This window comes from Microbacterium kunmingense, from assembly GCF_023155745.1.
GTDB lineage: Bacteria > Actinomycetota > Actinomycetes > Actinomycetales > Microbacteriaceae > Microbacterium > Microbacterium kunmingense.
Map to the genome: position 1 here is coordinate 114,960 of NZ_JAKNUS010000005.1, position 57,671 is coordinate 172,630.

A 57,671-nucleotide genomic window follows, 5' to 3' on the forward strand; every position below is an offset into this window, starting at 1 on the left:
CGGCATCACGTTCCTCGTCGACGTGATGACCGGCATCCCCTCGATCGTCGCGGGCCTGTTCGCCTACGCGCTCTTCGCGATCTTCTTCGGACAGGGCGTCCGGCTCGGCATCATGGGCGCCATCGCCCTGTCGGTGCTCATGATCCCCGTGGTCGTCCGCTCCTGCGAGGAGATGCTGCGGCTCGTTCCGAACGAGCTGCGCGAGGCGTCGCTCGCCCTCGGCGTGCCGAAGTGGCTGACCATCCTGAAGGTGGTGCTCCCCACCGCCATCGGCGGCATCGTCACCGGCGTCATGCTCTCCATCGCCCGCGTCATCGGCGAGACCGCGCCCCTCCTCATCACCGCCGGCTTCACCACGAGCATGAACTACAACCTGTTCGAGGGCCGGATGATGACCCTGCCGGTGTTCACGTACACGCAGTTCATGAACCAGGGGATCCCCGCCGAGGCGTACATCAACCGCGCCTGGGCCGCCGCGCTGGTGCTCATCCTGATCGTGATGGCGCTGAACATCATCGCGCGCGTCATCGCCAACTTCTACGCGCCCTCCAAGGGCCGCTGACCCTTCTCCACCCGAATCAGAGGAATCGTGTCCAAGAGCATCGAAGTCAACGACCTGAACGTCTACTACGGCGACTTCCTCGCCGTCGAAGGCGTCTCCCTCAACATCGAGCCGCGCAGCGTCACCGCATTCATCGGTCCGTCCGGCTGCGGCAAGTCGACGTTCCTGCGGACGCTCAACCGCATGCACGAGGTCATCCCCGGCGCCCGGGTCGAGGGCGATGTGCTGCTGGACGGCGACAACCTGTACGGCTCCAACGTCGACCCGGTGCTGGTGCGCCGTCAGATCGGCATGGTCTTCCAGCGCCCGAACCCCTTCCCGACCATGTCGATCCGCGACAACGTCCTCGCCGGGGTGAAGCTGAACAACAAGCGCCTGTCGAAGTCGGACGCCGACGGCCTCGTGGAGAAGTCGCTGAAGGGCGCGAACCTGTGGAACGAGGTCAAGGATCGCCTCGACCGTCCCGGCTCGAGCCTCTCCGGCGGCCAGCAGCAGCGCCTGTGCATCGCCCGCGCCATCGCCGTGTCGCCCCAGGTGCTCCTGATGGACGAGCCCTGCTCCGCGCTCGACCCGATCTCGACCTACGCGATCGAAGAGCTCATCGCCGAGCTGAAGAACGAGTACACCGTCGTCATCGTCACCCACAACATGCAGCAGGCCTCGCGGGTGTCCGACAAGACGGCGTTCTTCAACATCGCCGGCACGGGCAAGCCGGGCAAGCTCATCGAGTACGACGACACCACGACCATCTTCACGACGCCCTCGGTGCAGGCCACCGAGGACTACGTCTCGGGCCGCTTCGGGTAAGCACCCCGCACACCTCCGCCGCGCGGCCGGCCCTGCTGGGGGGCTGGGCCGCCGCGCGGCGGGAGATCGCACGGGCGGGAGCCCGCAGACTCACTCGCGCGGCGAGAGCAGGTAGTCCGTGAGGGATGCCGTCAGAGCCGCGTCGAGGGCGATCCCGTGTCCGTCGACGGCCACAATCGGCGCCGCGAGCCGCACGCTGGACACCAGCCACCCACCGTCGGCTCGGCGGAGCCGATCGACCGGGATGCGCTCGTAGCCCACCTCGAAACCGCGCGAGGCCAGGTGGGCGAAGAGGCTCATCTGCGTCGTTCCGTGGAGGATCCCCGCCGCCGGCTCGGGTGTGACGAACCGATCGCCGAATCGGAGGATCACCGACGCGGTGGGCGCCTCGAGGACGAATCCGTCGGAGGAGACGAAGACGGCGTCATCCGCTCCCCTTCGGCCGGCCTCCCGGATCGCGGCCATGTTCACCGCGTACGACAGGGTCTTCGCCCCGAGGAGCAGCCACGGTGCGCGGGCGGAGGCGCCGCTGTCGACACCGCGGTCGAGGGTCACCACCCGCACTCCGTCTCGGCGCACACGCGAGAAGTCCGGCGCGGGTGTCGCCGTGACCCAGGCGGTCGGACCGGCGCCGTGGTCGATGCCCCGGCTCAGGATGAGCTTGATGACGTACTCCCCCGCCGGGCACCGCGAGGCGATCTCGGCCACCGCCGCCCGCCACTGACCGAGGTGGGGCGCCGGGAGGTCGCACAGGCGCGCCGACTGCTCCAGTCGCTCCAGGTGTGCGGTGACCTCCTGCGGGTGGCCGTCGACGACGCCGATGGATTCGAAGACACCGTCGCCGCGCTGGGCGCTCAGCTCGCCGAGGCTCAGGACCGGTCCGGCCGGATCGACGGCCGAGAGGGTGTCGGTGAAGTCGCTCCGGTCGTCATCGGATGCGACGGGGTCGATCAGCAGGGCGTGGCGCCGGGTCATCACTCGAGCCTAGGTCAGGCGGCGGTGGCGGCGGGAATACCCCCCGCGCGAGGTCGGTTAGACTCTTCTAGCCGGGCCGCAGTAACCCCGGGCTCCATCTTCTGCCGCTGCGAGCGGCCATGCGCCGAGAGGCGTTCTGCGGCCCGGCACCATCGTCTTCAGGTGAGCGCGTCGCGGCGCCACAGGCCCGCGCAGGCGGACAGATCGGCTGCGTAATCGGTGAGGCGCAGGGCCCTGGTCGTCAGGGCGGCCGTGCGCTCGGGTTCGGTCGTCTCGTAGTCATCGGCAAGATGCGTCGCACCCGACGCCTGCACCCGGCAGAAGGCCGCCGCGCGTTCCAGTGCGACGGCGAAGTCCCCCTGGAAGAGGCCGCGCAGCAGCGTGTCGACGAGCGCGACGAGCTCGTCGGGGCCGGCAGGCGTCGGCGCGCCGGCGATGACCTCGTCGGCAGAGGCGAGCTCCACCCGCCCCCGCTCGTACAGCAGAGCGGCGGTGCGCGGGTCGTCGTGGATCATGAGCTGCAGCAGGTACAGGCGCCAGAGGGCCCCCGGCAGGCTCTTCGCCGGCGCGTGCGACCACAGCTCGGCGATGTCATCGATCCCGTGGTGATCGGTGAACGCCACCAGGCGGTCGACGATCTCGGCGGTGGGTTCGGAACGGACCCGGGTCAGCAATGCCTGGGCGGTGGAGTGCGCCACCCGGGAGACCTCCGCGGGGTCGCGCGAGGCGAACACCCGGTCGAACAACTCCGCAGGGCGGCGTACCGGCTTGTGGAATTCCCTGGATCCGTCGCTCACCCGCACCAGGCTACCCCCGTCTCTTCGGCGGGCGGCCGTCTCAGGCGTCGGTCGTGATCGCGACCAGCGGATCGGATGTCGGCAGCCCGGTGGGTGACCCACCCGCCGGTTCGACGGACATCGCGATGGTGTCGCCCTGTTCGAAGCTCCCCTCCAGCAGCGCCACCGTCTCTCCCCCGGGGGCCGGCTCGAACGTGCCCGCGGAGGTCACGTCCTCGCCGCGCAGCACCCACAGCTCGAAGACCTGGTCATCGGTGAGTTCAGGCAGCCCGTCGGTGACGACGACAGCCTGCCCGAGGGAGGGCGACCAGCGCGCTGTCACGACACCGCCGTCGGTGGCCTCGGCGGTCACCGACGCCGCGTCGGGCGCCGCCTCGATCGCCGCGAGCGCCACCTGCGCCGGCGTGCGGTTGAGGTACTCGTTCACCGATGCGACGCCGAACCCGAGCGCGACGAGGAGCACGAAGCTCGCCGCGAGGGCCAGAAGCCCCCGCGTCCACCGGCGCCGCACCACGGCGATCGCACCGGTCGTGGCCGGAAGCGCCGTCGGCGAGGCGTCGTCGTAGTCCCCAGCACGCTCTGCGGCGGGGTCCGTGGCATCCTGCACGGACGAATCGGCCGTGCCCTGCACAGCCGCCAGCAGGCCCGTGGCCGAGGAGATCTCGATATCGCTCCTCACATCATCCGAGGCCTGTGCGTCCCCCGAGATCTGCGCCAGGAGCGCGGCGCGCACCGACGGCGGTGGGGGGACGGCGGGGGCCATGTCGGCCAGGAGGGCGGCGGTCTCGGCGGCGTCCTCGACGTGGTGGGCCCACTCGGGGTGCGCCTGACGCGCGCGCTCGAACGCCTGGGCGTCATCGGGCGACAGCGCGTCGAGCGCGAAGCCGGCTGCGAGCTCGGCGAATTCCTGTTCGTTCACGTTGTCACCCCCATCTCCATGCGCAGGCGCGAGAGACCATCTCGCATCCTGGTCTTGATCGTTCCGAGCGGCGCACCCACGAGCGCCGCGATTTCGCTCTGACTGTAACCACCGAAGTAGGCGAGGGTCAGTGCCTCTCGCTGCGCATCCGGCAGGGTCTCGAGCGCTCGATTGACTTTTTCTGCTTCCAGGCGCAACTCCACGTGCTCGGCGACCGTGTCGTGAGCGACCCCGAGGTCGCGATAGCCCACCCGGATGTCGCGATCGGAACTCGACTGCGACGACCTGACCCGGTCGACCGCGCGGCGATGTGCGATCGTGAGCACCCACGTTCTGCCCTGCCCCTTGTTCGGGGCGAAGCGGGAAGCGGATTGCCAGACTTCGAGGAAGACTTCCTGGAGCACTTCTTCACTCTGGGAGCGGTCGACCAGCACCCGGAGGATCAGCCCGAACACCCGCGGCGACAGCATGTCGTACAGCTGGGTGAAGGCGTCGCGGTCGCCCTGGGCGACCCGCTGGAGGAGATCTCCGACGTGGTCGGCGTGCGGTTCGTCCTCGCGCACGTCGGCTCCGTCGATCACCACATCCAACAGCATGCCGTACTCCCCTCGGAATCCCGATTCCGGCGCTCGGTCAACACCTGTTCGTTGTACGGCGCTCTGCGGTTTGCCGATCCGGATATCGCGGCGGGTCCCATCCGATCCGGGAGGGGTTCCGAACGACCCGTTGTACCCGCTGAACCCGGCGGGGTCCCTGCACCGGGGACGCGGCCGTTGCCGCTTCGACTATCAGGAGGAACGCAATGTCACGCAAGACTCGTCTCACCGCCGGTCTTTCCCTCGCCTTCGCTGCGACGCTCGCACTGAGCGCCTGTTCGTCCGGCGCCGGCACCGCGGAAGACACCATGGAGCCCTCGATGGAGCCGTCGACCGAAGCCTCGTCGCCGGCGATGGAAGAGGACATGGCCATGGACCCGGCCGCCAACCTCGTCGGCCCCGGCTGCGAGGCCTACGCCGAGCAGGTGCCCGACGGCGCCGGTTCGATCGAGGGCATGTCGACCGAGCCCGTCGCCGTCGCCGCATCGAACAACCCGCTGCTGAGCACCCTCGTCCAGGCCGTCAGCGGCCAGCTCAACCCCGAGGTCGACCTCGTCGACACGCTCAACGGCGACGAGTTCACCGTGTTCGCCCCGGTCAACGACGCCTTCGCGGCGCTCGACCCGGCGACTCTCGAGTCGCTGAAGACCGACACCGCGGGTCTGACCTCGATCCTCACCTACCACGTGGTTCCCGGGCAGCTCAGCCCCGACGAGGTCGTCGGCACGCAGACCACCGTGCAGGGTGCGGACCTGGAGGTGACCGGATCGGGCGACGAGCTCATGGTGAACCAGGCGAGCGTCATCTGCGGTGGCGTGGTCACCGCGAACGCCACGGTCTACCTCATCGACTCGGTCCTGACGCCGCCGGCTCAGTGACCTGATACTCCCGGCCGTATCTGGGGTACGGCCGGGTGAATGGGGCGGCGTGACCGCCGGTGCCTGGCGAGGTTGGCACCGGCGGTCGCGTCGTTATGCGGTGCCGACCTCGTGGTCGGACACCGTTAGGCTGGAAACGCGGGCCTCTAGCTCAGTCGGTAGAGCATCGGACTTTTAATCCGCGGGTCGTGGGTTCGAGCCCCACGGGGCCCACCGCCTCCCCCCTGCACGGTCGGGCCGATCCGTCAAGGGCCCCGGCCGGGTCGTTTCCCCCGCGTACCGTTTCGGGTATGTCGTCGGCCGAACCCCCCTTGCTCGCGGGGCGCTATCGCGTCGGCGACTGCATCGGCGAAGGCGGGATGGCGCGGGTCTACCGGGCGGAGGACACCGCCCTCGGCAGGACGGTCGCCCTCAAGCGCATGCGAGGGTCGCTCGACGACGATCAGCCGCGTGTCCGGTCGGAGATGCGTGTTCTGGCTGGTCTCAGCCATCCCTCGCTCGTGACTCTCCTGGACGCCCACCTCGGTGACGAGACACCGGGCGGCGACGGCGACTTCCTCGTCATGGAGTACGTCGAAGGACCCACCCTGGCGCAGTGCCTGAGCGGTGGCCCACTCCCGGCCGCGACGGCGGCGGCGCTGACGATGGATCTCGCCGACGCACTTCACACGGTGCACGCCGCGGGGATCGTCCACCGCGACATCAAGCCGTCCAACATCCTCCTCTCCCCGTCGCCGCTTCCCATGCGGCAGTTCCGTGCGAAGCTGGCCGATTTCGGCATCGCCTACCTCCATGACAGCGCCCGGATCACCTCCCCCGGCCTCGTCCTGGGAACGGCCGCCTACCTCGCCCCGGAACAGGTGCGGGGAGATGCCCCCACCCCCGCGGTCGACGTGTTCTCGCTGGGCCTCGTCACCATCGAGGCGCTCACGGGCCTTCGCGCCTATCGTCGCGGGACGGGCGCCGAGGCTCTCGTGGCGCGCCTGGCCGCAGCTCCGGACATCCCGCCGGACCTCGACGACGGATGGCGCGAGCTCCTGGTCGCGATGACCGCGCTCGACCCCCAGGATCGTCCCACCGCGCTGGAGGTCGCCGTCGCGGCATCCGCCCTCACCTCGACCGGGGTGATGATCGCCATGCCGCCTGCTGCGGCCGCGCCGATACCGGCCCCCTCCGGCGACGTCGCGCGGGAGCAGCGGGCACGGGTGCAGGACCTGGACACCTCCGAACTCCCCGTGACGATGCCGACCGTGCTGCCGGTCCCGTCGACATCAGCCGACCCGCTGCCCGTGGCCGTCCACCCGGGTTCGAGCCGCCGCGCCGCTCGTACCGATCGCACGCGACGATCGCGCCGCGCGACCGCCCTGTGGGGAGCCGCCGCGGTCGCGACGCTCCTCGTCGCCGGTGTCGTGAGCGCCCTGTCCGGCGCTTTCGGAACAGCCGGATCGGTGGCCCCTGTGGTGTCCGAACCCACACCCGCCCGGATTCTGCCCGCCCCCGATCCGACCGAGGAGAGCGCGGAGGAGAACGTCACCTCTCCCGCCACCGTCCTGGACTCGGTGCCGGCCTCCGACACCGACGTGCGGACGGATGACGCGCAGCCCACCGATCCTCAGCCGCAGCCCGCTCCCACCGCGAGCGCTCGGCCCGCGGAGACCGCCCCCACGCCACGACCGAGCGTCAGTCCGGTGACGCCCGGGGGCGGCGGCGGCGGCAGCGGCGCGGGAAGCCCGTCGCCGACGCCCTCCGCACCCAGTCCGACGCCGACCGAGACCCCGCCGGACGACGGCGATGCGCCCGGTGCGGGGAGCGGGAACGGACCCGGAAGCGGCATCCCCGAGTGGCTGACGCCCCCGCCGTTCGATCGCGAATCCGCGACGCGCAGCTGACTCACGCCCGCGGCGGCACCAGCTCCGCTCCCGCGCGCTGGATCTCCCTGAGGGCCTTCGCGCTCGATTCGGGGTGCACGCCCGCGATGAGGTCCGTCAGCACGCGCACATGTCGACCGGCGGCCAGCGCATCCAGGGCGGAGGCGCGCACGCAGTAGTCGGTCGCGATCCCCGCGACATCGATGTCGACGATGCCGTGCCGATCCAGCAGTTCGGCCGCGGTGGTCCCGTCCTCCGCGTGCCCCTCGAAGAGCGAGTAGGCCGGCCGCCCCTGACCCTTCTTCAGGTGATGGGACACCGCCGACGCGTCGAACAGGTCGTCGTACTCCGCCCCGTACGAGCCGGCGACGCAGTGCGGCGGCCAGGTGTCGATGAAGTCGGGGGTGTCGGAGAAGTGTCCGCCGTTGTCGTTGTCGGGGTCGTGCCAGTCGCGCGACGCGACGATGAGCGCATAGTCACGGGCGTGGTCGGCGAGGAAGGCGGTCACCCGCGCCGCGACCTCGTCTCCCCCGGTCACCCCCAGCGCGCCGCGCTCGGTGAAGTCGTTCTGGAGGTCGACGATGAAGAGCGCCCGCGTCATGGTTCGAGCCTACGACGGCCGATCGCCCGATGGACGTCAGGATCTACCGGGCGGGTGCCCCTCACCCGGCGGCGAACAGGAGGACCCAGGAGATCACGAGGCTGGTCAGCCCGAGACCGACCAGCCCGACCCCGAACCAGGCGACGAAGCGCACGACGGGCGAGCCCTTCGTCAATCGCATCCTGCGCGGGTCGTCCCGCCGGGCGAAGACGTCTGCGGAATCGCGTCCCTCGAGCGCGTGAAGCTGTTCCGGCGTGAGGCGCGCTTCACCGACCTCGCCACCCGAGCCGAACCACCGGGCGACCCGCCCGCCGTGCTCGTCGTCGTCGATCATCGCGGTGACCGGTTCCCAGGTGCCGTCCGCGAGGGCCAGGATGACACCGACGAGCAGGACGAGTCCGCCGACACCGAGACCCACCCAGCTGAAGATCTCCAGCACCGCGTTCACCGCGGTGTCGGCAGAGGTGGTCACCCCGCGATTTTACGGGTGCAGCCGGCGTCGAGGACGCAGGCGGTCGGGGGGACACGGAAGTGGAGCCACCTAAGGGAATCGAACCCTTGACCTATTCATTACGAGTGAATCGCTCTGCCGACTGAGCTAAGGTGGCGCGCGTCGCTCGCGCGATGCACGATCACCGATCTTACAGCCTCGCCCGGCCTCGGGCGAACCGCGCCACCGCGGGTCGACGGGCTACTCGCAGCGCAGTCCGTCCTCGGGGACGACACCGTCGACGAGATACGCCTCCACGGCGGCATCCACGCACGCGTTCCCCTTGTTGTATCCCGTATGGCCCTCACCCACCCGGGTCACGAGAACGCCGGATGACAGCTGATCGGCAAGCGAGACCGACCATTCGTACGGTGTCGCCGGGTCGTTCGTCGTGCCCACGACGACGATGGGCGCGGCACCCTCCGCGGTGATCGCCTCACGCACGCCGGTGGGCGGATAGGGCCACACCGCACAGGGGTCGGGCCCGGCCCAGTAGGGAGCGATCGTGGGGGCTTCGACCTCGAGCTGCGCCTGCGCGGCCTCCTCGTCGGCGTCGAAGGCCTCGTCGTCGGGATAGTCCATGCAGTTGTAGGCACGGAACGCCTCGGTGGAGTTGTCGGTGTACTGACCGTCCTGGCGGCCGTAGTAGAAGTCGGCCAGGAGGAAGGCGAACTCGGGATCACCCTGGAGCACGTCGGTCAGGGCGTTGGTGAGGAAGGACCAGTTGTCGCGGGAGTACAGCGCCGCCACGATGGCCGTGGTCAGGGCGTCGGCATTGAGTTCGCGCCCGTCGGAGGCGATGAGGGGTGCCGCGTCGGCGCTGGCCAGGAGCGCCCCGAGGTCTGCCATCGCCTCGTCGACCGATCCCCGGAACGGGCAGTCGTCGCCAGCCAGGCAGTCGGTCATGTAGGCGCGCAGCGCCGACTCGAAACCGATGGCCTGGGTGGTGCTGACGTCGAAGCCCGACGCGGAGGGGTCGATCGCCCCGTCGAGGACGAGGCGCCCGACCCGGTCGGGGTAGAGCTTGGCGTACGTCGCGCCCAGGAAGGTGCCGTAGGAGTAACCGAGGTAGTTCAGCTGCTCATCGCCGAGCACGGCCCGGAGCAGGTCCATGTCGCGGGCGGCGTTCTCGGTGGTGATGAAGGGGAGGATGCCGCCGCTGTTCGCCTCGCACGCCTCAGCGAAGCCCTCATGCCGGTCGAGCCACTCCTGGGTCCAGGCCTCGCTGCCGCGCGGCGCCGAGATCTCGGGGAAGAGGTACGCGTCCATCTCGGCGGCGTCGTAGCATCGGACGGCGGTGGACGCGCCGACGCCGCGGGGATCGAACCCGATCACGTCGAACCGCTGCTGCAGCTGCTGGCCCACCGCAAATCCGAGGGAGTCTCTGATCAGGGCGACGCCGCTGGCTCCCGGTCCGCCTGGGTTGGTCAGGAGCGAACCGATCGCCTCGCCTCCAGTCGCCCGGTGGCGGATGACCGAGAGCTGGATCTCGCCCGCGGAGGGGTCGGACCAGTCCAGCGGAGCGCGGACGGTGGTGCAGTCGAACCCGTCGCCGCAGTCGGCCCACGTGAGGGTCTGATCGTAGAAGGGAAGCAGCTCCTGCTCCACCCCGTCGGTGTCGGGCGTCGGGCTCGCCGTCGACGCGGGCCTGGTCTCGGGGATGAGCGAATACACGCATCCCGAGAGCACCAGCGTCATCGCGGCGACGGTGGCGAGCGCCGCCGCGAGGCGGCGACGGAGGCGCGGAGGTGCGGAGGTCACGGGGTCCTTCCGGTGGCGACGGTGATCAGCATGCTCTCGATCGCGAGCGTGGGGGCGACGTTCTGCTCGAGGTTCCGCCGGGTCTCGGAGATCTGATCGAGGACCACGAGGGTGCGCGAGGGCTGCCACTGATCAGCGAGCGCGCGGATGTCGTCGGCGAACTCGCGGTTGATCATGTCGTCCTCGCGGCCGAACTGGCGCATGAGCACGTCGCGGAACAGCGACTGCAGATCGGTGAGCACCCGATCGATGCCGTCCCGCAGGCTCCGGGTCGCCCTCCGCTTCTGGTCGTCCTCCAGGGCCGAGAGCTGCCCGCGGACCGCGGGCGGCACGGGTGCGCCCTCCGCGATCCCGAGGGTGCGGCGAAGCTGCGCGCGCTCATGGTCGTCGCGCTCGGCGCTGAGCGCCTTGGCGTCATCGGTGGCGGCGGCGACGATGCGCGCGGCCACCTCGACTGCTCCCCCGACGCCCCGAACCGAGAGCACGGCGGCGAGGGTCTCTGCCCGGCGACGACGGGCCCCCTCGTCGCTTGCGAGGCGCTGCGCCATGCCGATGTGCCGCTGCGCATGCCGAGCCGATTGCTCGGCGATCTCGGGTGGCGCTCCCGTGCGCGACGCGATCAGGGCGGCGACGTCGGCGACGTCGGGCTCGCGCAGCCGCACGGTGCGCACGCGCGAGCGGATCGTCGGCAGCAGGTCGGCGTCGCTCGGCGCGCACAGCACCCACACCGTACGCTCGGGCGGCTCCTCGAGCGCTTTCAGCAGCACGTTCGAGGTGCGTTCGGCCATGCGGTCGGCGTCCTCGACGACGATCACCCGGTGGCGGCCGATGGAGGGCGCGAAGTAGGCCCGCTCGACCAGGCGCCGCGCCTCGTCGATGCGGATGATGACCTGCTCGGTGCGCAGCGCCGTCAGGTCGGGATGCGTGCCGGCGAGGACCTGGGCGACGGCGGCGTCGTCGCCGGGCTCGGCGATGAGGGCCGCGGCGAACGCGTACGCGAGGGTCGATCGGCCCGATCCGGGCGGCCCGACGAGCAGCCACGCGTGCGTCATCGCACCGGGGTCGGCGGCGGCGGCCTGAAGGGCGGCCACGGCGTCGGGCTGCCCCCACACGCCGCGCCACGGATCGGTCGCCGTGCCGATCGTGGTCGCGGTGGCCTCCATGGGCTTCAGCCTAATCTTCCCGTCCGACACCCCGGCTGGGGGGTTGCTCACGATGTGCCGGCATCCAGCAGCGCCGACACCCGCGTCCGCACGGCAGCCGCGATGTCGTCGGCCGGTGCGGTGGCGTCGAGCACGAGGAAGCGTTCGGGCTCCGCCGCGGCGAGGCGGAGGAACTCGGCGCGCACCCGCGCATGGAAGTCGTCCCGCTCGGCTTCGAGCCGGTCGAACGGCTTGTCGTCGGCGTCCCGCCGAGCGCGCGCGGCCGCCGGATCGAGATCGAGCAGCACGGTGAGATCGGGAAGGAGGCCCTGTGTGGCCCAGAGGGAGAGGTCGCGCACCTCGTCGGCGCCGAGGACACGGCCGGCCCCCTGATACGCGACCGAGGAATCGAGGTACCGATCCTGGACGACGACGTCGCCGCGATCCAGGGCGGGGCGCACCACCGTGGCGACATGGTGGGCACGGTCGGCGGCGTAGAGCAGGGCCTCGGCGCGCGGCGAGACGTCACCGCGGTGGTGGAGCACGATGTCGCGGATGATCGCCCCGACCTCCGTGCCGCCGGGTTCGCGCGTGCGGACCACGCGACGGCCCCGCGCCACGAGCCAGTCCTCGAGGAGCGCCGCCTGGGTGGTCTTTCCCGCACCGTCGCCGCCTTCGAGGGTGAGGAAGAGACCGGCTGCCGCGGGGGTCGCCTCCGACGCCGCCGCCGCGGCGGTCACTTCTTCTTCGCCGCGGGCTTGCGGGTGGTCGTCGTCCGGCGCGTGGTGCGCTTGGGAGCCGGACCCTTCGCCCGCTTGTCGGCGATCAGCTGCACGGCGCGCTCGTAGGTGACATCCATCGCGTTCTCGCCCCGCGGGATCGTCGCGTTGGTCTCACCGTCGGTGACGTAGGGCCCGAAGCGGCCGTCACGGAGCTTGATCGGCTTGCCGCTGACGGGATCGTTGTCGAACTCCTTCAGCGCGCTGGACGCCTTACGTGCGCCGTACTTCGGCTGCGCGTACAGAGCGAGAGCCTGCTCGAGCGTGACGTCGAAGATCTGCTGCTCCGACTCCAGCGAGCGCGAGTCGGTGCCCTTCTTCAGGTACGGACCGAAACGGCCGTTCTGCGCGGTGATCGGCTCCCCCGACTCGGGGTCCTCCCCAACGACGCGGGGAAGGTCGAGAAGTCGCAGAGCGGTCTCGAGATCGATCGTGTCGGGGGTCATGGAGGCGAACAGGGACGCCGTGCGGGGCTTGGGGGCCGCCTTCGCGGCATCCTTCCTGCCCTTCTTCGGGGCTTCCTCGATCACTTCGCCGGTGGCCTGGTCGACCTCTGCGGGCTCTTCGGGGTCGGTCTCCTCAATGTAGGGACCGAAGCGGCCGTCCTTGACGACGACGAGCTTGCCGTTCGCCGGGTTCGTGCCGAGCACCCGGTTGCCCGCGACGGGCGCGTCGCGCAGCTCCTGCACCTTCTCGGGGGTCAGCTCGTCGGGGGCGAGGTCGTCCGGGATGTTCACCCGGCGAGGCTCGGCCTCGGGCTGCTCGGGATCGGTGATCTCCAGGTACGGGCCGAACTTGCCGAAACGCAGTGTCGCGGTGTCGGTGATGCGGGTGGAGTTGAGCTCGCGCGCATCGATCTCGCCGAGGTTCTCGACGATGTTCCGCAGCCCCGGGTGCTCTTCGTTGCCGAAGTAGAAGGCGCGGAGCCAATCGGTGCGGCGCTGCTCGCCCCGCGCGATGCGGTCGAGATCGTCCTCGAGCGCGGCGGTGAAGTCGTAGTCGACCAGATCCGCGAAGTGCTGTTCGAGCAGTCGGACGACGCTGAAAGCGAGCCAGCTGGGGACCAGGGCCTGCCCGCGCTTGCGCACGTAGCCGCGGTCGAGGATGACGTCGATGATGCTCGCGAACGTCGACGGGCGCCCGATGCCCTTCTCCTCCAGCGCCTTGACGAGGCTCGCCTCTGTGTAGCGGGGCTTGGGCGAGGTCGCGTGGCCCTTGGCTTCGATGTCGCGCAGACGCACCAGGTCGCCGACGCTCAGGACGGGCAGCGACTGGTCGTCGCTGCGGTGCGCGTCGCCCCGCTTCTCGTCGGTGCCCTCCTCGTACGCCTCAAGGAACCCCTTGAACGTGTACACGGTGCCCGATGCGGTGAACTCGGCACGCTGGGCTGCGCCGTCGACGGAGACGTCGGCGGTGATCGTGACCGTGGTCGTCTCGTACTTGGCGTCGGACATCTGGCTGGCGATCGTGCGCTTCCAGATGAGGTCGTACATCCGCAGCTCGTCGCGGTCGAGCTGATCCTTCACCGAGGCCGGGGTGCGGAAGTCCTCCCCCGACGGGCGGATCGCCTCGTGCGCCTCCTGCGCGTTCTTGCTGTTGTTGCGGTACGCCCGGGGATTGGCGGGAACGGCCTTGTCACCGTAGAGACTCACCGCCTGCGCACGCGCCGCCGTGACCGCCTGGGTCGACAGCGCCGTGGAGTCGGTGCGCATATAGGTGATGTACCCCTTCTCGTACAGCCGCTGCGCCACACCCATGGCGTGTTTGGCGCTCATCGAGAGCTTGCGGCCCGCCTCCTGCTGCAGCGTCGACGTGGTGAAGGGCGGCTTGGGGCTGCGGGTTCCGGGCCTGGATTCCAGACCCGTGACGGATGCTTCGCCGACGGCCTCCAGCGCACCGGCGAGCGCTCGCGCCCGCGCCTCGTCGAGGACGACGACGGCCTTCTTCAGCGTCCCGGTGTCGTCGAAGTCGGTGCCGCGGGCGAGGGCTGCGCCGTCGAGGCGGGCGAGCCGCGCTGTGAACGGCTGCGCGCCGTCGGCGAGGGAACCCTTGACCACGCCGGTCTCGACATCCCAGTAGCTGGCCGTGACGAACGCCATCCGTTCGCGTTCGCGGTCGACCACCATGCGGGTCGCCGCGGATTGCACACGGCCGGCGCTCAGCGCCGCACCCTCGCGACCGCTGCCGACCTTGCGCCAGAGCACCGGCGACACGTCCCAGCCGTAGAGCCGGTCGAGGACCCGGCGGGTCTCCTGCGCGTCGACGAGTGCGTGGTCGAGCTCACGGGTGTTGTCGACCGCGGCGCGGATGGCGTCTTTGGTGATCTCGTGGAAGACCATGCGCTTGACGGGGACCTTGGGCTTGAGCACCTCGAGCAGATGCCACGCGATCGCCTCGCCCTCGCGATCTTCATCGGTGGCGAGGAGGACTTCGTCGGCCTCCTTCAGCGCGCGCTTGAGTTCGGCGACGGTTTTGGTCTTGCGGTCGTTGACGACGTAGAGCGGATCGAAGTCGTTGTCGATGTCGATCGAGTACTTGCCGTACGCGGCCTTCTTGTCGGCCGGGATGTCCTTCTTGTTCGCCAGGTCGCGGATGTGCCCGACGGAGCTGAGCACCTCGTACCCGTCGCCGAGGTACCCCTGAATGGAGCGCATCTTCGTCGGTGACTCGACGATGACGAGCTTCTTGCCTGTGGATGCCACGGGGGTCCTTTCTTCGATGCACACCATACACACCGCCAGGGAGGGTGATCGCTGAGAGCAGGCGCGGCATTCCCGAAGACATCGCCGGAAAGCGAGCCGCCGGAAGAGGCGCCGGCCGAGGCTGGGCCGCTCAGGGTGGTGGTCCGGCGCGCGCCAACGCGGCCACGGTGAGGCTGGCGAGGCGACCCTCTACGGTCACGGTGGCGATGAGACCGTCGAGCTCGCAGCGTGTCAGCCGGGCACCGATCGTGGCCGCCACCTGCGCAGCGCGATCGCAGGGCGCTCCGGTGAGTGCGCCCGACGCGGCGTCCGCCGCTGCGAGCGCCGCCGCGTCGGCGACTCCCGCCACCCGCTGCGCCTGGACGGCGGCTCCCCCGACGGCGACGAGGCCTACCGCGAGGACGGTGGTCGCACCGACCACGCCGACCGAGAGGGACGTGCCCGCCACCGGATCACCACCCCCCGGCCAGGCCGCAGCTGCGGGCCGACAGGGTGAGGGGCACCGCGGGATGAGCGGACACCGTGGCCGACACGCAGACGAGGTCTCCCTCGTTCGATACGACGGTCCGGGCACCGCTCACCGCCGCGGCGACGGCGCCCTCGACACGACCCGCCGGCTCACCGCGCGCGGCCAGCCGCGCGGCGTCGGCGGCGGCGTCCTGCAGCCGCACCTGCTGCGCCGAAGCGGTCAGGGCGGCGACGGAGAAGAGGACGACGACGATGACCGCGGGGAGGGCCACCGCGAACTCGGCGACGACCGATCCTCGGTCACCGCCGAGTCCACGGGCGCTCATGCGACCGTCAAGGCGCGGCGGACCAGTTCGGTGAGGATGCCGCGCACCTCGTCGCTGCGCATGATCAGGACGAGGAGGCCGGCGAAGGCGACCGCAGCCATCGTCGCGATGGCGTACTCGGCGGTGGCCGCGCCGGAGTCGTCGGTGAAGAGCGTCGCGGCGCGACGACGGGTGAGGCGGAGCGAGCGGGCGGTGTTGGGGTGGAGGGTCACGGTGGGCCTTCTTTCTGGGAGGGGTGAACGATGGGCACGAGCGGATGCGGCCTGCGTCAGAGGCGGAGGGCCGACGAAGACAGGACGCTGAGGAACATCGGTCCGACACCGAGCAGCAGGAAGGCCGGGAGGGTGCAGACCCCGAGCGGCACGAGGAGCCGGGTCGCGAGCTTGGCGGCTCGCAGTCGCGCGTCGACGCGGGCCTGGTGGCGCGCGAGCGCGGCGGCAGCGCGCAGCAACTCCACAGCCGGAACCCCCGCTCGCCCGGAGAGCTCGAGGAGGCTGACCGTGGCAGGCGCCGGCGTCGCCCCGCATGCTGCGGCGACGAGGCTCATCGCCCGGTCGATCGACACGCCGCCACTGAGGGCGATCGAGAGCAGTTCGCCGTCGAGACCGGGGATTCCGCCCGGCGGCCTCGCCCGGCGGGCAAGAGCGGCGGTCCACCGCCGAGCGATCAGCACCAGAACCACGCCGGCGACCAGGCACGCGATGCCGAGGGGGTGCGTCGTGAGGATGCCGATCGTGTCGAACCCCAGGAGGAGTCCAAGCACGACGCCGAGGAGAGGCAGCCAGCCGATGAGTCGGGCGGTTCCCGTCGGCTCGGCCAGCGCGACCCGCACCTCGTCCGCGGCCTCCTGCGCGTCGCGGAGGGCGCCGGCGAGACCGCGGAGACTCGGCGCGAGCGGCGCGCCTACGACCGTGGCCACCTCCCACGCGGCGCCGACGTCGCGCCACGCGCCGGCGCCGGTGCCGGTGCCGGCCTCGGTCTCGCTGATCGCCTCGGTGAGGGCGGTGCCCGAGCGGCGCCGCTCGTGGATCCTCCTGGCTGCGACGTCACCGGTGTCTGCGAGGTGCTCCCAGGCGCGATCGGGTGTCACCCCGGCCTGGAGGAGCACCGCGAGCTTGAGGACCGTGTCGGCGACGGGCGGCGCCGGCGGTGCCGCGGGTTTCCTGCGCGCGCGCAGCGACAGGATGACGCTCATCCCCCGCTCACCTCCTCCAGGCCGACCGGAGCGATCTCGAGGCGACCCGCCGGGGTGAGCCGCGGGCGGCCCGCGCCGGCCAGTCGCCGCGCGCCGCCACGGCGCTCGACATGCAGCACGACGTCGATCGCGCTCGTCACCTGTCGGGCGAGCGCGTGGTCGCCGAGCCCGGCGAGCGCGCCGAGCGCCTCGAGCCGGGTCGCGACGTCGTCGAGCCCGTTGGCGTGAACGGTCCCCGCGCCGCCGTCGTGCCCGGTGTTCAGCGCCGACAGCAGCTCGCGCACCTCCGCCCCGCGGCACTCCCCCACCACGAGGCGATCGGGGCGCATTCGCAGGGCCTCCCGGACGAGGCGCGCCAGCGCGATCTCGCCCGCCCCTTCGAGGTTCGCCTGGCGGGCTTCGAGCCGCGCGTGGTGCGGATGCGAGAGACGCAGCTCCGCGACATCCTCGATGGTGACGATCCTCTCCGCGGCGGGGGCTGCCGACAGCAGCGCCGCCAGCAGGGTGGTCTTCCCCGCCCCGGCCGCACCGCTGACGAGGAGGTTGGCCCGTCGCGCGACCAGCCGTTCGAGTCCCCGCTGGGCTGACGGGTCGAACATGCCGGTGGCGGCGAGATCGTCGAGGGTGGGGGTGCCCAGGCGGGGGATGCGCAGGGAGATCAGTGTCCCTTCGGGTGAGATGGGCGGGAGGACCGCGTGGACGCGGATGCCGCCCTCCAGGCGCACGTCGACGCACGGGGTCGCGTCGTCGATATGGCGCCCGCCCGCGCCGATGAGTCGCACCGCAAGGTCGCGGACCTCGTCTTCGCCGGCGCACCATCCGTCGGCGCGCAGCGGTCCCTCGCCTCGATCGACGAAGAGGCCCTGGGCGCCGTTGACGAAGACGTCCGACACGTCGGGCTCGTCGATGAAGGGGGCGAGCGCGTCGAGGACCGCCGGGCGGGGCGCGCTCGTCATCGAGTGCCCGCCCGCGGCGTCGTCGGGGCCGCGTCCCGAGAAGCGGGGCCGGACGACGAACGGGAGCGACATGCCCTCGACCGTAGGGACCGCGTCCTGCCGGAACGGGCCCCACGACCGCATCGGTGGACAGGACCGGCGGCGACCGCTCTGTGCAGGAGACGTCGGTTATCGCGGACCGCGTCCGCAGTTCGCTGGCGCGATCCGTCGAAGAACACGGCCCGCGAGAGCGCCAGACCGCACTTTTCGACGGGTCGCGGGCGACGGAGCCCGGCCCGGCGAGGCGCGACCCGTTAACGCCCGCAGACAGCCCGCGGATAAGAGGAGGCGGTATCCCATGGGGGGAATGGGATACCGCCTCCTGCGACGCCCTGGCTCGGGGGGATGGGCGGGCGTCGCGAATGCCAGAATCTAAGTTCGGCCGGGGAAGATCATACGCAGTCCGCACAGGCGGGCAAAACGAGGGCGGCGATCTCTCATCGGAATATCACGTTCCTCTCATCCACCCACTAACGGAGGTAGTGATCCGTCGCGGCCCGTCGGTACTCTCACGAGTGTTGTGGCCGGCAACGGCACCCGTTCGCCCGCGAAGGAGCGCGCACCGATGAGCATGACCAGCAGTCAGATCGACCACCTGTTGAACGAGAACCGGCGGTTCGCACCGTCGCCGGAGTTCGCCGACAACGCCGTCGCGAACGCCGACCTCTACGCCCGCGCCGCACAGGATCGCGAAGGATTCTGGGCCGAGCAGGCCCGGGAGCTGCTGCACTGGCACACCCCCTTCACGCAGGTGCTCGACTGGACGAACCCGCCCTTCGCCCAGTGGTTCGCCGACGGCGAGCTGAACGTCGCCTACAACTGCCTCGACCGTCACGTCGAGGCCGGAAACGGCGACCGCGTGGCGCTGCTGTGGGAGGGGGAACCCGGCGACGAGCGCCGCGTGACCTACGCGGAGCTGACCGAAGAGGTCAAGCGCGTCGCCAACGTGCTCGAGGGCCTGGGCGTCGGCGTCAACGACCGGGTCGCGATCTACATGCCGATGATCCCGGAGGCGATCGCCGCGATGCTGGCCGTCGCGCGCATCGGCGCGGTGCACTCGGTGGTGTTCGGCGGATTCTCCGCCGACAGCCTCCGCGCCCGCATCGACGACGCCGGCGCGAAGCTCGTGATCACCGCCGACGGCGGCTACCGCAAGCGGAAGGTGTCGCCCCTGAAGCCCGCCGTCGACATGGCACTGGCCGACCGCAACGGCTCGGGGCCCCAGGAGACGGTCGAGCACGTGCTCGTCGTCCGCCGCGGCGGCAACGACGTCGACTGGGTCGAGGGGCGCGACCTGTGGTGGCACGACGTCGTACCGGCGGCACCGGCCGAGCACGAGGCATCCGCTTTTCCCGCCGAGAATCCCCTCTTCATCCTCTACACCTCCGGCACGACCGGAAAGCCCAAGGGCATCCTGCATACCTCCGGCGGGTACCTCACGCAGGCCGCGTTCACCAACCGGGTCGTGCACGACATCCACCCCGACACCGACGTGTACTGGTGCACCGCCGACATCGGCTGGATCACCGGGCACTCGTACGTCACCTACGGCCCCCTCGCCAACGGCGCCACCCAGGTGCTGTACGAGGGAACCCCCGACACCCCGCACCCCGGGCGCTGGTGGGAGCTCGTGGAGAAGTACGGCGTCACGATCCTCTACACCGCTCCCACCGCCATCCGCTCGTTCATGAAGATCGGGCGCGCGGTTCCGCAGAAGTTCGACCTGTCGTCCCTGCGCCTCCTCGGTTCCGTCGGAGAGCCGATCAACCCCGAGGCGTGGGTCTGGTACCGCGAGATCATCGGCCACGGCGAGACGCCCATCGTCGACACGTGGTGGCAGACCGAGACGGGCGCGATGATGATCTCCGCCCTTCCGGGTGTGACCGAGACCAAGCCGGGGTCTGCCCAGGTTCCCCTCCCCGGCATCTCGGTCGACGTCGTCGACGACGACGGCACCCACGTCGGCAACGGCAACGGCGGCCTGCTGGTGATCACCGAGCCCTGGCCGTCGATGCTCCGAGGCATCTGGGGCGACCCCGAACGCTTCAAGGAGACGTACTGGGACAAGTTCCGCGACAAGGGCTACTACTTCGCCGGCGACGGAGCCCGACTGGACGACGACGGCGACGTGTGGCTCCTCGGGCGCGTCGACGACGTGATGAACGTCTCGGGCCACCGTCTGTCGACGACCGAGATCGAGTCGGCGCTCGTCGCGCACGAGGCCACCGCGGAGGCGGCGGTCGTCGGCGCGTCCGACGAGACGACGGGCCAGGCCGTCGTGGCCTTCGTCATCATCAAGCAGAGCTACCTCGACAAGCACTCCCCCGAGGGGCTTGCGCAGGCGCTGCGGGCGTGGGTCGGTGAGCAGATCGGGCCGATCGCCCGGCCGCGCGACGTCTACATCGTCGGTGAGCTGCCGAAGACCCGGTCGGGCAAGATCATGCGGCGCCTGCTGCGGGATGTCGCCGAGGGACGCGAGGTCGGTGACACCACGACCCTCGCGGACACCGCCGTGATGAGCGTGATCTCGGCGCAGGTGCGGTAGCCCGCGCGCGCCCGCTCCGCGCCGCGCCGCGCCGCGTCGCGCTCTGTTCGCCGAGAGTGCGACGGGGCGCCGAGGGTGTGGGGTTCACCCGCATTCTCGGCGCGCAGATGCACTCTCGGCGAGGCGTGGAGGCGCCGAGGGCGGAGCGGGGCGGTGGGGACGGATGCCGCGGAGCGGCGTCAGGCGAGGGTGAAGACGACCTCGACCTCGACGGGGGCGTCCAGCGGCAGAACCGGTACTCCGACCGCGGAGCGGGCGTGACGCCCGGCCTCGCCGAAGATCTCGCCGAGGACGGTGCTCGCGCCGTTGATGACACCGGGCTGACCGGTGAACTCGGGGACCGAGGCGACGAAGCCGGTGACCTTCAGCACACCGGCGAGGCGGTCGACGCCGCCCGCGGCGGCAGCGGCCGCGGCCACCGCGTTCAACGCGCACTGGCGGGCGTAGCCCGCCGCGGCATCCGGGGTCACCAGTCCCTCGCCCTCGCCGACTTTGCCGGTCTCGGGAAGGGCGCCCGAGACCATCGGCAGCTGGCCGGCGGTGTAGACGAGGTCGCCGTGCAGCTTGGCGGGGATGTACGCCGCGACCGGCGGGACGACCGAGGGGAGCTCGATGCCGAGCTCAGCGAGACGGGCGGAGACGCTCACTGCTCGTCTCCGAACTGGCGCGCCGCCTGCTCGGCGGCGCCGAGCGCTGCGTTCGGCGCACCGCCGCCGACGGGCCGCTTGAAGTAGGCGACGAGGCCCCCTTCCGGGCCCTGGACGACCTGCACGAGCTCCCACCCCTGCTTCCCCCAGTTGTTGAGGATGGCGGCGGTGTTGTGGATCAGCAGCGGAGTGGTGAGGTACTCCCACGTCGTCATCGAGGCTCCTGGGGTCGGGGCGGAATCGCAGGCGGATGCTGGGAAACATCTCCGTGGGCGCACGCCGGTCGAGGGATCGCCCAGGAAGCTCCCTTACGATCAACCCTATGCCTGAGACGAAACGGACGGGTAGCGGTGTGCTCGGCGGCCTCCTCGGGGTCGTCGGGCTGAGTGCCGTCGCCGGTGTTCTCGTGACCGCCGCCGTCACCCCCGCGATCGCTGTGTCAGGGGCCGCGGCCTCCAGCGCCATCTCGATGTTCGACAACATGCCGAGCTACCTCGAGATCGACGAGCTGATGCTGCCGACCACGCTCATGTACGTGAACCCCGACAACGGCCAAGAGGTCGAGTGGACGAAGTTCTACGACCAGAACCGGTCGCCCGTGAACTTCGATCAGGTCGCACCGGTCGTCTACGACGCGGTGCTCTCCTCCGAGGACCCGCGCTACTACCAGCACGGCGGCGTCGACCTCATCGGAACGACCCGCGCGCTCCTGAGCAACGCCTCGGGCGGCCAGACGCAGGGCGGCTCGTCGATCAGCCAGCAGTACGTCAAGAACGTGCTCATCCAGCGCTGCGAGCGCGACGCCGAGCCCGAACTCGACGCCGACAACAACGTCGTCAAGACCCGCGATGAGGTCCTCCGCAACTGCTGGGAAGAGGCCACCAACGCCACCGGTGCCGAGGGCTACGAGCGCAAGCTCCAGGAGATGCGGTACGCGATCGCCCTCGAGCAGCGCTACTCCAAGAACGACATCCTGCTGGGGTACCTCAACATCGCCAACTTCGGCGGCACCAACTACGGCATCGACGCCTCATCGAAGTACTACTTCAACGTACCCGCATCGCAGCTGAGCATCTCTCAGGCCGCGACGCTCGCGGGCATCGTGCAGAACCCGAACACCTATCGGATCGATCGGCCGAACGGTTCGATCGTCAACTCCGAGGGCGTGGGTTACAACAAGGCGCCCGACGGCTCCATCGACGACGTCGAGCCCGGCACCATCCAGGCGCTGTACACCCTCCGTGACGAGGGCGTCATCAACGATGAGCAGCTGCTTGCGGCCGCGGACGGCTACAGCGCGACCAAGGGCCGCCAGCTGTACGTGCTCAGCCGCATGCTCGATGACGGCAAGATCAACCGCGACCAGTACATTCAGGCGGCGATCGAACCGATCACGCCCGCCATCACCCAGCCCGTGACGGGATGCCAGTCAACCGGCGCTGCTGCCTACTTCTGCCAGTACGTCGTCTCGACCATTCAGAACGACCCCGCCTTCGGTGAGACGCGGGAGGAGCGCGACCGCGCCCTGCGCCAGGACGGCCTGAGGATCTACACCACGCTCGACCCGCGGGTGCAGATCGCCGCGGAGCAGGCGATGGCCGAGTACGCGCCGACGTCGATCGAGGGCATGAAATTCGGCGCCGTCGCCACGAGCGTCGAGGCCAAGACGGGTCGCGTGTTGGCGATCGCACAGAACACCCGCTACGTCCCGGGCTACACGGAAGACCCGAACGAATCCTCAATCGTGTTCGCAGGTGACCGGGCCACCGGAGGGTCCGGCGGCTTCGGCGCCGGCTCCACCTTCAAGCTCTTCACGCTGATCGACTGGCTCGAGCAGGGGAAGTCCCTGCGTGAGGTCGTGAACGGGACCGACCGCAACATCCCCCGGATGACGAACTCGTGCGAAGGCCAGGGAGACTGGGTCAACCCGGGCAGCGACCGGATCCGCAACTTCGGCAACCAGCGCGGATACAACGGCACGCCGTTGCAGTTCACGGCGCAGTCGCTGAACACCGGCTTCATCGGAATGGCCGCGGAGCTCGACCTGTGCGACATCACGAACGTGGTCGCGAAGATGGGTGTGACCAATCCGGTCGACGGCACGCGCGTGAATGTCGACGTCCCCTCGGACATCATCGGCACGGAGTCGGTGTCGCCGATCGCGATGGCCGGCGCCTACGCCGCCGTCGCCAACGGCGGCAACCTCTGCCAGCCGAAGGTCATCGACCGTGTCGTCGACAACAACGGAGTGGACCGTCCGGAACTCGTTCCCGCCCGGAGCTGCGCCCCCGTCCTGACACCCGAGGTCGCCTCCACCGCTGCCTTCGCGCTGCAGGGCGTGATGGTCCGCGGCGGCACCGGCGCCCAGGCGAACCCGTTCGACGGCACGCCGATGCTCGGCAAGACAGGAACGAACGAGCAGCGCCACTCGTGGATGATCGAGTCGTCGACCAACGTCACGACCGCGGTGATGGCCGGAAACTACGACGGCCTGGTCGACATCTCTCGCACCTACGCCTACGACCGACGTGTGATGGACATCCGCTACCCGATCGCGCTGCAGATCCAGGCGGCTGCGAATGCCGCCTACGGTGGAGACGACTTCCCGCCGCCCGCGCAGAACCTGCTCCGCCAGGTGGTCCGCGAGGTGCCGAACGTGGTGGGTCTGACCATCGACCAGGCCCGCGCGACCCTCGAGGGCGCAGGCTGGGAGGTGGCTGTCGGCGAAGCGGTGAACTCCGACCAGCCGACGAACATCATCGTCGCCCAGAACCCCTCGGGCCAGGCGCCCGGCGGCACGGTCGTGACGATCAACCCCAGTAACGGGCAGGCCGTCACCGTCCCCGACGTCAGCGGGCAGAACCCCGCCGTCGCGGCGGGAGCGTTGAACGCGGCCGGGTTCTCCGCGCAACTCGGGTCGTGTACCCCCGACACCGGTTCGGGAGGCGGCCGTGTCACGGGAACGGATCCTGGCGCGGGCACAGCCACCACGCGCGGCGCCACGGTGACGATCAACTTCGCCGCCGCCGCGTGCCCCGGCCAGAGCGGTCCCGGTAACGACGAAGACGACGACGAGTAGTGCCGCACCCTCTGACGAGGGCCGCCCTCACCACGCTCGGCGCGGTGGGGGCGGTCGGCACGGCCTCGGCGGTGTGGGGCATCGGCATCGAGCGGTACCTGTTCACCCTTCGTGAGCACCAGCTGCAGCTCCTTCCGGCAGGTGCCCGGCCCCTGCGCATCCTCCACCTCTCCGACGCCCACATGGCGCCGTGGCAGCGGACGAAGCAGCGCTGGATCGCCGGGCTCGCCGCGCTCGAGCCCGACCTCATCGTCAACACCGGCGACAATCTCGGCCACCCGCTCGGGCTCGACGGCATCCGTGCCGCTTTCGGGCCCTTCCGCGGCATCCCTGGGCTGTATGTCCACGGCTCGAACGATCACGTCGCCCCGAGCCCGCGCAATCCGTTCAAGTACTTCCTCGGGCCCTCCAAGATCAAGAGCGAGCCCGAGCTGCTCGACACCGGACTTCTCGATCGCTACCTCGCCGACGAGCTGGGGTGGCACGACCTCAACAACAGCGTCGCCGCTCTTGATGTCGACGGTGTTCGCCTCCACGCGTTCGGCGTGAACGACGCCCACCGCGGCTGGGACCGGCTGGATTCGCTTCACGAGCCGCTGGAGCGGATGCGACAGGACGACGATGCCGCGGTGACCATCGGCGTCACCCACGCGCCCTATCGCCGGGTCCTCGACGCCTTCGTCGATCTCGGGGCAGATGCGATCTTCGCCGGGCACACCCACGGCGGACAGGTGCGTCTTCCGGGCGTGGGAGCCCTGGTGGCCAACTGCGACATCCCGCTCGACCAGGCGCGGGGTCTCAGCACCTGGTCGCACGCCGGCCGCGTGGCTCCGCTGAACGTCAGCGCGGGTCTCGGCCACTCGATCTACGCACCTGTGCGCTTCGCGTGCCGCCCCGAGGCGACGCTCATCAGCGTGCTGCCCGGCCGCTGAGCCCCGAGGCCGTCCTCTCCTGCACAACGGCGGCGTCGGCCGACTTCTCCACGGAAAGGCCTCGCGACGACATCCGTGTCCCCTACGGCAACGACGATCGATCCGTCAGATCGTCTCGCCAGGAGTCCGCCACGATGCCCTTCATCACCTCTCAGCCCGTCGCACCCGTCCGCCTCGCACCGCGCGCCACCAGACCTGGAACCGCTGCGGCGTCGATCCGCGCCGTCCGCAGGCTCCTCCGCGCCTTCGCCCTCGGCATGGCGGTGATCGTCGCTCTCCTCGCCGGTCCGGTCCTCTCCGCAGCGCCCGCCTCCGCCGCGGAGCGGGGCACGGGCTTCGGCACATGGGCGCCGGTGTCGCCGTACGGGTGGCACGGTTCGATGCTCGTGAACGGTGTCCACACCTACTGCATCCTTCCCGGGCTGCCCCTGCCGACAGGCCCGAGCGTCGACCACGGCGTCAGCGGTGGGGCCGCCGGGCTGTCGGCCGAACAGCTCACGCGCATCAACCACCTCGTCTCCACCTACGGGCAGACGGATGATCCGGTGCAGGCTGCCGCGGTCGGCTGGGCGGTCAAAGCCGTCGCGAACTGGAACGAGACCCTTCGCCAGTTCGGATACCAGGGCGACTCGCTCGCGGGCGTGATCGACTGGGTCTTCTCGCGCCTCGCCCCGGATCACAATGCGGCGGTGCAGGAGCGGGCGACCGCCTTCTACGACGAGGCGATGCGGATCGCCCCCGCGCCCCCGTCTGGATCTCTCGTCTTCACCGTCGATCCCCACGATCACCGCCAGGGCTCGGTGCGGGTCGACACGAACGCCGTGGACGCGGTCGGAACGGTGACCCTCGTGGACGCGGTGTTCACCGACACCGGTGACCCGACGCGCGAGGGCGTGACGGCGGGAACCGACTACGCCATCACCACGGCGCCTCCCGCACCGGGACGCGCCTACACGGTGAGCGGCACGGGGCGCTTCACCGGGGGTGTCGCGCCCGCGGTCCGGCATATCACCACCGCCGGCGGACAGGACACCGCGGGCCCCGGCGGCCCGGCGACCTTCGACGTGTCTGGTGCCGACACCGCGCCCCGGATCCCCGGCTTTTCCCCGGCCATCACGACGCAGGTCGCCACCCGCTACATTCCCGGCGGCGCGTTCGTCGACGACGTGACCGTCACCGTGGCCGACGGCGAGTGGCCCCGCTCCTCCGACGGGTCTCCGCTGCCGGTCTCGGCGACCGCCGAGGTGTACCGCACCACCTGGGAACCCCTCGAACCCCAGCCGTCCGTGCCCGCCGATGCCGAGCATGTGGGATCCCTGTCGCTCGTCACCGGTGACCAGGGGGGCGACATCGCCTATCGTGTCTCCTCCGACGAGGAATTGCCCGGCCCGGGCTTCTACATCGCGGTCTGGACCATCACGCGCGACGGGCAGCACCCCGAGGTCGCGGCCCAGCTTCCCGCCGACTACGCGTGGACCGAGGCGTTCGGTGTGAGAAGTCAGATCAGCGTGGTACCCGATGTGTCCTCACGGGCGGAGCCGCGCGTGCGCGTCGGCGACCCGATGTCGGACACGGTCATCGTCGGCGACATCGTCCCCGCCGGAGGATTGTCGGTCTCATCCGCCGTCTTCCGCGCCGTCGACGGGGTTCCTCCCGCCGAGGCGTGCACCCCGGAAACGCTCTTCTGGGAGAGCGATGCCATCGCCGTCTCCGTACCGGGCGAGTACCGCCTGACCGCTCCTGCCCCGACCGAACCGGGGACGTACTACTGGCGGGAACGCGCCGTCGACACCGCGGGCGAACAAGTCCATCACGGACCCTGCGGCCTGGCGAACGAGACGACGATCGTCGAGGAGGCTCCCCCGGCACCGGCACCGGCACCGGCTCCCGCGCTCGCGGCCACCGGCGCGAGCATGGCGACGGTGGCGACTCCGCTCGTCATCGGCCTGACCGTCGTCGCCACAGGCGTCGCCCTGGGGATGTCGCGCCGCCGCCGGTTCGAACAGGGCGCGGGCATCGGGTAGGCTTGGGGGGTTGCCACGGGGTGTGGCGCAGCTTGGTAGCGCGCTTCGTTCGGGACGAAGAGGCCGCAGGTTCAAATCCTGTCACCCCGACCGCAGAGAGGCCTCACCGATACCGGTGGGGCCTCTCGCACGACACCGAACAGGAGCGCCGTGAACGCCACCTCGCCCCAGCCCGCACCGAAGCTCGTCGCCTTTGACCTCGACGACACGCTCGCACCCTCCAAGAGTGCGATCGACCCCCGCATCGGCGACCTGCTCATCGCGCTGGCCGAACGGGTCGAGGTCGCGATCATCTCGGGCGGCCAGCTCTCGCAGTTCCGCAGCCAGGTCGTCGATCTCCTCCCCGCAGCGGCGTCCGACATCCTCGCCCACGTGCACCTGCTCCCCACGTGCGGCACGCAGTACTACCGCATCGACGCCGACGGCATCCGCACGGTCTACGCGCACAGCCTCACCGACGACCAGAAGTCCCGCGCCCTCGCCGCCGTCGAGGAGGAGGCCCGGCGTCTGGGACTGTGGGAGAGCGAGCCGTGGGGCGACATCCTGGAAGACCGGGGCTCGCAGATCACCTTCTCGGCGCTCGGACAGCAGGCCCCCCTCGACGCCAAGACGGCGTGGGACCCGACGGGCGAGAAGAAGAACGCGCTCCGCGACGCCGTCGCCGCCCGCATCCCCGACCTCGAGGTCCGTTCGGGGGGCTCGACCTCCGTCGACATCACCCACCGCGGAATCGACAAGGCCTACGGCATGCGCCAGCTCTCCGAGCAGACGGGCATCGCGCTGGACGACATGCTCTTCGTCGGCGACCGCCTCGACCCCCACGGCAACGACTATCCCGTCCTGGCGATGGGCGTGCGCTGCCAGGCCGTCGAGGGGTGGGAGGACACCGCGGACTTCCTCGACGAGCTGCTCCCCACCCTCCCCGCTCGCGCCTGAGACCGACTCCCTTTCCGCGCCTGAGAACCGCTCAGCGCTCCGCCGCCGTGCGCACCGCGTCGCTCACCGGCACCAGGCGGGTCAGCTGCGTCACGTGCGAGGGCTCGAGTCCGGCGAGCGTGGATACCCCGAGGAGGCGCATCGTGCGCTCGATCTCGTCGCGGAGGATTGCGATCGCCCGATCGACGCCCGCCCTGCCGCCGGCCATCAGACCGTACAGATAGGCGCGTCCGATCAGCGTGAACGAGGCGCCGAGGGCCATCGAGGCGACGATGTCGGCGCCGTGCATGATGCCGGTATCGACCATGACGGTGGCATCACGGCCGACCTCCCGCACCACGCGCGGCAGCAGATGGAACGGCACGGGCGCACGGTCGAGCTGACGGCCCCCGTGGTTGGACAGCACGATGCCGTCCACTCCCGCCTCGATGAGGCGGACGGCGTCCCCCACCGTCTGCACTCCCTTGACGACGAGCTTCCCCGGCCACAGATCGCGGATGACACCCAGGTCGTCGTAGCTGATGGTCGGGTCCATCGCGGCATCCAGCAGATCGCCGACCGTCCCACCCGTCGACGTCAGCGAGGCGAACTCGAGTTTCGGCGTGGTGAGGAAATCGAACCACCACCACGGTCGCGGGAGGGCGTTCAGCACCGTGCCGAGCGTCAGCTGCGGCGGAATGGAGAACCCGTTCCGCTTGTCGCGCAGGCGCGCCCCCGCGACGGGCGTGTCGACGGTGAACAGCAGGGTGTCGAAGCCCGCCGCCGCGGCCCGTCGGACGAGACCGTAGGAGATCTCGCGGTCGCGCATGACGTACAACTGGAACCAGTTGCGGCCCCGCGGATTCGCAGCCTCGACGTCCTCGATCGAGGTCGTGCCGAGCGTCGAGAGGGTGAAGGGGATCCCGGCGGCTCCCGCCGCCGAGGCACCGGCGCGCTCCCCCGCCGTGTGCATCAGCCGGGTGAATCCGGTCGGAGCGATCCCGAAGGGCAGCGCGCTGGCACCGCCGAGGACGCTGAGGGAGGTGTCGACATGCTCCGCGGGTCGGAGGATCGACGGGTGGAACTCCACCTCCTCGAAGGCGCGCCGCGCGCGCGCCAGCGACAACTCGCCCTCGGCGGCGCCGTCGGTGTAGTCGAACGCCGCCTTCGGCGTCCGGCGCTGCGCGACCGCGCGGAGGTCGGCGATGGTGAGGGCCGAGGCGAGGCGTCGACGCGTCGCGTTCAGATCGGGCCGTTTGAACCGCATGAGCTCGCGCAGGTCCGCCGGCACCGGCAGCTGCCGCCTCGTGATGGGCTCGGTCATGGCGTGATCCTCTCGGGGGGCACGGGGGTTTCCCGGGCGAGCTGCGCGTCGGCGTAGTAGCCGGTGATGTGGGCGCGCGCGAGATCGCGCGCGAGGGTCGGATCGCCCTGCTCGACCGCCCGCACGATGTCGCGATGCTCGCGTTGAAGCCGCGCGGCCATCGCCGGCCAGTCCGCCACGCGGGCCGCCCCGATCCGCACATAGGACTCGATCGCACTGCGGAGCCCCGCCATCGTGGCGGTGATGACGAGGTTGCCGGATGCCTCGGCGAGGCCGAGATGGAACTGCGCGTCCAACGTCAGGAACTCCTCCCGGGTGCGGTCAGGGGCATCCATCGCATCCAGGAGGTGTCGGACCGGCGCAGTGTCGGGGGTCGCTTGAGCCGCCAGGTCTTCGACGACCGCGCTCTCCAGCGCGACGCGGGTGCGCACGACGTCGTCGAGCGGGAACCCGTGCGCGGCAACCTGCAGACGGAGGAGGGCCGACATGCCACCCCGCGGGGTTGCGATGATGACCGCGCCGGAGTTCGGACCCGAGCCCGTTCCGGTTCGGATCAGCCCCATCACCTCCAGCACCCGCAGGGCTTCTCTGACGCTCGAGCGTCCGACGCCCAGTCGCGCGGCGAGGTCGCGCTCGGGAGGAAGGTGGTCGCCGGGCGAGAGCGTGTCGTCGAGCAGATCCCGCTCGATGTGCTCGAGCACGACCTGCCAGGCCCGCGGTGCGGGCTGCGGTGGACCGTCCGGTGTGGGCATGGCGACTCCGTTGAACAGACCGCCACCCTACTCTGTGGTCTGACCACACGCAAGCAACCCGCGCGACCGGCTCACGCGCGCCCGAGGACGCTCACCTGCCGTCGAGGCGTCCGCCCGATTCGCGCAGGTAGCACTCCGCGCACATCGACTCGTAGGTGACGCGGTCGGCCGAGAGCTCGTCGATGGCCACCTGGTCGCCGTCGAAGACGAACCGGCCACCGACGAGTCGAGCATTGAAGAGGGCCTTACGTCCGCAGCGGCAGATGGTCTTCAGCTCTTCCAGGCTGTGGGCGAGCTCCATCAGCCGGGCGGACCCGGGGAATGCGTCGGTGCGGAAGTCGGTGCGGATGCCGTAGGCGAGGACCGGCACGCCGTCGAGCACGACGATGCGAAGAAGGTCGTCGACCTGTTCGCGCGTGAGGAACTGCGCCTCGTCGATGAGGAAACAGGCCACATCGGGGCTCGCCTCCCCCGCCTCGGGAACGAGGGCATCATCCTCGGCGTGCCTGACGCGTTCGCGATGCTCGGCGAAGAGCCCGCGGATGTCGTCGTCGGGCCCCACCAGGAAGTCCACATCCCGGGTGACCCCGAGGCGGCTGGACACCTTCGCGGCATCCTTGGTGTCGATCGCGGGCTTGGCGAGCAGGACGTGCTGTCCGCGCTCCTCGTAGTTGTACGCGGCCTGGAGCAGCGCGGTCGACTTCCCCGAGTTCATCGCCCCGTACCGGAAATAGAGCTTCGCCACCCCGCGAGTCTAGGCCCCGGGCGATCGTCTCACCGCCCGCCGAAGCCGCCGCCGCCGCCCCCTCCGCCCGAGAATCCCCCACCGCTGGAGCTGCCCGATGACGACCAGCTGTGCGAGGACGACGATCCCGACGACGACGACGATGAGCCGCGCGAGACCGGGGTCACCGCGAGTCTGCCGATCGACGACGATGCCCGCGAGAGCGAATCGGTGGTGACGGCATCGAAGAGGGCGAGCCGCGATCTCACCTCGGCCACCGGCGCATCGCCTGCCGCACGGATCACCTCGATCCACTCCCGCTGCATCCCGAACAGGACGGCATAGGGAAGCAGGCGCTCGTACAGATTGACCACGTCGGCGCCGGGTGTGCCCGGCGCCTCGCCGAAGGAGCGTCTGCCGGAGGTGACCAGGTCGGCGGTGCCCGGGGCCTGCGCCGCCCGCAGACGCTGCTCCTCAGCCAGGAGCAGATAGCGTCGCACGCCCTCGAGGTACGTGCGGTGCTTTCCGCCCGCCAGGGTCAGAGTCGATCCGGGTACCGAGAAGAACGGCAGGATGACGAAGGCGGCGAAGCCGCTCGCGATCGCGAGTCCGTAGATCCATCCCCCCGCCGCACCCAGATCCCGCACGACCGAGGGCACCTCGTCGACGAAGAAGCACAGCAGGATGGCGACGACGAGACCTCCGATCTGCAGCAGGCCCCGCACTCGTCCGACCCATCCGGGCGTGGCGGTTCGATACCCGCGGTCGATGGTGGCCCGGTCGATCTGCCGCACGTACGTCACCGCTCGAGTGGGCGGCGTCCGGGCGAACGCTCCGAGGTCGATCCGGTCGCCGATCTCGGCGTCCTTGCCGTAGAGGGCGGTCACGACGCGGCGGTCGTCATGGGCGAGACCGGTGGTGTCGCGGAGCACGACGGAGAAGTCGTCGGCGTCGGCCCGCTTTCCCGACGCGACGATCTCGACCTTGTCGCGCACGGCGAGATCCACCACGTGGGCGGCCAGGGCGCGTTCGGGCGTCCCCCACACCCCGGCCGACAGCGTGGGTGACTCATCCACCGGGGGCGAGTACTGCACGATCACCGGAGTGCGGTCGGGGTTGCGCCGCAGCAGCGCACGAAGCACGGCGACGAAGACGAAGCCCCCGACACCGGCCAGGTATGCCGCGGCCGGGAGCGTCCACTCCCACCACGGATAGGGCGGCGGCGGGGGCGGTGAGACCGCGGCGAAGGCGCCGGTGGCGAATCCGAGCGATACGGTGATGTTCTCGTCGGGGCCGAGGTCGACGTCGGACGCCTCGAACGACGCGCCGACCATGGCCGGAGCCCCTGGATCGAGCCCTGTCGCCCAGAGGGCGACGGGACCCTCCAGCTGCGAGGGCGGTGAGACCGGACGGATATCGCATCGCTCGGTCGACCCGGCGGGTCCGGTGTAGCAGTAGGCGCGACCCGGCAGCAGATCATCGGACGGGTCGCCGAGCACATGCACGATCGCCTCGACGCTGCCGAAGGGCTGAGCGTGATCGGTGCCCACGGTGTCCCACGTGAACTCGTCGGCGTCGGTGTCGTCGTATCTGACGACGACGTCGGTCATCGTGTAGGAGATGACGTAGGTCTGCAGGCCGCGAACGAAGTCGTCATCGCCGGTGAGCACGTAGACGAAGTCCTCGTCCTCCTCGATCCACCACGGGATGGGCACCCCGTCAGCGCCCTGAACGCTCACGACCGTCGTGTCGTGCTCTACCCCCGAATCGGCTTTCGGCAGGGCGCGGACGATCCCCCGGTTCTGGTCGACGTCGGGGAAACGCGCGACGATCGTCTCGGTGGTGAACAGCGCGCTCTGCCCGTTCGCCTCCCGCCCGAGCCAGTACTCGCCTCGGAAGGAGTCGTAGGAGAAGTCGTCGACATCGGCGGCGACGACGCTGACGGGCGCTCCGGCCGAAGCCGCGGCCGCTGCCCCTGACGAGACCAGACCGCTCGCGGATGCCGCCAGAACGGCTCCGACCACCACGCTCTTCGCGATCCCCACGGCGCCAGCGTAGCGATCGCGATCCTCAGGCGGTGAGGGCGAGAGCCTCCGCGGTCTCGGAGAGGACCTCCTCCGCCACCTCCGGTCGGGGGTTCAGCGTGTGTCCGTAGCTCGGGATCAGCTGCTGGAGGCGCGGCTCCCACGCGTCGATGCGGTCGGGGAAGCACGTCTTCAGCAGCCCGAGCATGATCGACACCGCCGTGGAGGCCCCGGGCGAGGCCCCGAGCAGCCCGGCGATCGTGCCGTCGGCGGAGGTGACGACCTCGGTGCCGAACTGCAGCACGCCGCCCTTCTTGGCATCCTTCTTCATGACCTGGGCACGCTGGCCCGCCTGCAGCAGCTCCCAGTCCTCGTCGCGCGCCGTCGGCATGAAGTCGCGGAGACTGTCGACCTTCCGGGCGTGGTTCTTCAGCAGTTCCCCGACGAGGTACTTGATCAGGCCGGGATTGTCGACGGCGACCTTGAGCATCGGCAGGATGTTCCCCGGACGCACCTGCGCGACGATGTCGGTGATCTTGCCGTTCTTGAGGAACTTCGGACTGAAGGTGGCGAAGGGCCCGAACAGGAGGGACGCCTGCCCGTCGACGACGCGGGTGTCGAGGTGGGGCACCGACATCGGCGGGGCACCGACGGACGCTTGGGAGTACACCTTCGCGCGGTGCTGCGCCACCAGGGCGGGGTTGCTGGTCTTCAACCACTGTCCGCCGATCGGGAAGACGCCGTACCCGCGGATCTCGGGGATGCGGCTGGACTGCAGCAGCTTCAGCGCCCATCCCCCGGCGCCGACGAAGACGAAGCGGGCGCGGGTCTCACCGGGCGTGTGGCCGATGGTGTTCCGCCAGATGACCCGCCAGGAGCCGTCCTTGGCGCGCCGGATCCTCTTCACCTCGCGGTTGGTGACGACCTCGGCGCCCTTGTCGACGAGGTCGTCGAAGAGCTGACGGGTGAGCGCCCCGAAGTCGACATCGGTGCCGCTGGGCACCCGGGTCGCCGCGAAGGGCTCGCCCTTCTTCCGCTTCTTCATCAGCAGCGGCGCCCACTGGTTGATCACCCGGGAGTCCTCGCTGTACTCGATCCCGGCGAACAGCGGCTGCTGCTTGAGCACCGCGTAGCGCTTGCGCAGGTAGGCGACATCCTTCTCACCGGTGACGAAGGTCATGTGCGGGGTGGCGTTGATGAAGGTCGACGGCTCGTCGAGGACGCCCTTCTCCACCAGGGATGACCACAGCTGGCGGCTCTGCTGGAACTGCTCGTTGATCGCGATGGCCTTGGCGGGGTCGAGCGATCCGTCGGGGCCCTCCGGCATGTAGTTCAGCTCGCACAGGGCCGCGTGACCGGTTCCGGCGTTGTTCCACGCGTTGGAGCTCTCCTGCGCCACCTCGCTCAGGCGCTCGTAGACGACGATCTTCCAGTCGGGCTGGACCTCCTTCAGGAGTGTCCCGAGGGTCGCCGACATGATGCCCCCGCCGATCAGGACGACGTCGATGACCTCGTCTGGTGCCGCCGGTGGGGTCTCGGGATCGGAGGAATCAGTCACGACTCGATTCTACGCGTCGGGCGAAACATCCCGATCGGACCGGGGTCCTGGTGCGGCGAAAGGATGACGGAACTTTCTCGCCGTCGAAAGACCGGTCGATCACGCACCGGCGCCGGCGAACCGCCGGGATGCCACGAGCTCGGCGATCTGCACGGCGTTCAGTGCCGCACCCTTGCGGAGGTTGTCGTTGCTGACGAACAGCACGAGGCCGCGTCCCTCCGGCGCCGACTGATCGGCCCGGATGCGACCGACGAAGCTCGGATCCTTGCCCGCCGCCTGCAGCGGCGTCGGGACCTCCTCCAGGCTGACACCCGGCGCATCGGCGAGGATCTCCGTGGCTCGTGCCGGCGAGATCTCACGGGCGAACTCCGCGTGGATGCTGAGCGAGTGGCCGGTGAAGACCGGCACCCGGACGCATGTGCCCGCCACGCGCAGGCCCGGGAGCTCGAGGATCTTGCGGCTCTCGTTGCGGAGCTTCTTCTCCTCGTCGGTCTCGTTCGCGCCGTCGTCGACGAGGTTCCCGGCGAGGGGGATCACGTCGAAGGCGATCGGGGCGACGTACTTCTCGGGCTCGGGGAAGTCCACCGCTGAGCCGTCATGGACGAGGCGCAGCGTGTCGCCCTGGGCCAGCACGCCCTCGACCTGACCGAGCAGTTCCTCGGCCCCGGCCAATCCCGATCCGCTCACCGCCTGATAGGTGCTCACGACCAGTCGCTCCAGGCCCGCTTCGGCGTGCAGCGGCTTCAGCACGGGCATCGCCGCCATCGTCGTGCAGTTCGGGTTGGCGATGATGCCCTTGACGGCGTCGTCGATCGCGTGCGGGTTGACCTCGCTGACGACGAGGGGCACCTCGGGATCCATGCGCCAGGCGCTGGAGTTGTCGATGACGACGGCGCCCGCCTCGGCGAAGCGCGGCGCGTGCGCGCGACTGCCTGTCGCGCCGGCCGAGAACAGGGCGATGTCGATGCCCTGCGGGTCGGCGGTGGCGACATCCTCGATGACGACCGTGTGCCCGGCGAAGTCCACCGCCGTACCCGCGGAGCGCGCGGTGGCGAAGAGGCGGAGCTCACGGATGGGGAACGAGCGCTCCAGGAGGATCTCGCGCATGACGGTGCCGACCTGACCGGTGGCACCGACGACGGCGAGGGACAGACCGGAGTCGGAGATGCGGGCCATGGTCAGGGAGTCTATCGCTCGGGCTGCGGGCCTTTTCCTGTGTGACGCCGCTGGCCCGCCTCGATCAGCCGAGTGCGGCGGCACCGAAGGAGACGGCGAACTGGATGGAGCCGATACGCGGATGCGAGAGCGCGAGGCTGGACATGCGCCTCACGTTCCCGGACGACGACGGGCGTACTCGTTGATGACGACCCCGGAGCGGAACGTCCGGCTCTTCTCGAGGGTGAACGCGGCCGGGTCGTCGCCGGCGGCGAAGAGCGGACGACCGTCACCGAAGACGACGGGATTGACCTTCAGCACCAGACGGTCGATCTCCTCGATCAGCTGGCCGGCAAGGTCCCCGCCCCCGCAGAGCCAGATGTCACCGCCGCCGCGCTCCTTCAGCTCGCTCACGACCCGCCGCGGCTCGCCGTGCACCATGCGCACCCCGGCTCCTACGTCAGCCCGGGTGCGGGTCCGCGAGAAGACGATCTGGTCGAGATGGGCGTACGGCGAGTCGGTGACCCCCAGACCCGCAGCGAAGGTGTTCCAGCCCATCAGGACGGTGGAGAACCTCCCGCGCGGCGCCGTCGAGCCGGATTGTTCGTAGAACCCGGAGGGCAGCGTGTCGGGCCAGTCGTCCTGGATCGCCTCGAGATGATCACCGATTGCAAGGAACGCGTCGAACCGGCCATCGGGTGCGCAGATGCGCCCGTCGAGGCTGGTCGCGACGTAGTAGACGAGTTCGGTCATGGCGTTCCTTTCACAACATGTGTCGTGGTTAACCTACGACACATGTTGTGGTTCCGCTAGGGTGACGGTGTGGCCCGGAACGACGCACGGCGGCAGATGCTCGCAGACGCGGGGCTCTCGGTCGTGGCGCGCGAGGGTATGCGGGGCCTCACGCACCGCGCCGTCGACACCCAGGCGGCCGTCCCTCTCGGCACGGCGTCGAATTACTTCCGCAGCCGTGCCGCGCTCATCGCGGCCCTCGTCGAGCGGATCGGCGAGCGGTTGGCGCCGGACCCGACCGTGCATGAGGCGTGGCGCGACCGCCGCCCGACCCCTTCGCTGTTCGCCGAATACGCGCGCGACATCGTGCGCCGACTGCTCGCCGACCGCGAGGTCACGCTCGCGCTCTTCACCCTCCGCGTCGAGGCCGCCCGCAATCCCGAAATCGCCGGGCCGCTGACGGAGTGGATGCGCACCGGCTTCGCCGCCGACGTCGCGTTCAACCGGGGCGCCGGCCTCCCCGGCGGCGATTTCGAGATCGCTCTGTTCCATTACGCCCTGGAGGGACTGGTGCTGGACCGGCTGACGGTGTCGATCGACCCCGAGATCTCCACCGACGCCGCTGTCGAGGCGTTCGTGCGCGGGATCCTGGGCGATGACCCGCCCGCGGGTCAGCGTCCGGTGCCGGCGTAGACGACGGCCTCGGTCTCACCGTCGAGACCGTACGCGGTGTGGACGACGCGGGCCGCCTCGCCGAGGTTGTCGCCGCGGACCACCACGGAGGTGCGGATCTCCGACGTTGAGATCATCTCGATGTTGATCCGCGCGACGCTCAGCGCCTCGAACAGCGTCGCCGCCACGCCCGAGTGCGTGCGCATCCCCGCACCGACGATCGAGAGCTTGCCGATCTGGTCGTCGTGGACGAGGCTCTGGAACCCCACCTCCGCCTGCTCGCCGGCGAGCGCCTTCAGCGCCGCGGTGGCATCGGACTTCGGGAGGGTGAAGGAGATGTCGGTGAGCCCGGTTGCCGCCGCGGAGGCGTTCTGGACGATCATGTCGACATTCGCGCCCGACTTGGCGACGATCTTGAAGATGTCCGCGGCCTTGCCGGGAACATCCGGCACACCGATGACGGTGATCTTGGCCTGGCTGAGGTCGGTGGCCACTCCTGCGACGATCGGCTCTTCCATGTTCTCTCCCTTTTCCCCCTCGGGAAGACTCTGACCCGGCCCCACGACCCACGTCCCGACGTCCGGGCTGAACGTCGAGCGCGCGTGGATCAGCACACCGTGCCGACGGGCGTACTCCACGGCGCGGATGTAGAGCACCTTCGCGCCGTTGGCGGCGAGTTCGAGCATCTCCTCGCTGGAGATGCTCCCGAGCTTCTGCGCGCGGGGCACGACCCGCGGATCGGCGGTGAAGATCCCGTCCACATCGCTGTAGATCTCGCACACGTCGGCCTGAAGCGCGGCGGCGAGGGCCACGGCGGTGGTGTCGGACCCGCCGCGGCCGAGCGTGGTGATGTCGCGCGTGTCGCGGTTGAAGCCCTGGAACCCGGCGACGATCACGATCGCGCCGTCATCGAGCGCCTCCCGGAGGCGCACCGGCGTGACGTCGACGATGCGTGCGGCGCCGTGCGTGGCATCCGTGATCATGCCCGCCTGGCTGCCGGTGAACGAGCGCGCCTCGAAACCCATCGAATGGATGGCCATCGCCAGCAGCGCCATCGAGATCCGCTCCCCGCTGGAGAGCAGCATGTCGAGCTCGCGCGGAGCCGGCATCGGGGCGACCTTGCCCGCGAGCTCGAGAAGCTCGTCGGTGGTGTCGCCCATGGCGCTGACGGCCACGACGACCTCGTGTCCGGCGCGTCGGGTGTCGACGATCCGCTTGGCGACCCGCTTGATGCTCTCGGCATCGGCGACGGACGAGCCACCGTATTTCTGGACGATCAACGCCACGTGTAGAACCCCCGCGTACGTCTGGCGCCACGGCGCCCGGCGACGGCGCGCGACGGGACGGCGCACCGAACTTCCATCTTACGGACCGTCGCATTCCCCGACTTCCATGTACCCTGCCGACCATGACGGCGGAACTGACGGCGTGGTCGGACTTCAACGTGGCCATCGTGGGTGCTGCTGCGGCCCTGGCGGGACTGGTGATCGTCGCGGCCAGCGTCAACATCCGCGAGGTCATCCGGGCGACCACCGTCACGGCCCGGCTGGGAGCCAGCATCGTGGCGCTCGTCGTCGCCCTCTCGATCGCCGCCGTGGGACTGGTCCCCGCGCTCGACACCGTCGCCTACGGCGCCGTCACCGTCGTTCTCACCCTCATCGCGGCCATCTTCCAGATCCACGCGGCCCGCGTCATCGTGCGCACTCCCCCGCCGGGCGATGACACCCGTCCTCCGGCGGCGAAGGCGGTGATCGGCTTCGTCCCGATCGCGGCGTACGCCGTCGCGGGGATCGCTCTTCTCCTCGGTCACCCCGCGGGCCTGTACGCCGCCGCGATCGCGGCTCTGCTCACCATCGCCTCCGCGCTCCTGGTGTCGTGGATCGCGCTCGTGGAGGTGCTGCGCTGATCAGCCCGGAGCGACCGGCGGCGGGTCGACGGCGGCCCGGCGCGGCCGCACGGTTCCCCCGGTGGCGGCGAGCCAGCATCCGAGGATGACGAGGGGGAACCCGAGGAGCAGCCCGACCGTGAGGGGCTCGGAGAGGACGATCACCCCGAGGAGGATCGCGACGACGGGATTGAGATAGGTGAACAGCGGCGCGCGGGCGGGCCCGACCTCGCGGATCAGGGCGAAGAAGGCGATGAACGCCAGGGCCGTGCACAGGACCGCGAGGAGGCCGAGCGCCCAGAGGCTCCGCGGGCTCGGGACCACCGGCTGCACGATCAGCGCCACCGGCAGGTAGCACACCCCGACCGCGAGCAGGGACACGGTGATGGTGCCGAGCGGCGGCACGTCGCGCAGCTTGTGGGCCACGATGAACGGGGCGGTGGCGTACAGCACGGCCACCAGGAGCACCTCGCCCACCGCGATGAGCCCGGCGACGACCTCACCCTCGGAGATGGCGGGCCCGGCGACGATCACACCGACGCCGAGGAACCCGATCGCAAGACCCAGCACTCGCGACGGGCGGAGGGCGGCGCGGTCGCCGCCGATGACGGCGATGATCGCGGCGAAGAGCGGCACCGTGGCGACGAGCAATCCGGTCAAGCCCGACGACAGCGTCAGCTCTGCGTGGCTGAGGAGGAAGAAGGGCCCCGCCATCTCGATCGCACCGAAGGCCAGCACCCATCCGATTCTGGCGAACGCCGGACGAAGCGCCTTCGCGCGGAGGGCGAAGGGCAGCAGCAGCAGCGCGGCGGCAAGGGTCCGGCCGGCGACCACACCCGCCGGGGAGATCGTCTCGACCGCCTCCTTGATGAACAGATAGGGCATGCCCCACAGCACCGACATGACGGCGAAGAGGACCCAGCCGCGCGTGGTGAAGCGACCTCCGGCCGGAGGCGCGGTGACAGGCGCGGTCACATCGAGCGCCGGCCCTCGAAGGCCCGCCCGAGGGTCACCTCGTCGGCGTATTCGAGGTCGCCTCCGACGGGCAGCCCCGACGCCAACCGGGTGACGGTGATCTGCAGGGTGTGCAGCAGCCGGCTGAGGTAGGTCGCGGTCGCCTCGCCCTCGAGGTTGGGGTTCGTGGCGAGGATGACCTCTTGCACGGTGCCGTCGGCGAGGCGCTGCATGAGGGAGGCGATCCGCAGGTCGTCGGGGCCGATGCCCGCGATGGGGCTGATCGCCCCGCCGAGCACGTGGTACAACCCACGGAACTCGCGCGTCCGCTCGATCGCGGCGACGTCTTTGGCGTCCTCGACCACGCAGATGAGCGTGGCGTTGCGGCGCGGGTCACGGCAGATCGCGCAGCGCTCCTGCTCGGAGACGTTCCCGCAGATCTCGCAGAACCGCACCTTGTCTCGCACGTCGGCGAGCAGGTGCGACAGGCGCGACACGTCGAAGTTCGGCGTCTGGAGGATGTGGAACACGATCCGCTGAGCGGACTTCGGTCCGATGCCGGGAAGGCGTCCGAACTCGTCGATCAGATCCTGGACGATGCCGTCGTACATCAGCTGAACCTCGTCGGCGCCTCGTGCGGCTCCTCACGGACGAATCGCGCCCCGAGCACCTGACGGACGACCGCCTCGCCGTAGCGCTGCATCCCGCCTGCCGCCCGCGGCGGAGTCGCGAGGGGCGGCGCGATCACCGGGGGCACGGGCGCGTCGGCCGCCGTCGCCGCCACCTCGACATCGCCCTCGTCGTCGGGTTCCGCCGTCGTCACGACCTCGGATGCCGGGAGCACCTGCCCCTCACGGCGGGGAACAGTGCCCGAGGCACGCACACGCGCGGCCTCGACCGCGGCGTCTTCGGGGTCGTCGTCCACAGCGAAGGTCGCGATCCCGCGTTCCCCGGCCTCGGCTCGAGTGTCCGCGTCGGAATCGACGGCGTCGCGGGGGACCGGGGCGACAGCCCACTCCGTCACCGACGCCACGCCACCTGGCGCCGTCGGGTTCGGCGCGGAGGCCACGGAGCGATCGGGCGCGCCGCGCAGAGAGGCCGACCGCGGCGGTGCTGCGGGCGCCTCGCGCGCTCCCCCACCGCGCCCGGACGGCTCGGCCGGGCCCGGGTCGTCGAACGGATCCGGAGGCGGTGGCGGACCATCCTCCCCACCGTCGCGCGGGCCACCGCCACGGGGCGGATCGCCGCCGGCGTCGTGACGGGCGAGATACTTCACCCGCAGCCCGAGGACGCCCTGGATCGCGGTGCGCAGATCTTCGCTGGGCCCTGCGCCGGCGCTGCGCTGCTTGAACTTCGCCATGTCGGCCTGACTCTGGAAGGTCAGGGTGAGCACGTCATCCTGCAGGTCGGCGACGCGGGCTGTCGTGACCACCAGCCACGAGGAACGGCTGAGGTCTTCGAGCCGGGCGAGCACCTCCGGCCAGGCGTTGCGCATGAGTTCCAGCGTGACAGACCCCGCGGGCGGGGTGGCGACCGGCTGAATCGGGGTCGGCGCCGGGGGCGTGGTCGGCGCCGCGGACGTGGACGGCACGGCGGGCGAGGGTGTCGCCTCTGCCGCGGGAGCGGGAGCGGCAGGAGGCGCCGCCGCAGGAGGAGCGGCTACAGGAGGCGCCGGGGCGAGAGCAGCCGCCACCGGAGGCGCCGCGGTCCCGTCGGGGGCGGGCGATGACGCGGGAGGCGCCGGGACGGATGCGACGTGGGCGCCCGACGCGGACGCAGCACCGCCCGCGGTCGCGCCGGTGTGGGTCAGCACCCGGGCGATCATCAGCTCGAGCTGGAGTCGGGGTGAGGTCGCCCCGGTCATCTCGTCGAGGGCGCTGATGACGATGTCGGCGGTGCGCGAGAGCCGCTCGACCCCGAAGGCGTCGGACTGGCGCATCATCTGCGCCAGGTCGTCCTCGGACGTCCCGCGCAGCACTGCCGCCGCGCCCTGACCGGCCGCTCCGACGATGATGAGGTCGCGCAGCCGCTCGAGGAGGTCGTCGACGAAGCGTCGGGGATCCTGCCCCGTCTGCACGACCCTGTCGACCGCGGCGAACGCCGCACCGGCGTCGGCGGCGGCGAAGGCGTCGACGACCTCGTTCAGCAGCTCGCCGTGGGTGTAGCCGAGCAGGGCCACGGCCCGCTCGTAGCGGACGACCGGTCCGTCGGACCCGGCGATCAGCTGGTCGAGCAGCGACAGGGTGTCGCGGGGCGAGCCGCCTCCGGCGCGCACGACGAGCGGGAGCACACCGGTCTCGACCGTCACGCCCTCGCTCTCGCAGAGCGTCTGGACGTACTCCAGCATCGCCGCGGGCGGCACGAGCCGGAACGGGTAGTGATGGGTCCTCGACCGGATCGTGCCGATGACCTTCTCGGGCTCGGTCGTGGCGAAGATGAACTTCACATGCTCCGGCGGTTCCTCGACGAGCTTCAGCAGGGCGTTGAAGCCCTGCGGGGTGACCATGTGCGCCTCGTCCAGGATGAAGATCTTGAACCGGTCGCGCGCGGGCGCGAAGACCGCCCGCTCCCGCAGGTCGCGGGCGTCGTCGACGCCGTTGTGGGACGCGGCGTCGATCTCCACCACGTCGAGGGAGCCGCCGCCGCCTCGACCCAGTTCCACACAGCTCTCGCAGGTGCCGCACGGGGTGTCGGTCGGGCCCTCGGCGCAGTTCAGGCAGCGGGCGAGGATGCGCGCCGACGTCGTCTTCCCGCATCCGCGAGGGCCCGAGAAGAGGTAGGCGTGACCGACCCGGTCGCTGCGCAGCGCGGTCATGAGCGGCTCGGTGACCTGCGACTGTCCGATCATCTCGCCGAACGCCTCGGGGCGATAGCGGCGGTACAGGGCGGTGGTCACCCGAACAGCCTACGGCGTGCCCCCGACATCCGTTCTGCCGGCTTCCCGCGCCCCGGACGCGACCGGATCACCGCTCGCCCACGGGCTCCGGCTCGCCGCCCACAGCCGTGACCGGCGAGGTGATGATGGGGATGGAGGCCGTCACCGTGGGCACCGACGCCGAGAGGGTCGTGCCGTCTTCCAGACGCACGTCGGCGAACTGCGTCAGCGACGGGCGGCCGGGGATCACCGGTCCCTGGTCTTCGAGCGGGACGCGCACCTCTTCGCCCGGGGCGACGACGTAGGGGGTTCCCCGCACAGTGAAGATGAGCGGCGCCTCCCCCTCGATCCGCACCCGCATCTCGGTGGCGCGGATCGCGACGTGGACGGGCGTGTCCCGCCAGCGGAGCGGGAACGCCAGCTCCTCCCACCCCGCGGGCAGCCGCGGATCGAACGACAGCTCGCCGGCATGATCGCGCATACCGCCGAAGCCGCTGACGAGCGCCGTCCACACCCCGCCCGCCGAGGCGACGTGCACCCCGTCGGCGGCGTTGTGGTGGAGGTCGGCGAGGTCGACGAAGATCGCCTGCCGGAAGTACTCCAGTGCGAGCTCCTGGTAGCCCACCTCGGCCGCGAGGATCGTCTGCACGACAGCCGAGAGGGTCGAGTCGCCCGTGGTCAGCGGGTCGTAGTACTCGAAGTCGGCGAGCTTGTCCTCGTCGGAGAAGTGCTCCCCCTGCAGGAACAGGGCGAGCACCACATCGGCCTGCTTGAGCACCTGGTAGCGGTAGATCACCAGCGGGTGGAAGTGCAGCAGGAGGGGACGCTTGTCGGGCGGCGTGGCCTCGAGGTCCCAGACCTCGCGCTCGAGGAAGATCTCGTCCTGCGGGTGGATGCCCAGCGCCGTGCTGAACGGAATGTGCATCGCCTCGGCGGCGCGCTCCCAGTGCTCGGGCTCCGCCGGGTCCAGCGACAGCCGCTCCGCGGTCGCGCGGTAGGCGTCGGGGTCGCTCTCGGCCATGTCTCGGAGCGTCCGCGCGGCGAAACGCAGATTGAAGCGCGCCATGACGTTGGTGAAGAGGTTGTCGTTGACGACGGTGGTGTACTCGTCGGGCCCGGTCACGCCGTGGATGTGGAACGACTCGATCGCGTCACCGTTGGACGTGCGCCAGAAGCCCAGCGTGGTCCACAGGCGTGCGGTCTCGACCGCGATGTCCACCCCCTCGCGATAGAGGAAGTCGGTGTCGCCGGTGGCCCGGACGTACTTCGCCAGCGCGAAGCAGACGTCGGCGTTGATGTGGTACTGCGCCGTGCCCGCGGCATAGTAGGCCGAGGCCTCCTCGCCGTTGATGGTCCGCCACGGGAAGAGGGCACCGGCCTCGTTGAGCTGATAGGCCCGCCGGCGCGCGGCGGGCAGCATGAGATAGCGCATCCGCAGCGCGTTGCGCGCCCACAGCGGCGTCGTGTACGCCAGGAACGGCAGGACGTACACCTCGGTGTCCCAGAAGTAGTGACCGCTGTAGCCCGAACCCGTCATGCCCTTGGCGGGAACCCCCTGCTGGTCGGCGCGCGCGGCGGCCTGAGCCAGTTCGTAAAGGCACCAGCGGGTGGCCTGCTGGATCTCGGGCTGGCCCTCGATGCGGATGTCGCTGCGCGCCCAGAACGCGTCGAGCCAGGCGCGCTGCCGCTCGAACTGGTGCGCCACGCCCTCGGCGAGGGCGCGGTCGATGGTGCGACGGCAGCGATCGACGAGCTCGCGGGCCGGCACGCCGCGCGAGGTGTGGTAGCTGACGAGCTTTGTCACACGGATGGGAACGCCGGCGCGCGCCTGCACCCGGAAGACGTTCTTGGCGATGTCGGGCTCGACGATGCCCCGGGCGGAGTAGTGGTTTTCGGTCTCGACGACGTGATCGGCGACGACGGCCAGCGTCATCCCGGAGTCGCTGACCTGGTAGGCCAGGGCCGAGCGGTCCCGGTCCTGCCAGTACTCCTTGGGCTGGAGCACCCGCTCGTGGATCTTCTCGCTGCGGCGCGGGTCGAACCCGGCCTTCTTGGCCGGCGCGGGGGATCCGCCGTACACGTCCTCGCCGTCCTGACGGTTGATCAGCTGGCAGTTGATCGTCACCGGGGCGTCGGCGTTGCGCACGGTGACCTCGAGGCGGAGCACGACGAGATGCTTCTCCTCGAACGAGACCATCCGCTCGTCCTCGATCTGCACCTCCTTGCCCGAGGGCGTCACCCACAGCACGCGGCGGCGCAGCACACCGCTCTGCATGTCGAGCTCACGGTGGTACTCGCGCACGTCGGCCACGTCGAGCGAGAGCGGTTCGTCGTCGACGTAGACCCGCATGATCTTCGCGTCGGGCGCGTTGACGATGATCTGCCCCACCTCGGCGAAGCCGTAGGCCTGCTCGGCATGGTGGATCGGGAAGGTCTCGTGGAACCCGTTGATGAACGTGCCGTGCTCATGGGCGTGGCGTCCCTCGGGCGTGTTCCCGCGGAGTCCGACGTAGCCGTTGCCGACCGCGAACAGCGTCTCGGTCACGCCCTGATCCTCCAGCGAGAACCGCTTCTCGATCAGCCGCCAGGGGTCGACGGGGAACCGGTCGCGGTCCATCATGCCGGGATCTCCTTCTCCACCAGCTCGGCGAGATCGCTCACCACGACGTGGGCACCGGCGTCGCGCAGCGTCTCGGCTCCGGCACCCCGGTCGACACCGACGACGAGACCGAAGCCCGCCGCCGCCGCCGACTGCACACCGCTGAGTGCGTCTTCCACGGCCGCGCTGCGCGCCGGGTCGACACCCAGCATCCGCGCCGCCTCGGCGAAGACGTCGGGCGCGGGCTTGGATGCGAGGTGGTCGCGCTCGGCGATGACCCCGTCCATCACGACCCGGAAGCGGTCGCGGAGGCCCGCGACCCGGAGCACCTCCTCGGCGTTCTTCGAGCTCGACACCACCGCGATCGGCACCTCCGCGGCGATGAGGAGGTCCAGGAGCGCGACCGAGCCCGGGTAGGGGGCGATCCCCTCCTCGCGCAGGACACGCGCGAAGACGTCGTTCTTGCGGTTGCCGATGCCGCAGACCGTGTCGGCCGTGGACGGGTCGGACGGATCGCCCCAGGGCACCTCGACGTCCCTGCTGCGCAGGAGGCTCGCCACGCCGTCGTACCTCTTCTTGCCGTCCAGGTGGGCGAAGTAGTCGGCGTCGCTGTAGGGCGGCGAAACCTCCCACGCGGCGAACAGCTCCTCGAACATCGTCCGCCACGCGTGCATGTGCACCTCGGCGGTCGGGGTGAGCACGCCGTCGAGGTCGAACAGCACGCCGTCGTAGGTGGTGAGGTCGGGAAGGGCGGGGGCGGTCACGGGGTCTCCATACGCGAAGCGAGGCTCCGTGTTCGGGGGGGGTGCGGAACGGAGCAGCGAGCGGGTCGGATAAAGCGTAGTGGCCCGCGATCGGGGCCGGTGGACGCTCCGGTTTCGAGCGCGTTACAGCGCCTCGGCACCACCCGCGACGGTAAGCGTCTGCCGCGCGATCTCGAGCTCTTCATCGGTCGGGACGACGAGGACGGTGACCGCGGAATCCTCGCGGGAGATGATCCGGATGCCGCGCTCGCGCGCCTCGTTGCGCGCGGGGTCGAGCTGTACGCCGGCGAACCCGAGCGTCTCCAGCGCCGCGGCCCGGACCCGCGGGGCGTTCTCGCCCACACCCGCCGTGAACGAGATCACGTCCACCCCGCCGAGCTGGGCCAGGTACGCGCCGGCGTACGCCCGGAGGCGGTGCACGTACACCTCGAAAGCCAGTGTCGCTGCGGCGTCGCCGCGATCGACGCCCGCCTGGATGTCGCGCATGTCCGACACCCCGGCAAGGCCCCGCAGGCCGCTGCGCTTGTTCAGCAGCGCGTCGAGTTCGTCGATGGAGAGCCCGGCGCGACGGGAGAGCTGGAAGAGCACCGCCGGATCGACGTCCCCCGAGCGGGTACCCATCACCAGACCTTCCAGCGGCGTGAGACCCATGGAGGTCTCCACCGAGCGACCCCCGTCGATCGCGGTGACCGACGCGCCGTTGCCCAGGTGGAAGACGATCTGGCGGAGTTCGGCGACCGGTCGATCGAGGAAGGCGGCGGCCGCTTCGCTGACGAACTTGTGACTCGTGCCGTGGAAGCCGTAGCGCCGGATGCGATGGGCGGCGGCGAGCTCGGCGTCGATGGCGTAGGTGTAGGCCGCCGGCGGCAGGGTCTGGTGGAACGCCGTGTCGAACACGGCGACGTGCGGGACGCCCGGAAACGCCTTCTTCGCGGCGACGATCCCGGCGAGATTCGCCGGGTTGTGCAGGGGAGCGAGCACCGACAGCTCGTCGATGTTGATCTCGACGAGGGGGGTGATGAGCGTCGGCTCGAAGAAGCGCGCACCGCCGTGGACCACCCGGTGGCCGACCGCGACGGGTGGGGTGTCGGCCAGCGACGGACCGTTGTCGGCGAAGGCCTCGAGCATGACCGCGAAGCCCGCTGTGTGATCGGGGATCGGGAGCTCGCGCTCGTACGTCGCGTCGACCATCGTCGTCGCCGGGCCCGTGGTCGAGGCCTGGTGGACGGTGTGGATCGCCCGGCCGGGGCCCTGCTCGCCGATGCGTTCCACCAGGCCCGAGGCCAGCAGGGTCTCCCCCGTCATGTCGATGAGCTGGTACTTGAACGAAGAGGACCCGCTGTTGACCACCAGGACCGGCCTCACCGCTCCCCCTCCCCCTGCGCCTGGATGGCGGTGATGGCGATGGTGTTGACGATGTCGTCGACCAGCGCGCCCCGCGAGAGGTCGTTGATGGGCTTGTTCAGCCCCTGGAGCACGGGGCCGATCGCGACGGCACCGGCGGAACGCTGCACCGCCTTGTAGGTGTTGTTCCCGGTGTTGAGGTCGGGGAAGACGAAGACCGTCGCCCGCCCGGCGACGGCAGAGCCCGGCGCTTTGGCCGCGGCGACGGCGGCGTCGGCGGCGGCGTCGTACTGGATCGGGCCTTCGACGGGCAGCTCCGGCGCACGCTCCCGCACCAGCGCCGTCGCCGCCCGCACCTTCTCCACGTCGGCGCCCGAGCCCGATTCCCCGGTCGAATACGACAGCATCGCAACCCGGGGCTCGATGCCGAACTGCGCGGCGGTCGCCGCCGACGAGATCGCGATGTCCGCGAGCTGCTCCGCGGTCGGGTCGGGGATGACGGCGCAGTCGCCGTACACCAGCACCCGGTCGGAGAGGGCCATGAGGAAGACGCTCGAGACGACGGAGACGCCCGGCTTGGTCTTGATGATCTCGAACGCCGGCCGGATGGTGTGGGCCGTCGTGTGCGCCGCGCCCGAGACCATCCCGTCGGCGAGCCCCAGGTGCACCATGAGCGTGCCGAAGTACGACACGTCGGTCACCGTGTCGGCCGCCTGCGCGTAGGTGACCCCCTTGTGGGCGCGGAGTCGCTCGTACTCCCGGGCGAAGCGGTCGACGTGCACGGCGTCGAAGGGCGAGATCACCTCGGCCGCCCGGATGTCGATGCCGAGCTCGATCGCGCGGTTTCGCACCTCGATCTCCTCGCCGAGGATCGTGAGGTCGGCGATTCCCCGCGCCAGCACCGTCGCGGCAGCCCGGAGGATGCGGTCGTCGTCGCCCTCGGGGAGGACGATCCGACGCCGCTCGGCGCGTGCGCGCTCGAGGAGGCGGTACTCGAACATCAGCGGCGTGACGACGGTGGGTCGGGCGAGCCCGAGCGCGGTGACGAGGGTTTCGGTGTCGACGTGGCGCTCGAACATCGACAGCGCGGTGTCGTATCGACGCTGAGAGTCGGCGGCCAGCCGCCCACGGGTGCCCATGATCCTCACGGCGGTGTCGTACGTGCCGAGGTCGGTGGCGATGATCGGAAGGGAGGAGTCCAGACCGTCGATCAGGGTGTCGACGGGCTCCGGCAGGGGGAAGGGACCGTTGAGGATGACGGCGGCGATGCTCGGGAAGGTTCCCGAGGCGTTCGCCAGGATCGTCGCCAGCAGCACCTCTGTGCGGTCGGCGGGGATCACGACGATGGCCGACTCGGTCAGGCGCGGCAGCACATTGACCATCGACATCCCGGCGATGACCACGCCGAGCACCTCGCGGGTGAACAGGTCGGCGTCGCCCTTGATGAGGCGCCCGTCGACAGCGCGGGCCACGTCGCGCACCGAGGGAGCGACCAGCAGCCGATCCTCCGGGAGCGCCCAGACGGGCACCGGTCGGGCGGCGTCGGCACCGGGGCCGCCTCCCCCGCGGGCGCCCGCGACCACCGCCGAGATCGCGGAGACGACCTCGTCAAGGCGATCGGGGTCGGCGCGGTTGGCGACGACGGCGAAGAGCTCGGCCCGCTCGTGGGCGAGCTCGGCCAGCGCCAGCGCGGTGATCTGTCCCATCTCCGCGGGGGTGCGGGCCAGGGTGGTCCCCAGCTGCTCGCCCTGCCCGTGCTGCGCGCGTCCGCCGAGGACGAGGAGCACCGGCGCGCCGAGGTTCACCGCGATACGCGCGTTGTAGGTCAGCTCGGCCGGGCTGCCGACATCGGTGTAGTCGCTGCCGAGGATCACCACGGCGTCGCAGGCCGCGGCGACGGCGTGATAGCGCTCGACGATCGTGGCGAGCGCCAGCTCGGGATCGCGGCGCACATCGTCGTAGGTCACACCGATGCAGTCCTCGTAGGCGAGGTCGACGCCGTCGTGGTCGAGGAGCATCTCCAGCACGTAGTCGCGCTCGGTGGTGGAGCGCGCGATGGTGCGGAACACGCCCACCCGCGACGCCGCGTGGCTCAGGGCGTCGAGGACCCCCAGGGCGATCGTCGACTTGCCGGAGTGACCTTCGGCGGAGGTGATGTAGATGCTCTGCGCCACGCGACCAGCCTATGGGCGGGGCTCTCACCGGGCACGCCCCGGGAAAAGTAAGACTCTCCGCGAACCCGGCAGAGCCTGGTTACCCTTGCTACGTTTCCGTCCTGGGGGAGTTGGCCTGGATGCCGCCTCGCGGAGAGCTGTGCCCAGTGTACCCCGGGAGAGGTCGGAGGATTCCCAGGCCCCCCTGTCCCCGTGGCGGTTACGATCGCATAACGAGCGCCGACGCTCGACCCGCGCGCCGTCCGAGAGGACCACATGGATCATCCCGTCACGACCGAGCAGGTCGCGCCCACCCGACCCGCCCTGCCCGATCGGCCGGCCTCCGCCGAGGAGTTCGCGCGGCTGACCGAGTCCATCGTGGCGTCGGTCGAGCGGGTGATCGACGGCAAGCCCGAGGCGGTGCGCAGCGCCCTGGTGTGCCTGCTCGCCGAAGGGCACCTCCTCATCGAGGACGTCCCCGGGGTGGGCAAGACGATGCTCGCGCGGGCTCTCGCCGCCAGCGTGGATGCCACGGTGCGTCGCATCCAGTTCACTCCCGACCTTCTTCCGGGAGACGTGACCGGGGTGAGCGTGTTCAATCCCGTCGCGCGCGAGTTCGAGTTCAAGCACGGCGCGGTGTTCGCCAACATCGTCATCGCCGACGAGATCAACCGCTCCTCCCCCAAGACCCAGTCGGCGCTCCTCGAGGCGATGGAGGAGGGACAGGTGACCGTCGACGGCTCGACACATCTCCTCCCCGACCCGTTCCTCGTCGTCGCGACTCAGAACCCGCTGGAGATGGAGGGCACCTACGCCCTGCCCGAAGCCCAGCGCGACCGCTTCATGATGCGCATCTCCATGGGGTATCCCGATGCGCGCTCCGAGGCGCTGATGCTGCGCCAGCGCGAGACGGTCAACCCGCTCGAAGCGATCCGGCCCGTCGCCTCGGCGCCGCAGATCGCCGGTCTCATCGCCTGGGCGCGCGCCGTGCACGTCGCACCGGCGATCGAGGACTACGCCGTGGCGCTGGCCGCGGCCACCCGCACCCACGCCGACCTGCGCCTGGGCGCGAGCCCCCGCGCCACCCTGCAGCTCGTGCGTGCGGCGAAGGTCTGGGCGGCCCTGGACGGTCGGGGGTTCGTCATCCCCGACGACATCACCGCCCTCCTCATCCCCGTCTTCGCCCACCGACTCATCCCGACCCGATCCGCCGGTGGCGCTCGGGCGAAGTCGATGACCGAGGTCATCTCCTCGGTCCTCGAGCAGATCGCCGCGAGCGTGCGGGTGCCGATCGCCGCTCGGCAGTGACGCGATGCTCCGTCGCCTGTGGCCCCTGACGCTTCGCGGAACCGGCGCGGCGCTGCTGGCGCTGGTCTGCTTCATCGTCGCGAACGAGGTCGGGATCCCCGAGCTGATGTACTTCGGGATGCTGCTGGTCGCCGTCCTCGCGGCCGCGGTGGCCTCTCTCTACCTCACCCGCCACGCCGACTCGGTCACCCGCTCACTGGCACCGGACACCGTGGGGGTCGGTCGCGCGTCCGTCGTGCGGGTCCGGGTCGGAGTGCGCACCGCCCTGCCCACGCCGCCGGGCACCTGGGCGGACGCCCTCCCCGCCGGGCTGGACGGCAGGGCGGGCGGGGTCTTCCCCGCGCTCGGCTCCGGGTTGCGCGGCTCGGATCGGGTCGTCGACCTCGCCTACACCGTGACCGGGGTGCGTCGCGGCATCCATCATCTCGGCCCCCTGCGGGTGGATTCCGCCGATCCGTTCGCGCTTGCCCGCCGGAGCACGCTGTACGGCCAGCGCACCCGGGTCACCGTCGCTCCCGCCGTCATCGACCTCCCGCCGCTGACGGGCCTCGCCGGCGAAGCCGGGGGAACCCTGCAGACGCAGAACAATCAGCCCGGCCAGGGCGCGGACAACCTGATCGCGCGTCCGTACGCTCCCGGTGACTCCATGCGCCGCATCCACTGGCGCGCAACCGCCCATCGCGACGAGCTCATGGTCAGGCAGGAGGAGCAGGAGGCCACGCCCGAGGCGACGGTCGTGCTCGACCGCGGCGTCCTGCGATGGTCGACCGAGGCCCTGCACGAACCCGGCGCTGACGACGCCTTCGAAACCGCGGTGTCGGCGTGCGTGTCGGTCGTCTTTCGGCTGGTGCGGGACGGGTACGGCGTGAGCGTGCTCGACACCGACGGCACCGAGCTGGTCGAGCGCATCGACGGCGGCGACACCGCCGCCGTCGACGACCTGGTCACCCGGTTCGCGACGGTGACCGCCCGGCGAGACGACCACCTGCCGCGCCTGGCACGCCAGTTCGCCGGGGTCATGACCGGGCCGATCATCGTCCTCACCGGACGGCTCGACCCCGCAGACGTCGACGCTCTGGCACCGATCGTGCACCACTCGACCTTCGCCGTGCTGCTGGCCGCCTCGCCGCGCAGCGGCGCGCTGGACCGCGCGGGCGACATCGGCTGGCATGCCGTGCATCTCGACCCGGACGGCGACCTCGTGCAGGAGTGGGCCGCCGCCGGCGAGCGGGGGGTGAGCCGTGCCCTCCGCTGAGCCCGCGTCGCGCAGGGGCGCCGACCTCCTCCTCACGGCGGGCGTCTTCGCCGCCCTCATCGCCGCGCTCCTCCCGCTCATGCGCGTGGTGCGGCCGACCGGATGGCTCCTCGGCACCCTGGTGCTGGTGGCCGCGGTCCTCGCCACCGGGTACGTCGCGCGTCGCCTGCGCCTGCCGGCTGTCGCGGTGTCGCTCATCGAGGTCGTGGTGTGGGTGGCCTTCGTCACCGTGGTGTTCCTCCGCGACAGCGCCTTCCTCTTCGTCATCCCGGCCGTGGAGACCTTCCGCGACATCCCCGACATCCTGGGTGCCGCCGGGGAGGAGATCGCCCTCGGTGTGGCGCCGCTCACCCCGAGCGCGCCGCTGTCGATGCTGATCGTCGGAGCCACGGGGCTCCTCGCCGTCGTCATCGACCACGTGGTGCTCACCGCCCGGATGCCGCTTCTGGCCGGCGTCGGGCTGATCGCGGTCTCCCTCATCCCGGCGATCGCCGTCCCGGCCGAGATCGACGTGGTGGCGTTCGTCCTCCTGGCCGCGGCGATCCTCTTCCTCATCCGCACCGACACCCGCATGCGGGAGGAGCCGGGAAGCGCGGAAGCGACCCGCGCCACCGGTGTCTCGGCGACAGCGGTCGGCATCGGCGCCATCGCCGTCGTGGTCGCGCTCGTCGCCACCCCGCTCCTGCCCCAACCGGTGATCCGACCCGCAACGGGCAATCTCGGGCCGGGACCCGGCATCGACGCGACCCTCCAGCTGGGTGACGACCTTCGCCGACCCCGCGAGGTGGAGGTGCTGCAGATGCGCAGCGACGCCCCCACCCCGCCGTACCTCCGGGCCACGACCCTCACCGAGTTCACGGGGGCGGTGTGGGAGCCCGACAGCGGGCGTTCCTATCCGCTCGACAGCGCCGAGGCGCTCACGGCCCTGCCGGTCGATCCCGAGATCCAGGTCGCGGAGTATTCGACGACGGTGGAGATCCGAAACCTCAACTCCACCTGGCTTCCGGTCTCCTACCCCGCGACCAGCATCGAAGGGCTCGACGGGGTGTGGGGCGCGTTCCCCTACAACCGGACCGTCGAGGCACGGCAGGGCGGGACGCAGGGGCAGGACTACGAGGTCATCTCCCGGGTCCCCCGCCCCACGCTCGAGCAGATCCGCGCCCGGTCGGCCGGAGGTGAGGGCGTGCGCGCCGACACCCTCGGGCTGCCCGTCGATCTGCCTCCCATCGTCGGCGAGCTCGCCGCCGAGGTGACAGCCGGGGCGGCGTCGGATTACGACGCGCTCCTGGCGCTGCAGAGCTGGTTCCGCGGAGCCGACTTCCGCTATTCGCTCGAAGCGCCCGTCGAGGAGGGTTTCGACGGCAGCGGCGCCGAGGCGGTCGCCCGCTTCCTCGAGGTGCGGGAGGGCTATTGCGTGCACTACGCCTCGGCGTTCGCCCTGATGGCGCGCACCCTCGGCATGCCGAGCCGCATCGTCGTGGGGTACCTGCCGGGAACCTCGACCGGCGACGCCGTGGACTTCCAGACGGTGTACTCGGTGATGTCGGGTCAGCTCCACGCATGGCCGGAGATCTACTTCGAGGGCGTCGGGTGGATCCCCTTCGAACCCACCAACGGTCTCGGTCAGCCGACGCGCTTCTCCCCCGAGGCCTCCGCTCCCGGCGAGACCGCCGACGGCGCCGACGACGCTCCCGCGCCGTCGACTCCCGCAGAGGTTCCCGACGCGGTCGACCCCGACACCGGTGAGCCGCTGACCCCGGATGCCGGTACGGCGGCCCCCGACGACGCGGTCGACGCGCTCCCGGCGGTGACGGCGGTCCTCGCCGTACTCGTCGTGCTGGCCATCCCGCTCCTCGTCCGCGAGCTGCGCCGCCGGCAGCAGCTGTCCGCCGCGCGGGCGGGAGATGCGGCCGCGGCGTGGGCAGTCGTTCAGGACACCGCGATCGACCTCGGCATCCCGTCGCCGGTCAGCGAGAGCCCGCGCGCCCTCGGCGCCCGCCTGATCGCCGAGGCGGGTGCCCCCGCCGATGCGATGGGCGTGCTCATCCGCGCGATCGAGCGTGCCAGCTACGCACCGGGCGGGCGTCACGGCTTCGGCCAGGGCGAGGCGACGGCGACGGCGGCGGGCGAGGTCAGGGCCGGGTTGCTGGCGGCGGCGCCGCCGGGGCGGCGGCTCCTCGCCCTCGTCGTGCCGCGCTCGCTGATCATCCGCCCGGGGTCGCTCTACGCCGGCGCCGGTCGCGGCGCCTCCCGCCCTGCCCGCTGACGCCCCGGCCGCTGTCGCCCCGCCCCTCCCGCCCCTCCCGTTCCCGCGAGAGTGCAACGGGGCGCCGAGGACGAGGGGTGTACCCGCATCCTCGGCGTGCCGATGCACTCTCGCCGGGGGTGAGGGGTCAGCCGGGGGGGAAGGCGGGGGCGGGAGGCGGAGGTGGGGGTGGGGGTCAGCGCGGGGAAGGCAGCCGCTCGGCGGCCGCGTCCGCCGAGGGGCCCTCGAACTCGTCCGTGGCGGGACGATCCGCAGCATCCGCCCGGGAGTCATCCCCATCCGCGGAATCGTCGTCGAACGGCACGTGCCCGCGGGGCGCGTCGTACAGGCCGGCGTCGAGGATGCCCTCGCGCTTGGCGACGATCGTCGGTACGAGCGCCTGACCGGCGACGTTGACCGCGGTGCGCCCCATGTCGAGGATCGGGTCGATCGCCAGCAGCAGGCCGACACCTTCCAGCGGCAGGCCGAGCGTCGACAGCGTCAGCGTGAGCATCACGGTCGCCCCCGTCGTGCCGGCCGTCGCGGCCGAGCCGACGACCGAGACCACCGCGATGAGCACGTACTGCCAGATCGACAGGTCGATGCCGAAGAACTGGGCGACGAAGATCGCGGCGATCGCCGGGTAGATCGCCGCGCAGCCGTCCATTTTCGTCGTCGCGCCGAACGGCACGGCGAAGGAGGCGTACTCGCGGGGGACGCCGAGGTTCCGCTCGGTCACGCGCTGGGTCAGCGGGAGCGTGCCGATCGACGACCGGCTGACGAAGGCCAGCTGGACGGCAGGCCAGACGCCGGAGAAGTACTGCCGGATCGACAGACCGTGGCTGCGGAGCAGTGTCGGGTAGACGACGAAGAGCACGAGCGCGAGGCCCGCGTAGACGGCGAGCGCGAACCACGCCAGGGTGGTCAGCTTCTCCCAGCCGTACTCGACGACGGCCGAGGCGATGAGGCCGAGGGTGCCGAGCGGCGCGATGCGGATGATCCACCACAGCACGCGCTGGATGACCTTGAGAGTCGACTCCGTGAAGGCGAGGAAGGGCTCGGCGCGACGCCCGAGCTTGAGTGCGGCGATGCCGACCGCGGCCGCGATGACGATCACCTGCAGCACATTGAAACCGACGGATGACACGGCGGCGCCCGTCTCGGCGTCCACCGACGTCGACACGGTGAGGCCGAAGACGTTCTGCGGCACGAGGCCGACGAGGAAGTTCCACCAGGTGCCGACCGTCGCCGGCTCGGCGGCGGTCAGCGCGGACTCGTCGACGCGGGCACCGGGCTGGATGGTGACGCCGAGCACGATGCCGATCGAGACGGCGATGAGCGCGGTGACGGCGAACCACAGCAGCGTCTGACCCGCCAGTCGCGCCGCGTTCGTCACGCGCCGCAGCTGCGCGATGCTGGCGACGATCGCGAAGAAGACGAGCGGGATGACCGCGGTCTTGAGCAGAGTGACGTAGGAGTCGCCGATCGTGTTCAACGTCGCGACGAGCGCGTTCGGAGCGCCGTCCGCGAGCGGGCCGATCTGCCGTGCGACCAACCCCAGGACGACCCCGAGCACGAGAGCCAGGGTGATCTGGAATCCGAACGAGGTCAGGATCCGGCGACTGCGGGACTTCTCCGGCGTCGTGGGCCGGGAGGGTGCGGGGGAAGCGCTCGTGGCAGAACTCATGTCTCTCCTGTGGGGGGTCGGCCGTCCGGGGGGAACGGCCGGGTCGAGGCTACGACGCGCCGCGCGGCGGCTGTCGACGTGTGACCCCGGATGACAACGACCCCCACCCCCGCGATCATTCCCCCGCGCCGCTCCTCGCTTCGCCCCTTCCCGCGGCGAGAGTGCATCTGGGCGCCGAAGGCGCGGGGTTCACCCGCATTCTCGGCGCCCAGATGCACTCTCGGCGGGCGGGCGGGCGGGCGGGCGGGCGGGTGGCGGGGCGAGGGGCGGGGCGGGGGGAAAGGGAGAGGCCCCTCATCCCGGGGGGACGAGGGGCCTCGACGCGGAAGCGACAGGATTTGAACCTGCGAGGCGAGTTACCCCGCCTACATGGATTCCAGCCATGCTCCTTAGGCCGCTCGGACACGCTTCCGTCGCCGACTTTATCACGCAGCCCGGGGCCGCCTCGGCGCGGTCACCAGCCCATCGAGCCCACGACGCCCTTGAACGGTCCGGCGACGCGCGAGGTGATCCACCCGCCGTAGAAGCCTCCGGGTTGGGGGGTGACGGTCTCGCCGTCGACCGTGCAGCGGTCCATCACCTGCGCGTATACGGCGACCCGATCGGCCAGCAGCTCGTACCCGGCGCTCGGCCGCGGGTAGTTCCACGCTGCGGCGGGTCGATGCTCCCCGCCGCCGTGGACGTCGAGGTAGCGCGCCGCACCCTTGAACTCGCAGAACGACGAGCCGACGCCGTCGGTGAGCGCGCCGTCGACGAACGCCGTGATCGGCAGGTAGTACACCGGCGGATGGCTGGTCTCGAGCACACGGACCACGTCGCCGGTGTCCACGATCAGCTCGCCGCCGAGGACGATCGTGACGCGGGCGTCGACCTTCTCGATCCGCGGTGGCCGCGGGTAGTCCCAGACCGATTCCTGCCCCGGTGCCACGGGGTCCGGTGACGGATGACGCATGATCTCAGGCTACGCCCGAGGCGAGGCGGCGGCTCGGGATGCCGAACAGCGGCGAACCGGCGCGAAATCGCCCTCCCCGCGTCATCCGCTGGTTGACTGAGGGGGTGACGCAGGTGGCGATGTTCCCCCTCGGCAGCGTGCTCTTCCCGCACGCGCCGCTGGCGCTGCGGATCTTCGAGCCGCGCTACCTCACGATGCTCGGACGGCTCCTCGACGAGGAGGATCCGCGATTCGGCGTGGTGCTCATCGAGCGCGGGCCGGAGGCAGGCGGCGGCGATCAGCGCACCTCGGTGGGTACGCTGGCCCGGCTTGCGCAGGTGCAGGTCGGCAAAGACGACATCTTCGTCCTCGCGGTGGGCGACGAGCGCATCAGGGTCGACGCCTGGCTGGATGACGACCCGCACCCCCTCGCGGAGGTGACCCCCCTCCCCGCCTTGACCTGGGACGACGCGCTCACCCCGTTGCGCACCGAGGCCGAGAGCATCGTGCGCCGGGTTCTGGGGAAGGCGGATGCTGCGGGGCTCGCCTCCTACGACCCGAACATCGAGCTGTCGGAAGACCCGGTCGGATCGGCGTGGCAGCTCGCGGCGATCGCACCGCTCGGCGAACTCGACCGATTCACCCTGCTGCAGGCCACCACGATGGGCGGCCTGCTGCGGCAGATCATCGACATGACCCTCGACATCGAACCCGTCATCGGCGGTGA

The 57,671-nt window shown here is 70.7% G+C and carries 49 protein-coding genes, 4 tRNA genes and 1 other RNA gene (2 of these 54 cut by a window edge); 17 read left to right on the forward strand and 37 right to left on the reverse strand.

All coding sequences use genetic code 11. The features are described 5' to 3' along the window. Both pstA and pstB read left to right on the forward strand, forming a co-directional pair. Window positions 1-562: the 3' portion of a phosphate ABC transporter permease PstA gene (gene pstA / locus MA875_RS08970; RefSeq protein ID WP_248241864.1), read on the forward strand. Its footprint begins 548 nt before the window's first position; 562 of the gene's 1,110 nt are visible here — the last part of the coding sequence; its start codon lies off the left edge, out of view; the stop codon is at window positions 560-562. Between the two features lie 27 nt (window positions 563-589). Next, window positions 590-1,369: a phosphate ABC transporter ATP-binding protein PstB gene (pstB, locus tag MA875_RS08975; protein WP_248241868.1), complete on the forward strand. Its 780-nt coding sequence runs from the start codon at window positions 590-592 to the stop codon at window positions 1,367-1,369. Window positions 1,370-1,459: 90 nt separating this feature from the next. On the opposite strand, the gene MA875_RS08980 is transcribed toward pstB, so the two are convergent. From MA875_RS08980 to sigK, 4 genes are all read right to left on the reverse strand, one after another. Continuing rightward, the gene (locus MA875_RS08980; RefSeq protein ID WP_248241870.1) at window positions 1,460-2,344 is read right to left on the reverse strand and encodes an aminotransferase class IV; all 885 of its coding nucleotides are present in this window, start codon (window positions 2,342-2,344) and stop codon (window positions 1,460-1,462) included. Window positions 2,345-2,502: 158 nt separating this feature from the next. Continuing rightward, entirely contained in the window at window positions 2,503-3,141 is a 639-nt protein-coding gene (locus MA875_RS08985; RefSeq protein ID WP_248241872.1) for a DNA-directed RNA polymerase subunit beta, read from the reverse strand. 40 nt (window positions 3,142-3,181) lie between these two features. Further along, window positions 3,182-4,060, reverse strand: coding sequence for an anti-sigma factor (locus tag MA875_RS08990; RefSeq protein WP_248241879.1), 879 nt, complete (start codon window positions 4,058-4,060; stop codon window positions 3,182-3,184). Further along, window positions 4,057-4,656 carry an ECF RNA polymerase sigma factor SigK gene (gene sigK, locus MA875_RS08995; RefSeq protein ID WP_248241881.1) on the reverse strand — a complete coding sequence of 200 codons (600 nt, stop codon included), beginning with the start codon at window positions 4,654-4,656 and terminating at the stop codon, window positions 4,057-4,059. Before sigK ends, MA875_RS08990 begins: the two co-directional genes overlap by 4 nt. A gap of 206 nt (window positions 4,657-4,862) precedes the next feature. Here sigK and MA875_RS09000 point away from each other — a divergent pair, with 206 nt between their 5' ends. From MA875_RS09000 to MA875_RS09010, 3 genes are all read left to right on the forward strand, one after another. Then, window positions 4,863-5,534: a fasciclin domain-containing protein gene (locus MA875_RS09000; protein WP_248241883.1), complete on the forward strand. Its 672-nt coding sequence runs from the start codon at window positions 4,863-4,865 to the stop codon at window positions 5,532-5,534. 140 nt (window positions 5,535-5,674) lie between these two features. After that, window positions 5,675-5,747 (forward strand) — tRNA-Lys (locus MA875_RS09005). Between the two features lie 77 nt (window positions 5,748-5,824). After that, entirely contained in the window at window positions 5,825-7,423 is a 1,599-nt protein-coding gene (locus tag MA875_RS09010) for a serine/threonine-protein kinase (RefSeq protein WP_248241898.1), read from the forward strand. A gap of 1 nt (window position 7,424) precedes the next feature. Here the strand turns inward: MA875_RS09010 and MA875_RS09015 are convergent, their stop codons facing one another. The 12 genes from MA875_RS09015 to MA875_RS09070 all read right to left on the reverse strand — a co-directional run bounded on the left by MA875_RS09015 (window position 7,425) and on the right by MA875_RS09070 (window position 17,894). Then, window positions 7,425-8,003: an isochorismatase family protein gene (locus MA875_RS09015; RefSeq protein ID WP_248241900.1), complete on the reverse strand. Its 579-nt coding sequence runs from the start codon at window positions 8,001-8,003 to the stop codon at window positions 7,425-7,427. Window positions 8,004-8,064: 61 nt separating this feature from the next. Further along, entirely contained in the window at window positions 8,065-8,475 is a 411-nt protein-coding gene (locus MA875_RS09020) for a hypothetical protein (protein ID WP_248241901.1), read from the reverse strand. A gap of 60 nt (window positions 8,476-8,535) precedes the next feature. Then, window positions 8,536-8,611 (reverse strand) — tRNA-Thr (locus MA875_RS09025). An 83-nt stretch (window positions 8,612-8,694) separates the two neighbouring features. After that, window positions 8,695-10,254 (reverse strand): alpha/beta hydrolase, encoded by a 1,560-nt coding sequence (locus tag MA875_RS09030; protein ID WP_372492555.1) that lies wholly within the window; start codon window positions 10,252-10,254, stop codon window positions 8,695-8,697. Next, entirely contained in the window at window positions 10,251-11,417 is a 1,167-nt protein-coding gene (locus MA875_RS09035) for a DNA polymerase III subunit delta' (RefSeq protein ID WP_248241902.1), read from the reverse strand. The genes MA875_RS09030 and MA875_RS09035 overlap by 4 nt, the downstream gene beginning before the upstream one ends. Window positions 11,418-11,464: 47 nt before the next feature. Next, entirely contained in the window at window positions 11,465-12,136 is a 672-nt protein-coding gene (gene tmk, locus MA875_RS09040; RefSeq protein WP_248241903.1) for a dTMP kinase, read from the reverse strand. Then, window positions 12,133-14,829, reverse strand: coding sequence for a type I DNA topoisomerase (gene topA, locus MA875_RS09045; RefSeq protein WP_248242119.1), 2,697 nt, complete (start codon window positions 14,827-14,829; stop codon window positions 12,133-12,135). Before topA ends, tmk begins: the two co-directional genes overlap by 4 nt. A 178-nt stretch (window positions 14,830-15,007) precedes the next feature. Next, on the reverse strand, window positions 15,008-15,325 hold the full coding sequence (locus MA875_RS09050) for an Rv3654c family TadE-like protein (RefSeq protein WP_248241904.1): 318 nt from the start codon (window positions 15,323-15,325) through the stop codon (window positions 15,008-15,010). Between the two features lie 4 nt (window positions 15,326-15,329). Then, window positions 15,330-15,671, reverse strand: coding sequence for a TadE family type IV pilus minor pilin (locus tag MA875_RS09055; RefSeq protein WP_248241905.1), 342 nt, complete (start codon window positions 15,669-15,671; stop codon window positions 15,330-15,332). Then, window positions 15,668-15,883, reverse strand: a complete 216-nt coding sequence (locus tag MA875_RS09060; RefSeq protein ID WP_248241907.1) for a DUF4244 domain-containing protein — start codon at window positions 15,881-15,883, stop codon at window positions 15,668-15,670. The genes MA875_RS09055 and MA875_RS09060 overlap by 4 nt, the downstream gene beginning before the upstream one ends. Window positions 15,884-15,939: 56 nt before the next feature. Then, window positions 15,940-16,866, reverse strand: coding sequence for a type II secretion system F family protein (locus tag MA875_RS09065; protein ID WP_248241909.1), 927 nt, complete (start codon window positions 16,864-16,866; stop codon window positions 15,940-15,942). Continuing rightward, window positions 16,863-17,894 carry a TadA family conjugal transfer-associated ATPase gene (locus MA875_RS09070; RefSeq protein ID WP_372492557.1) on the reverse strand — a complete coding sequence of 344 codons (1,032 nt, stop codon included), beginning with the start codon at window positions 17,892-17,894 and terminating at the stop codon, window positions 16,863-16,865. The genes MA875_RS09065 and MA875_RS09070 overlap by 4 nt, the downstream gene beginning before the upstream one ends. A 538-nt stretch (window positions 17,895-18,432) precedes the next feature. Here MA875_RS09070 and acs point away from each other — a divergent pair. Further along, entirely contained in the window at window positions 18,433-20,406 is a 1,974-nt protein-coding gene (gene acs, locus MA875_RS09075; RefSeq protein ID WP_248242121.1) for an acetate--CoA ligase, read from the forward strand. A gap of 179 nt (window positions 20,407-20,585) precedes the next feature. On the opposite strand, the gene MA875_RS09080 is transcribed toward acs, so the two are convergent. After that, window positions 20,586-21,053 carry a RidA family protein gene (locus MA875_RS09080; protein ID WP_248241911.1) on the reverse strand — a complete coding sequence of 156 codons (468 nt, stop codon included), beginning with the start codon at window positions 21,051-21,053 and terminating at the stop codon, window positions 20,586-20,588. Continuing rightward, on the reverse strand, window positions 21,050-21,268 hold the full coding sequence (gene sp36 / locus MA875_RS09085; protein WP_248241913.1) for a Sp36 family protein: 219 nt from the start codon (window positions 21,266-21,268) through the stop codon (window positions 21,050-21,052). The genes MA875_RS09080 and sp36 overlap by 4 nt, the downstream gene beginning before the upstream one ends. A 107-nt stretch (window positions 21,269-21,375) precedes the next feature. Between sp36 and MA875_RS09090 the strand changes: the two genes are divergently transcribed. From MA875_RS09090 to MA875_RS09110, 5 genes are all read left to right on the forward strand, one after another. Then, window positions 21,376-24,132, forward strand: a complete 2,757-nt coding sequence (locus tag MA875_RS09090) for a transglycosylase domain-containing protein (protein ID WP_248241922.1) — start codon at window positions 21,376-21,378, stop codon at window positions 24,130-24,132. Further along, window positions 24,132-25,064 (forward strand): metallophosphoesterase, encoded by a 933-nt coding sequence (locus tag MA875_RS09095; protein WP_248241923.1) that lies wholly within the window; start codon window positions 24,132-24,134, stop codon window positions 25,062-25,064. The genes MA875_RS09090 and MA875_RS09095 overlap by 1 nt, the downstream gene beginning before the upstream one ends. A 134-nt stretch (window positions 25,065-25,198) precedes the next feature. Beyond that, window positions 25,199-27,088 (forward strand): hypothetical protein, encoded by a 1,890-nt coding sequence (locus MA875_RS09100; RefSeq protein ID WP_248241925.1) that lies wholly within the window; start codon window positions 25,199-25,201, stop codon window positions 27,086-27,088. A gap of 16 nt (window positions 27,089-27,104) precedes the next feature. Next, window positions 27,105-27,178 (forward strand) — tRNA-Pro (locus MA875_RS09105). Window positions 27,179-27,238: 60 nt separating this feature from the next. Beyond that, window positions 27,239-28,024, forward strand: coding sequence for an HAD-IIB family hydrolase (locus tag MA875_RS09110; protein ID WP_248241927.1), 786 nt, complete (start codon window positions 27,239-27,241; stop codon window positions 28,022-28,024). A 31-nt stretch (window positions 28,025-28,055) separates the two neighbouring features. Here the strand turns inward: MA875_RS09110 and MA875_RS09115 are convergent, their stop codons facing one another. From MA875_RS09115 to MA875_RS09145, 7 genes are all read right to left on the reverse strand, one after another. Beyond that, the gene (locus MA875_RS09115) at window positions 28,056-29,327 is read right to left on the reverse strand and encodes an alpha-hydroxy acid oxidase (protein WP_282448862.1); all 1,272 of its coding nucleotides are present in this window, start codon (window positions 29,325-29,327) and stop codon (window positions 28,056-28,058) included. After that, a complete protein-coding gene (locus MA875_RS09120; protein WP_248241929.1) occupies window positions 29,324-30,079 on the reverse strand; it encodes a FadR/GntR family transcriptional regulator in 756 nt (251 codons plus the stop codon). The genes MA875_RS09115 and MA875_RS09120 overlap by 4 nt, the downstream gene beginning before the upstream one ends. A gap of 91 nt (window positions 30,080-30,170) precedes the next feature. Beyond that, window positions 30,171-30,824, reverse strand: a complete 654-nt coding sequence (locus MA875_RS09125) for a thymidine kinase (RefSeq protein ID WP_248241930.1) — start codon at window positions 30,822-30,824, stop codon at window positions 30,171-30,173. A gap of 29 nt (window positions 30,825-30,853) precedes the next feature. Then, window positions 30,854-32,848: a DUF2207 family protein gene (locus MA875_RS09130; protein WP_248241932.1), complete on the reverse strand. Its 1,995-nt coding sequence runs from the start codon at window positions 32,846-32,848 to the stop codon at window positions 30,854-30,856. Between the two features lie 25 nt (window positions 32,849-32,873). Further along, on the reverse strand, window positions 32,874-34,385 hold the full coding sequence (locus tag MA875_RS09135) for a malate:quinone oxidoreductase (RefSeq protein WP_308221513.1): 1,512 nt from the start codon (window positions 34,383-34,385) through the stop codon (window positions 32,874-32,876). 99 nt (window positions 34,386-34,484) lie between these two features. After that, complete coding sequence (locus MA875_RS09140) at window positions 34,485-35,561, reverse strand: aspartate-semialdehyde dehydrogenase (protein WP_248241941.1); 1,077 nt, start codon at window positions 35,559-35,561, stop codon at window positions 34,485-34,487. Window positions 35,562-35,711: 150 nt separating this feature from the next. Next, the gene (locus MA875_RS09145) at window positions 35,712-36,293 is read right to left on the reverse strand and encodes a dihydrofolate reductase family protein (RefSeq protein WP_248241943.1); all 582 of its coding nucleotides are present in this window, start codon (window positions 36,291-36,293) and stop codon (window positions 35,712-35,714) included. Between the two features lie 69 nt (window positions 36,294-36,362). Between MA875_RS09145 and MA875_RS09150 the strand changes: the two genes are divergently transcribed. Then, window positions 36,363-36,965, forward strand: a complete 603-nt coding sequence (locus MA875_RS09150; RefSeq protein WP_248241945.1) for a TetR/AcrR family transcriptional regulator — start codon at window positions 36,363-36,365, stop codon at window positions 36,963-36,965. On the opposite strand, the gene MA875_RS09155 is transcribed toward MA875_RS09150, so the two are convergent. Further along, window positions 36,944-38,230, reverse strand: coding sequence for an aspartate kinase (locus tag MA875_RS09155; RefSeq protein ID WP_248241947.1), 1,287 nt, complete (start codon window positions 38,228-38,230; stop codon window positions 36,944-36,946). The genes MA875_RS09150 and MA875_RS09155 overlap by 22 nt on opposite strands. A 122-nt stretch (window positions 38,231-38,352) precedes the next feature. Here MA875_RS09155 and MA875_RS09160 point away from each other — a divergent pair, with 122 nt between their 5' ends. Continuing rightward, window positions 38,353-38,850, forward strand: coding sequence for a hypothetical protein (locus tag MA875_RS09160; protein WP_248241950.1), 498 nt, complete (start codon window positions 38,353-38,355; stop codon window positions 38,848-38,850). On the opposite strand, the gene MA875_RS17800 is transcribed toward MA875_RS09160, so the two are convergent. From MA875_RS17800 to ffs, 8 genes are all read right to left on the reverse strand, one after another. Then, window positions 38,851-39,804: a DMT family transporter gene (locus MA875_RS17800; protein WP_248241952.1), complete on the reverse strand. Its 954-nt coding sequence runs from the start codon at window positions 39,802-39,804 to the stop codon at window positions 38,851-38,853. Then, entirely contained in the window at window positions 39,801-40,394 is a 594-nt protein-coding gene (gene recR, locus MA875_RS09170) for a recombination mediator RecR (RefSeq protein WP_248241954.1), read from the reverse strand. The genes MA875_RS17800 and recR overlap by 4 nt, the downstream gene beginning before the upstream one ends. Then, window positions 40,394-42,679 carry a DNA polymerase III subunit gamma and tau gene (locus MA875_RS09175; protein ID WP_248241956.1) on the reverse strand — a complete coding sequence of 762 codons (2,286 nt, stop codon included), beginning with the start codon at window positions 42,677-42,679 and terminating at the stop codon, window positions 40,394-40,396. Before MA875_RS09175 ends, recR begins: the two co-directional genes overlap by 1 nt. 67 nt (window positions 42,680-42,746) lie before the next feature. Then, the gene (locus MA875_RS09180; RefSeq protein ID WP_248241958.1) at window positions 42,747-45,278 is read right to left on the reverse strand and encodes a glycoside hydrolase family 65 protein; all 2,532 of its coding nucleotides are present in this window, start codon (window positions 45,276-45,278) and stop codon (window positions 42,747-42,749) included. After that, complete coding sequence (locus MA875_RS09185) at window positions 45,275-46,021, reverse strand: HAD family hydrolase (protein WP_248241959.1); 747 nt, start codon at window positions 46,019-46,021, stop codon at window positions 45,275-45,277. The genes MA875_RS09180 and MA875_RS09185 overlap by 4 nt, the downstream gene beginning before the upstream one ends. A gap of 123 nt (window positions 46,022-46,144) precedes the next feature. Beyond that, complete coding sequence (locus MA875_RS09190) at window positions 46,145-47,386, reverse strand: acetate/propionate family kinase (protein WP_248241961.1); 1,242 nt, start codon at window positions 47,384-47,386, stop codon at window positions 46,145-46,147. Further along, entirely contained in the window at window positions 47,383-49,539 is a 2,157-nt protein-coding gene (gene pta / locus MA875_RS09195; RefSeq protein WP_248241963.1) for a phosphate acetyltransferase, read from the reverse strand. The genes MA875_RS09190 and pta overlap by 4 nt, the downstream gene beginning before the upstream one ends. 45 nt (window positions 49,540-49,584) lie before the next feature. After that, an RNA gene (ffs, locus tag MA875_RS09200) (signal recognition particle sRNA small type) lies at window positions 49,585-49,681 on the reverse strand. 113 nt (window positions 49,682-49,794) lie between these two features. Here ffs and MA875_RS09205 point away from each other — a divergent pair. Genes MA875_RS09205 through MA875_RS17805 form a run of 3 tightly spaced genes read left to right on the forward strand, consistent with a single transcriptional unit; the run spans window position 49,795 to window position 54,347 of the window. Then, window positions 49,795-50,826, forward strand: coding sequence for an AAA family ATPase (locus MA875_RS09205; RefSeq protein WP_248241965.1), 1,032 nt, complete (start codon window positions 49,795-49,797; stop codon window positions 50,824-50,826). Window positions 50,827-50,830: 4 nt separating this feature from the next. Continuing rightward, window positions 50,831-52,081 (forward strand): DUF58 domain-containing protein, encoded by a 1,251-nt coding sequence (locus MA875_RS09210; protein WP_248241967.1) that lies wholly within the window; start codon window positions 50,831-50,833, stop codon window positions 52,079-52,081. Next, window positions 52,068-54,347, forward strand: coding sequence for a transglutaminase TgpA family protein (locus MA875_RS17805; protein ID WP_248241969.1), 2,280 nt, complete (start codon window positions 52,068-52,070; stop codon window positions 54,345-54,347). Before MA875_RS09210 ends, MA875_RS17805 begins: the two co-directional genes overlap by 14 nt. Window positions 54,348-54,522: 175 nt before the next feature. Here MA875_RS17805 and MA875_RS09220 read toward each other — a convergent pair whose 3' ends face one another. The 3 genes from MA875_RS09220 to MA875_RS09230 all read right to left on the reverse strand — a co-directional run bounded on the left by MA875_RS09220 (window position 54,523) and on the right by MA875_RS09230 (window position 56,965). Beyond that, complete coding sequence (locus tag MA875_RS09220; RefSeq protein ID WP_248241970.1) at window positions 54,523-56,013, reverse strand: dicarboxylate/amino acid:cation symporter; 1,491 nt, start codon at window positions 56,011-56,013, stop codon at window positions 54,523-54,525. Window positions 56,014-56,336: 323 nt separating this feature from the next. After that, window positions 56,337-56,425, reverse strand: a tRNA-Ser gene (locus MA875_RS09225). A 42-nt stretch (window positions 56,426-56,467) separates the two neighbouring features. Next, entirely contained in the window at window positions 56,468-56,965 is a 498-nt protein-coding gene (locus tag MA875_RS09230; RefSeq protein WP_248241971.1) for a DUF427 domain-containing protein, read from the reverse strand. 104 nt (window positions 56,966-57,069) lie between these two features. Between MA875_RS09230 and MA875_RS09235 the strand changes: the two genes are divergently transcribed. Continuing rightward, window positions 57,070-57,671, forward strand: the 5' portion of a protein-coding gene (locus MA875_RS09235) for an LON peptidase substrate-binding domain-containing protein (RefSeq protein WP_248241973.1). It continues 31 nt past the right edge of the window; 602 of the gene's 633 nt are visible here — the first part of the coding sequence; it begins with the start codon at window positions 57,070-57,072; its stop codon lies off the right edge, out of view.

Bases quoted from the DNA above. Each gene is read 5' to 3' on its own strand.
- MA875_RS08980 (WP_248241870.1), bottom strand. From the start codon at position 2,344: ATGACCCGGCGCCACGCCCTGCTGATCGACCCCGTCGCATCCGATGAC.
- sigK (WP_248241881.1), bottom strand. From the start codon at position 4,656: ATGCTGTTGGATGTGGTGATCGACGGAGCCGACGTGCGCGAGGACGAA.
- MA875_RS09000 (WP_248241883.1), top strand. From the start codon at position 4,863: ATGTCACGCAAGACTCGTCTCACCGCCGGTCTTTCCCTCGCCTTCGCT.
- MA875_RS09010 (WP_248241898.1), top strand. From the start codon at position 5,825: ATGTCGTCGGCCGAACCCCCCTTGCTCGCGGGGCGCTATCGCGTCGGC.
- MA875_RS09015 (WP_248241900.1), bottom strand. From the start codon at position 8,003: ATGACGCGGGCGCTCTTCATCGTCGACCTCCAGAACGACTTCACCGAG.
- MA875_RS09035 (WP_248241902.1), bottom strand. From the start codon at position 11,417: ATGGAGGCCACCGCGACCACGATCGGCACGGCGACCGATCCGTGGCGC.
- topA (WP_248242119.1), bottom strand. From the start codon at position 14,829: ATGCGCTCCATTCAGGGGTACCTCGGCGACGGGTACGAGGTGCTCAGC.
- MA875_RS09055 (WP_248241905.1), bottom strand. From the start codon at position 15,671: ATGAGCGCCCGTGGACTCGGCGGTGACCGAGGATCGGTCGTCGCCGAG.
- MA875_RS09065 (WP_248241909.1), bottom strand. From the start codon at position 16,866: ATGAGCGTCATCCTGTCGCTGCGCGCGCGCAGGAAACCCGCGGCACCG.
- MA875_RS09070 (WP_372492557.1), bottom strand. From the start codon at position 17,894: ATGTCGCTCCCGTTCGTCGTCCGGCCCCGCTTCTCGGGACGCGGCCCC.
- acs (WP_248242121.1), top strand. From the start codon at position 18,433: ATGACCAGCAGTCAGATCGACCACCTGTTGAACGAGAACCGGCGGTTC.
- sp36 (WP_248241913.1), bottom strand. From the start codon at position 21,268: ATGACGACGTGGGAGTACCTCACCACTCCGCTGCTGATCCACAACACC.
- MA875_RS09090 (WP_248241922.1), top strand. From the start codon at position 21,376: ATGCCTGAGACGAAACGGACGGGTAGCGGTGTGCTCGGCGGCCTCCTC.
- MA875_RS09100 (WP_248241925.1), top strand. From the start codon at position 25,199: ATGCCCTTCATCACCTCTCAGCCCGTCGCACCCGTCCGCCTCGCACCG.
- MA875_RS09115 (WP_282448862.1), bottom strand. From the start codon at position 29,327: ATGACCGAGCCCATCACGAGGCGGCAGCTGCCGGTGCCGGCGGACCTG.
- MA875_RS09120 (WP_248241929.1), bottom strand. From the start codon at position 30,079: ATGCCCACACCGGACGGTCCACCGCAGCCCGCACCGCGGGCCTGGCAG.
- MA875_RS09140 (WP_248241941.1), bottom strand. From the start codon at position 35,561: ATGGCCCGCATCTCCGACTCCGGTCTGTCCCTCGCCGTCGTCGGTGCC.
- MA875_RS09145 (WP_248241943.1), bottom strand. From the start codon at position 36,293: ATGACCGAACTCGTCTACTACGTCGCGACCAGCCTCGACGGGCGCATC.
- MA875_RS09160 (WP_248241950.1), top strand. From the start codon at position 38,353: ATGACGGCGGAACTGACGGCGTGGTCGGACTTCAACGTGGCCATCGTG.
- recR (WP_248241954.1), bottom strand. From the start codon at position 40,394: ATGTACGACGGCATCGTCCAGGATCTGATCGACGAGTTCGGACGCCTT.
- MA875_RS09180 (WP_248241958.1), bottom strand. From the start codon at position 45,278: ATGATGGACCGCGACCGGTTCCCCGTCGACCCCTGGCGGCTGATCGAG.
- MA875_RS09205 (WP_248241965.1), top strand. From the start codon at position 49,795: ATGGATCATCCCGTCACGACCGAGCAGGTCGCGCCCACCCGACCCGCC.
- MA875_RS09210 (WP_248241967.1), top strand. From the start codon at position 50,831: ATGCTCCGTCGCCTGTGGCCCCTGACGCTTCGCGGAACCGGCGCGGCG.
- MA875_RS09220 (WP_248241970.1), bottom strand. From the start codon at position 56,013: ATGAGTTCTGCCACGAGCGCTTCCCCCGCACCCTCCCGGCCCACGACG.
- MA875_RS09230 (WP_248241971.1), bottom strand. From the start codon at position 56,965: ATGCGTCATCCGTCACCGGACCCCGTGGCACCGGGGCAGGAATCGGTC.